The 57671-nt window shown below is 34.3% G+C and carries 57 protein-coding genes and 1 pseudogene (2 of these 58 running past the window's edge); 34 read left to right on the top strand and 24 right to left on the bottom strand.

Going from position 1 to position 57671, the window contains the following annotated elements; translation table 11 throughout:
• Together FGF67_RS06395 and FGF67_RS06390 are read left to right on the top strand one after the other, a co-directional pair.
• Window positions 1–298, top strand: partial view of a glycoside hydrolase family 2 TIM barrel-domain containing protein gene (locus FGF67_RS06395; RefSeq protein ID WP_139695892.1) — the 3' portion only. Its footprint begins 2213 nt before the window's first position; the window shows 298 of its 2511 coding nt (coding positions 2214–2511); its start codon lies off the left edge, out of view; the stop codon is at window positions 296–298.
• A 1-nt stretch (window position 299) separates the two neighbouring features.
• Window positions 300–1121 (top strand): alpha/beta hydrolase, encoded by an 822-nt coding sequence (locus tag FGF67_RS06390; protein ID WP_139695890.1) that lies wholly within the window; start codon window positions 300–302, stop codon window positions 1119–1121.
• Window positions 1122–1156: 35 nt separating this feature from the next.
• On the opposite strand, the gene FGF67_RS06385 is transcribed toward FGF67_RS06390, so the two are convergent.
• Window positions 1157–1489: a single-stranded DNA-binding protein gene (locus FGF67_RS06385; RefSeq protein WP_139695888.1), complete on the bottom strand. Its 333-nt coding sequence runs from the start codon at window positions 1487–1489 to the stop codon at window positions 1157–1159.
• 188 nt (window positions 1490–1677) lie between these two features.
• Here FGF67_RS06385 and FGF67_RS06380 point away from each other — a divergent pair, with 188 nt between their 5' ends.
• Genes FGF67_RS06380 through FGF67_RS06360 form a run of 5 tightly spaced genes read left to right on the top strand, consistent with a single transcriptional unit; the run spans window position 1678 to window position 4355 of the window.
• The gene (locus tag FGF67_RS06380; RefSeq protein WP_139695878.1) at window positions 1678–2202 is read left to right on the top strand and encodes a GNAT family N-acetyltransferase; all 525 of its coding nucleotides are present in this window, start codon (window positions 1678–1680) and stop codon (window positions 2200–2202) included.
• A gap of 10 nt (window positions 2203–2212) precedes the next feature.
• The gene (locus tag FGF67_RS06375; protein ID WP_139695877.1) at window positions 2213–2707 is read left to right on the top strand and encodes a MepB family protein; all 495 of its coding nucleotides are present in this window, start codon (window positions 2213–2215) and stop codon (window positions 2705–2707) included.
• A gap of 9 nt (window positions 2708–2716) precedes the next feature.
• Window positions 2717–3418: a DCL family protein gene (locus FGF67_RS06370; RefSeq protein WP_139695875.1), complete on the top strand. Its 702-nt coding sequence runs from the start codon at window positions 2717–2719 to the stop codon at window positions 3416–3418.
• A gap of 53 nt (window positions 3419–3471) precedes the next feature.
• The gene (locus FGF67_RS06365) at window positions 3472–4023 is read left to right on the top strand and encodes a GNAT family N-acetyltransferase (RefSeq protein WP_139695873.1); all 552 of its coding nucleotides are present in this window, start codon (window positions 3472–3474) and stop codon (window positions 4021–4023) included.
• Window positions 4005–4355, top strand: coding sequence for a hypothetical protein (locus tag FGF67_RS06360; RefSeq protein ID WP_139695870.1), 351 nt, complete (start codon window positions 4005–4007; stop codon window positions 4353–4355). The genes FGF67_RS06365 and FGF67_RS06360 overlap by 19 nt, the downstream gene beginning before the upstream one ends.
• A gap of 53 nt (window positions 4356–4408) precedes the next feature.
• Here FGF67_RS06360 and FGF67_RS06355 read toward each other — a convergent pair whose 3' ends face one another.
• The 3 genes from FGF67_RS06355 to FGF67_RS06345 all read right to left on the bottom strand — a co-directional run bounded on the left by FGF67_RS06355 (window position 4409) and on the right by FGF67_RS06345 (window position 6135).
• Window positions 4409–4861 carry a DUF2383 domain-containing protein gene (locus FGF67_RS06355; RefSeq protein ID WP_139695868.1) on the bottom strand — a complete coding sequence of 151 codons (453 nt, stop codon included), beginning with the start codon at window positions 4859–4861 and terminating at the stop codon, window positions 4409–4411.
• A gap of 186 nt (window positions 4862–5047) precedes the next feature.
• Window positions 5048–5488: a DUF2383 domain-containing protein gene (locus FGF67_RS06350; RefSeq protein WP_139695866.1), complete on the bottom strand. Its 441-nt coding sequence runs from the start codon at window positions 5486–5488 to the stop codon at window positions 5048–5050.
• Window positions 5489–5664: 176 nt separating this feature from the next.
• On the bottom strand, window positions 5665–6135 hold the full coding sequence (locus FGF67_RS06345; RefSeq protein ID WP_139695864.1) for a DUF2383 domain-containing protein: 471 nt from the start codon (window positions 6133–6135) through the stop codon (window positions 5665–5667).
• Between the two features lie 265 nt (window positions 6136–6400).
• On the opposite strand from FGF67_RS06345, the gene FGF67_RS06340 reads away from it, so the two are divergent.
• Both FGF67_RS06340 and FGF67_RS06335 read left to right on the top strand, forming a co-directional pair.
• Complete coding sequence (locus FGF67_RS06340; RefSeq protein WP_139695862.1) at window positions 6401–7060, top strand: tRNA1(Val) (adenine(37)-N6)-methyltransferase; 660 nt, start codon at window positions 6401–6403, stop codon at window positions 7058–7060.
• A gap of 110 nt (window positions 7061–7170) precedes the next feature.
• Window positions 7171–8349 (top strand): acyl-CoA dehydrogenase family protein, encoded by a 1179-nt coding sequence (locus FGF67_RS06335; RefSeq protein WP_139695860.1) that lies wholly within the window; start codon window positions 7171–7173, stop codon window positions 8347–8349.
• A gap of 23 nt (window positions 8350–8372) precedes the next feature.
• On the opposite strand, the gene FGF67_RS06330 is transcribed toward FGF67_RS06335, so the two are convergent.
• On the bottom strand, window positions 8373–9248 hold the full coding sequence (locus FGF67_RS06330; protein WP_139695858.1) for a hypothetical protein: 876 nt from the start codon (window positions 9246–9248) through the stop codon (window positions 8373–8375).
• A gap of 83 nt (window positions 9249–9331) precedes the next feature.
• On the opposite strand from FGF67_RS06330, the pseudogene FGF67_RS06325 reads away from it, so the two are divergent.
• From FGF67_RS06325 to FGF67_RS06290, 8 genes and pseudogenes are all read left to right on the top strand, one after another.
• Window positions 9332–9541, top strand: a pseudogene (locus tag FGF67_RS06325) (acyl-CoA dehydrogenase family protein); the annotation flags it as partial.
• A gap of 141 nt (window positions 9542–9682) precedes the next feature.
• Entirely contained in the window at window positions 9683–13141 is a 3459-nt protein-coding gene (locus FGF67_RS06320) for a hypothetical protein (RefSeq protein WP_139695856.1), read from the top strand.
• A gap of 145 nt (window positions 13142–13286) precedes the next feature.
• On the top strand, window positions 13287–13859 hold the full coding sequence (locus tag FGF67_RS06315) for a Crp/Fnr family transcriptional regulator (RefSeq protein ID WP_139695854.1): 573 nt from the start codon (window positions 13287–13289) through the stop codon (window positions 13857–13859).
• Between the two features lie 91 nt (window positions 13860–13950).
• The gene (locus FGF67_RS06310) at window positions 13951–14439 is read left to right on the top strand and encodes a GlcG/HbpS family heme-binding protein (RefSeq protein WP_139695852.1); all 489 of its coding nucleotides are present in this window, start codon (window positions 13951–13953) and stop codon (window positions 14437–14439) included.
• 28 nt (window positions 14440–14467) lie between these two features.
• Entirely contained in the window at window positions 14468–15991 is a 1524-nt protein-coding gene (locus tag FGF67_RS06305; protein ID WP_139695850.1) for a Dabb family protein, read from the top strand.
• Between the two features lie 32 nt (window positions 15992–16023).
• The gene (locus FGF67_RS06300; RefSeq protein WP_139695848.1) at window positions 16024–16740 is read left to right on the top strand and encodes a 3-ketoacyl-ACP reductase; all 717 of its coding nucleotides are present in this window, start codon (window positions 16024–16026) and stop codon (window positions 16738–16740) included.
• 70 nt (window positions 16741–16810) lie between these two features.
• Window positions 16811–17710: a metallophosphoesterase family protein gene (locus FGF67_RS06295; RefSeq protein ID WP_139695845.1), complete on the top strand. Its 900-nt coding sequence runs from the start codon at window positions 16811–16813 to the stop codon at window positions 17708–17710.
• A gap of 6 nt (window positions 17711–17716) precedes the next feature.
• Complete coding sequence (locus tag FGF67_RS06290) at window positions 17717–18511, top strand: DUF1853 family protein (RefSeq protein ID WP_139695843.1); 795 nt, start codon at window positions 17717–17719, stop codon at window positions 18509–18511.
• Between the two features lie 17 nt (window positions 18512–18528).
• On the opposite strand, the gene dgt is transcribed toward FGF67_RS06290, so the two are convergent.
• Entirely contained in the window at window positions 18529–19869 is a 1341-nt protein-coding gene (gene dgt / locus FGF67_RS06285) for a dGTP triphosphohydrolase (protein WP_139695841.1), read from the bottom strand.
• Between the two features lie 244 nt (window positions 19870–20113).
• On the opposite strand from dgt, the gene FGF67_RS06280 reads away from it, so the two are divergent.
• From FGF67_RS06280 to FGF67_RS06270, 3 genes are all read left to right on the top strand, one after another.
• The gene (locus FGF67_RS06280; RefSeq protein WP_139695839.1) at window positions 20114–20494 is read left to right on the top strand and encodes a carboxypeptidase-like regulatory domain-containing protein; all 381 of its coding nucleotides are present in this window, start codon (window positions 20114–20116) and stop codon (window positions 20492–20494) included.
• A gap of 257 nt (window positions 20495–20751) precedes the next feature.
• A complete protein-coding gene (locus tag FGF67_RS06275; RefSeq protein WP_139695837.1) occupies window positions 20752–23508 on the top strand; it encodes a TonB-dependent receptor in 2757 nt (918 codons plus the stop codon).
• 181 nt (window positions 23509–23689) lie between these two features.
• On the top strand, window positions 23690–24883 hold the full coding sequence (locus tag FGF67_RS06270) for a hypothetical protein (RefSeq protein WP_139695836.1): 1194 nt from the start codon (window positions 23690–23692) through the stop codon (window positions 24881–24883).
• Between the two features lie 85 nt (window positions 24884–24968).
• Here the strand turns inward: FGF67_RS06270 and FGF67_RS06265 are convergent, their stop codons facing one another.
• Entirely contained in the window at window positions 24969–25286 is a 318-nt protein-coding gene (locus FGF67_RS06265; RefSeq protein WP_139695834.1) for a toxin-antitoxin system YwqK family antitoxin, read from the bottom strand.
• 383 nt (window positions 25287–25669) lie between these two features.
• Here FGF67_RS06265 and FGF67_RS06260 point away from each other — a divergent pair, with 383 nt between their 5' ends.
• On the top strand, window positions 25670–26866 hold the full coding sequence (locus tag FGF67_RS06260) for a porin (RefSeq protein WP_139695832.1): 1197 nt from the start codon (window positions 25670–25672) through the stop codon (window positions 26864–26866).
• A 71-nt stretch (window positions 26867–26937) separates the two neighbouring features.
• On the top strand, window positions 26938–29274 hold the full coding sequence (locus FGF67_RS06255; RefSeq protein ID WP_139695830.1) for an inorganic phosphate transporter: 2337 nt from the start codon (window positions 26938–26940) through the stop codon (window positions 29272–29274).
• 60 nt (window positions 29275–29334) lie between these two features.
• Here FGF67_RS06255 and FGF67_RS06250 read toward each other — a convergent pair whose 3' ends face one another.
• Both FGF67_RS06250 and FGF67_RS06245 read right to left on the bottom strand, forming a co-directional pair.
• Window positions 29335–31101 carry a Na/Pi cotransporter family protein gene (locus FGF67_RS06250; RefSeq protein ID WP_139695827.1) on the bottom strand — a complete coding sequence of 589 codons (1767 nt, stop codon included), beginning with the start codon at window positions 31099–31101 and terminating at the stop codon, window positions 29335–29337.
• Between the two features lie 14 nt (window positions 31102–31115).
• Window positions 31116–31640, bottom strand: a complete 525-nt coding sequence (locus FGF67_RS06245; protein ID WP_139695825.1) for an RDD family protein — start codon at window positions 31638–31640, stop codon at window positions 31116–31118.
• Between the two features lie 327 nt (window positions 31641–31967).
• Between FGF67_RS06245 and ppnP the strand changes: the two genes are divergently transcribed.
• Together ppnP and FGF67_RS06235 are read left to right on the top strand one after the other, a co-directional pair.
• Complete coding sequence (gene ppnP, locus FGF67_RS06240; protein ID WP_139695823.1) at window positions 31968–32249, top strand: pyrimidine/purine nucleoside phosphorylase; 282 nt, start codon at window positions 31968–31970, stop codon at window positions 32247–32249.
• A gap of 80 nt (window positions 32250–32329) precedes the next feature.
• On the top strand, window positions 32330–33160 hold the full coding sequence (locus FGF67_RS06235; protein ID WP_139695821.1) for an OmpA/MotB family protein: 831 nt from the start codon (window positions 32330–32332) through the stop codon (window positions 33158–33160).
• Window positions 33161–33243: 83 nt separating this feature from the next.
• Here FGF67_RS06235 and FGF67_RS06230 read toward each other — a convergent pair whose 3' ends face one another.
• The 3 genes from FGF67_RS06230 to FGF67_RS06220 form a co-directional block, all read right to left on the bottom strand.
• Complete coding sequence (locus tag FGF67_RS06230) at window positions 33244–35037, bottom strand: ribonucleoside-diphosphate reductase subunit alpha (protein WP_139695819.1); 1794 nt, start codon at window positions 35035–35037, stop codon at window positions 33244–33246.
• 3 nt (window positions 35038–35040) lie between these two features.
• On the bottom strand, window positions 35041–36315 hold the full coding sequence (locus FGF67_RS06225; RefSeq protein WP_139695817.1) for a ribonucleotide-diphosphate reductase subunit beta: 1275 nt from the start codon (window positions 36313–36315) through the stop codon (window positions 35041–35043).
• Window positions 36316–36733: 418 nt separating this feature from the next.
• On the bottom strand, window positions 36734–37297 hold the full coding sequence (locus FGF67_RS06220; RefSeq protein WP_139695815.1) for a DUF3109 family protein: 564 nt from the start codon (window positions 37295–37297) through the stop codon (window positions 36734–36736).
• Between the two features lie 111 nt (window positions 37298–37408).
• Here FGF67_RS06220 and FGF67_RS06215 point away from each other — a divergent pair, with 111 nt between their 5' ends.
• From FGF67_RS06215 to FGF67_RS06205, 3 genes are read left to right on the top strand one after another with little or no spacing between them, the layout of a single operon-like run.
• A complete protein-coding gene (locus tag FGF67_RS06215; protein ID WP_139695813.1) occupies window positions 37409–37996 on the top strand; it encodes a MarC family protein in 588 nt (195 codons plus the stop codon).
• Between the two features lie 22 nt (window positions 37997–38018).
• Window positions 38019–38231, top strand: coding sequence for a hypothetical protein (locus FGF67_RS06210; RefSeq protein ID WP_139695811.1), 213 nt, complete (start codon window positions 38019–38021; stop codon window positions 38229–38231).
• A complete protein-coding gene (locus FGF67_RS06205) occupies window positions 38224–38832 on the top strand; it encodes an NAD(P)/FAD-dependent oxidoreductase (protein WP_139695809.1) in 609 nt (202 codons plus the stop codon). Before FGF67_RS06210 ends, FGF67_RS06205 begins: the two co-directional genes overlap by 8 nt.
• Window position 38833: 1 nt before the next feature.
• Here FGF67_RS06205 and FGF67_RS06200 read toward each other — a convergent pair whose 3' ends face one another.
• From FGF67_RS06200 to FGF67_RS06185, 4 genes are all read right to left on the bottom strand, one after another.
• Window positions 38834–40423 carry a S41 family peptidase gene (locus FGF67_RS06200; RefSeq protein WP_139695807.1) on the bottom strand — a complete coding sequence of 530 codons (1590 nt, stop codon included), beginning with the start codon at window positions 40421–40423 and terminating at the stop codon, window positions 38834–38836.
• Complete coding sequence (locus tag FGF67_RS06195; RefSeq protein ID WP_139695805.1) at window positions 40423–40854, bottom strand: deoxycytidylate deaminase; 432 nt, start codon at window positions 40852–40854, stop codon at window positions 40423–40425. The genes FGF67_RS06200 and FGF67_RS06195 overlap by 1 nt, the downstream gene beginning before the upstream one ends.
• A gap of 310 nt (window positions 40855–41164) precedes the next feature.
• On the bottom strand, window positions 41165–41752 hold the full coding sequence (locus FGF67_RS06190; protein WP_139695803.1) for a HupE/UreJ family protein: 588 nt from the start codon (window positions 41750–41752) through the stop codon (window positions 41165–41167).
• A 35-nt stretch (window positions 41753–41787) separates the two neighbouring features.
• The gene (locus FGF67_RS06185) at window positions 41788–42738 is read right to left on the bottom strand and encodes an NAD-dependent epimerase/dehydratase family protein (RefSeq protein WP_139695800.1); all 951 of its coding nucleotides are present in this window, start codon (window positions 42736–42738) and stop codon (window positions 41788–41790) included.
• Window positions 42739–42898: 160 nt separating this feature from the next.
• Here FGF67_RS06185 and FGF67_RS06180 point away from each other — a divergent pair, with 160 nt between their 5' ends.
• Both FGF67_RS06180 and FGF67_RS06175 read left to right on the top strand, forming a co-directional pair.
• Window positions 42899–43420 (top strand): hypothetical protein, encoded by a 522-nt coding sequence (locus tag FGF67_RS06180; RefSeq protein WP_139695798.1) that lies wholly within the window; start codon window positions 42899–42901, stop codon window positions 43418–43420.
• A 202-nt stretch (window positions 43421–43622) separates the two neighbouring features.
• Entirely contained in the window at window positions 43623–45716 is a 2094-nt protein-coding gene (locus tag FGF67_RS06175; RefSeq protein ID WP_139695796.1) for a M13 family metallopeptidase, read from the top strand.
• 91 nt (window positions 45717–45807) lie between these two features.
• Here the strand turns inward: FGF67_RS06175 and FGF67_RS06170 are convergent, their stop codons facing one another.
• The gene (locus FGF67_RS06170; RefSeq protein ID WP_139695794.1) at window positions 45808–46515 is read right to left on the bottom strand and encodes a hypothetical protein; all 708 of its coding nucleotides are present in this window, start codon (window positions 46513–46515) and stop codon (window positions 45808–45810) included.
• A gap of 262 nt (window positions 46516–46777) precedes the next feature.
• Here FGF67_RS06170 and FGF67_RS06165 point away from each other — a divergent pair, with 262 nt between their 5' ends.
• Window positions 46778–47245, top strand: a complete 468-nt coding sequence (locus FGF67_RS06165; protein ID WP_139695792.1) for a CBS domain-containing protein — start codon at window positions 46778–46780, stop codon at window positions 47243–47245.
• A gap of 31 nt (window positions 47246–47276) precedes the next feature.
• Here FGF67_RS06165 and rimM read toward each other — a convergent pair whose 3' ends face one another.
• The 3 genes from rimM to FGF67_RS06150 all read right to left on the bottom strand — a co-directional run bounded on the left by rimM (window position 47277) and on the right by FGF67_RS06150 (window position 49517).
• Complete coding sequence (rimM, locus tag FGF67_RS06160) at window positions 47277–47801, bottom strand: ribosome maturation factor RimM (RefSeq protein WP_139695790.1); 525 nt, start codon at window positions 47799–47801, stop codon at window positions 47277–47279.
• A gap of 64 nt (window positions 47802–47865) precedes the next feature.
• On the bottom strand, window positions 47866–48357 hold the full coding sequence (locus FGF67_RS06155) for a 30S ribosomal protein S16 (RefSeq protein ID WP_139695787.1): 492 nt from the start codon (window positions 48355–48357) through the stop codon (window positions 47866–47868).
• A 95-nt stretch (window positions 48358–48452) separates the two neighbouring features.
• Window positions 48453–49517: a lactonase family protein gene (locus FGF67_RS06150; protein WP_139695785.1), complete on the bottom strand. Its 1065-nt coding sequence runs from the start codon at window positions 49515–49517 to the stop codon at window positions 48453–48455.
• Window positions 49518–49721: 204 nt separating this feature from the next.
• On the opposite strand from FGF67_RS06150, the gene FGF67_RS06145 reads away from it, so the two are divergent.
• On the top strand, window positions 49722–50171 hold the full coding sequence (locus tag FGF67_RS06145; protein ID WP_139695783.1) for a ferritin-like domain-containing protein: 450 nt from the start codon (window positions 49722–49724) through the stop codon (window positions 50169–50171).
• 162 nt (window positions 50172–50333) lie between these two features.
• A complete protein-coding gene (gene dnaE / locus FGF67_RS06140) occupies window positions 50334–54719 on the top strand; it encodes a DNA polymerase III subunit alpha (RefSeq protein ID WP_139695781.1) in 4386 nt (1461 codons plus the stop codon).
• Here the strand turns inward: dnaE and FGF67_RS06135 are convergent.
• From FGF67_RS06135 to FGF67_RS06120, 4 genes are all read right to left on the bottom strand, one after another.
• Window positions 54716–55315, bottom strand: a complete 600-nt coding sequence (locus FGF67_RS06135) for a MarR family winged helix-turn-helix transcriptional regulator (RefSeq protein ID WP_139695779.1) — start codon at window positions 55313–55315, stop codon at window positions 54716–54718. The two genes, dnaE and FGF67_RS06135, sit on opposite strands and share 4 nt — an antisense overlap.
• Before the next feature lie 65 nt (window positions 55316–55380).
• A complete protein-coding gene (locus tag FGF67_RS06130; RefSeq protein WP_139695777.1) occupies window positions 55381–55614 on the bottom strand; it encodes a thioredoxin domain-containing protein in 234 nt (77 codons plus the stop codon).
• 91 nt (window positions 55615–55705) lie between these two features.
• Window positions 55706–56032: an ArsR/SmtB family transcription factor gene (locus FGF67_RS06125; protein ID WP_139695775.1), complete on the bottom strand. Its 327-nt coding sequence runs from the start codon at window positions 56030–56032 to the stop codon at window positions 55706–55708.
• Entirely contained in the window at window positions 56022–56453 is a 432-nt protein-coding gene (locus FGF67_RS06120) for an SRPBCC family protein (RefSeq protein WP_139695773.1), read from the bottom strand. Before FGF67_RS06120 ends, FGF67_RS06125 begins: the two co-directional genes overlap by 11 nt.
• 384 nt (window positions 56454–56837) lie before the next feature.
• Here FGF67_RS06120 and trxA point away from each other — a divergent pair, with 384 nt between their 5' ends.
• Window positions 56838–57155, top strand: coding sequence for a thioredoxin (gene trxA / locus FGF67_RS06115; protein ID WP_139695772.1), 318 nt, complete (start codon window positions 56838–56840; stop codon window positions 57153–57155).
• An 87-nt stretch (window positions 57156–57242) separates the two neighbouring features.
• Window positions 57243–57671: the 5' portion of a ClpP family protease gene (locus FGF67_RS06110; protein ID WP_139695769.1), read on the top strand. It continues 111 nt past the right edge of the window; the window shows 429 of its 540 coding nt (coding positions 1–429); the start codon lies at window positions 57243–57245; its stop codon lies off the right edge, out of view.

Below are 57671 nucleotides of genomic sequence, written 5' to 3'. Positions count from 1 at the left end.
AATTGATATAATAAATAAAGGAGAAGTAGGCGTTTATGTGGTTTCAGTATTAGATAAAGATGGAAATTTATGTGTTAACTACAACAGAAACATGCAGATGGAAGTTAATGGTGCAGCAGAATTTTTGGCTTCTGGTAATGGAGATCCAACCAATGTACAAAACCTGTCTAAACCAAAACGGAAGCTATTCAACGGTCAGGCAGTTATTTATGTAAAAGGCACTAAAGCTGGTCAGGTAACTGTGCGTGTAACTTCAGAAGATTTTAAAGGAGAGAACCGTCAATTAATAGTTAATTAAAATGGCATCAAAATTTAGAACTACTGAACTATCAAATCCGGAATTTGAATCGGATAATTTACGTTTCATTACGGTAAAAACGCCAAATCTTAAAGGGCGAGGTGATATTTGTTTGTATGTTCCAAGTGTTAATATTTCTGAGGATATACCATTAGTCATTTTGCTTCATGGTGTTTATGGAAGTGCCTGGATATGGAGTCAAAAAGCTGGAGTTCATAGAACTGCCGAGAAATTAATTCTGGAAGAGAGCATTTCTCCCATGTTAATTGCGATGCCTTCAGACGGATTGTTAGGTGATGGTACAGCCTATTTGCCTCATCATAGTTTAAATTTTGAAAAATGGATTGTTGAAGATGTCATTGCTGCGGTTCAGGAAAATATACCAGAGATGACCCAAAAATCTAGTGTCTATATTGCTGGCTTATCTATGGGTGGTTATGGGGCGTTACGGTTAGGTGCTAAATACCCGAGTATATTTAGCGGTATATCGGGGCACAGTTCAATTACTGCATTGGCTCAAATGAGGTTGTTTGTAGAAGAACCGTTAGAAAGTTTTGAACAGGATAACGAAGATGATGTATCCGTGTTGTCAACCATTATAAAAAACAGAGATACTTTGCCACCTTTGCGTTTTGATTGTGGTGTTGGTGATGAGCTGATTGATTATAATAGAACGCTACATCAAAGATTAAAGCAGGCGCATATTAAGCATGATTATCAAGAGTTTTCAGGAAAACATGAGTGGGTGTATTGGGAACACCATGTTAAAGATTCTTTGAAATTTTTCAGTGTAATAGAGCAAAAAAAAGAGATTTCTAGTTAAAGAAATCTCTTTTTAGGTTACGGACAAAAAAAGGTTTATTTGCTGAGCATTAATAGCTCATTGCATACAATTTCAGTGATATAACGTTTGTTGCCATCTTTATCGTCATAACTTCTTGATGTGAGTTTGCCTTCAATAGCAACCTCCTTACCTTTGCTTACATATTTTTCAATAATTTGAGCCGTTTTGCCCCAGGCAATCACATTATGCCATTGGGTATCTGTAATGCGCTCACCATGATTATTGGTATAGCTTTCGTTGGTTGCAATATTAAATTTTGCAAGGGTTTTTCCTGATTCAAGATTGATGATTTCGGGATCATTTCCAAGGTTACCAATCAATTGTACTTTGTTTCTTAGTGTACTCATTTTTATAAATTTAATAGTTAAACAATTGATACTATCGAGTTCTTATGTTTCGACAAGGCAAAGATCATCAAGGTTTCAAGAGTTATTCGGGTGTTACTTGTTTAAATTCGTTTGTAAGTGTTTGTAGTCGTTTGTAAACGAATAATATTTTGTATATTAGGCATTATATACAGAAGGCGACAAGAAAAATGCGAATACGACAAGAAACTAAATACGACTATAAAGAAGTCTTTAATGTAATTGAATATGCATTTAAACATGTAGAATTTACAGACCATACAGAACAATTTCTAGTTGAAAGGTTAAGAAAGTCTGACGCTTTTATACCTAAACTATCAATTGTTGCCGAAATTTACGGAAAAATAGTTGGACATATTCTATTGACAAAGCTGAAAATCAGGAATAAAACGAATGATTTTGATTCTTTGGCTTTAGCACCTGTTTCTGTCTTACCTGAATTTCAAGGAAAGGGAATTGGTGGAAAATTGATACTAGAATCCCATAAAAGAGCGAAAGAATTAGGTCATGCGTCAATCGTTCTGATTGGACACGAAAATTATTATCCAAAATTCGGTTATGAACAAGCAGATAAATACGGCATTGAATTACCGTTTCAAGTTCCTAAAGAGAATTGTATGGTAATTGAACTGATTGAAAATGGATTGAAAGGGGTTAATGGCATGGTTGAATATCCAAAAGAATTTTACGAATAAAATAGAGCTAATGGATAAAAATCTTAGTAAAATAAAAACAGAAATTTATGACACATGCTGTCTTGACATTTCGAGTTTTCAAACTGAAGTGGAAAGCAAAGCATATAGTGCCTGTCGTTTTCAACTCAATGGTTTAAATATTTTGAGTAGAAATGCCAAAATAACACCAAAAAAAGCTGGACAATTTGTTACGTTTTGGAAACGAATAGGAAATGGATCAATTGAACCATTTAATGAGAATGACCGAATTGATTTTTGTACGGTAAATGTGCAGACTGAAAATAAGTTTGGACAATTTGTCTTCCCTAAATCTGTACTGATTAAAAAAGGAATTTTGTCAACCAAAAAGAAAGAAGGTAAAAGAGCTTTTAGAGTATATCCAAATTGGGATATTGTAAATAGTAAACAAGCTAAACGGACTCAAAAATGGCAACTTAAATATTTTTATGAAATAAACGGTGCCACCAACTTACAACATGTGATTGAATTGTATAATGAAAAATAAAGCTTGCTAATGAAAACTCCAATAAAAATAGGGGAAAGCAAATTTCCATCGAAAAAAGCAGCTCTTGAATTTTATAAAGAAATTTTAAATTCTTACGAGATTGGCGAAACTTTAAATACGTCAGATTTTGATAATCTTTTCTGTCTTCTTAAAATTCATTCAAGAAAGAAAGAAAAAATTGGTTGCGGAATTGACCATTTTTGTATTGGACTGGCAAAATTTAATACTAAAAGTTTTGAGCTAGTTAGAACGGATGAAACTTCCGAATTTATATCGTATACAAAACGCATAAATAAACCGAAAAATAAATTTGCAAACTTTAGGGCTGCCTGCCGACAAGCAATTCAAGCCGATTTAATAAACGTGAAGCAAAATTATTTTAGAGACCATTACAAAAATGGAAAAGTAAAATGCCAAGAAACAGGAAAGTTTTTAACCTATGAAGAGCTAAGTGTTGACCACAGACAACCAAATACTTTTTCTGTTATCGTTGACCGATTTATTGAAATTAAGAAACTTGACCTTGAAAAAATTGAATATTTGCAAATAAATGGAGGGCCGAACGAGTTGGTAAAACAAAAGCTAAAAACTGAATTTAGAAATTATCATAAAGAAAAAGCGATTTTACGAATAGTAAAAAGAGAGTTAAATTTAAGTAAAGCACATCAAGCACGGATTGAGAAAACAAAAATGGATTTGACAATTGAATAAAAATATTGCATAACAACTTAAATCTTGTATTCCAAGATAATATTTAAACCCCTATGAAATTTCACATAGAAACAGAGCGATTAGTTTTAAGAGAAATAAGGGAAACCGATTTAGAAGATATGTTTGAACTGGATACCGATCCTGAAGTACAGCGATATTTGGGAAATAAGCCGATAAAGGAGAAAGATGAAGCTTTAAAGCGTATACAAGCTGTTATCAAGCAATATGAAGAACTCGGTATTGGCAGATGGGCCGCGATTGAAAAGGCAACAGGGCATTTTATAGGTTGGTCTGGATTAAAATTGAATACCGAAATCACCATGAACGGATTTTCTAATTTTTACGATATTGGTTATCGCTTAAAGAAGCGCTTTTGGGGAAAAGGTTATGCTACAGAATCGGCCAAGGCTGCAATACAATATGCGTTTAAAGACATGAATCTTGAACAGCTCTATGGAATTACGGAAAAAGGAAATCAAGCATCTCATAGGGTTTTGCTGAAAATTGGATTAAACTATGTGGAAGACTTTTATTTTGAGAATGAAGGTTTAAATTTAAGATGGTATCATATTAAAAATAAGGGATTATGGACAAACAATGCTTAGAGTGTGGCAATAAAATAGTAGGTAGAATAGATAAAAAATTTTGTGATGATGCCTGCAGAAATGCCTATAACAACAGAGTAAATAAGGACAGCAAAAACTTAATACGCAACACCAATAACAGACTGCGTAAAAATTACAGAATTTTAGAATCTCTTAATGTTGAAAGAAAGACGAAAACATCAAGAGCAAAATTAATAGAAGCAGGTTTTGATTTTAACTACTTTACTAGCATTTATACAACTAAGGCTGGTGCTACTTATTATTTTGTCTATGACCAAGGGTATTTGCCTCTTGAAAATGACTATTATATTTTAGTAAAACGCGAAAACTAGTCAGCTAGTTGTTTAATTACTCTTCAAAATACATATAAGCAATACCCTGCATATTAGCTTACCAATTCATGTTCTATGCGTTTTATCGAGTTATGCGCAGACTCAATAGCATCGCGTTGTTTTAAAAGTTTTTTACAAACGGAGAGCGGTAATCCAGGTTCACTAATAGCCAAATTATATTTGTTTACGCTCCATTGCATCACGTAAAACATTTCACTTAATAGTTCGTCAATTTGATTGTTAGACAGTAAAAATTTAAACTTTCTCCATATAGGCCTGAAACCAGCATATTCTGAATGTGGCATTTGCGGCTCAATACCTAGTTTCAACATTTCTACCCTTAATCCTTGGGCATATTCTTGTCTTTCGATGGCTCTTTCTTTAAATAATATTTCTAATTCAGCACCGTTAACATGATAACTAGCATTGGTATATAACTTTTCAACCTGATAATTCAACGCCAGTAAATCTTTCAAAACAAATAAAACCTTTTCTTTGTTTCTCATATCACAAATTTTATCGACCACAATTTACTTAATACTTACATGCTATTAACAACCTCGATAAACAAGTTAAATTATATTTATTAACAAATTTTAATTGTTTTTTTGTTTTTTTAACAATGCCGTCATAAAAAAACGGCTAAAGCATGAAAACTTAGCCGTTAAATATATACTCAATATAAATTACATTTATGAAATAAATTCGGCTTGTCTTTTCATGTTACCCATTTCATTTTGAATCACATCTACTTGCTTTAATAATAGTTTGCAAGTAGAAAGAGGCATATTAATTTCACTCAGTGCCTCATTATATTTTTTAACACATATAGCTTTTAAATTAAAAATTTCATCTAATAAACCGTCATCTTTGCTATAGATTAATAGGGTTTTAAATTTCATCCAAAACTCAGAAGAGGATTTTTCAAGCGCAACAGGGGCACCTCCAATTTTTATAATTTCAAGCTTTAAGGCTGCTACAAATTGTCTTCTTTTATAAGCGCGCCTTTTTAAAAATGCTTTTTGCTCTGCAACGACGAGCTCATGAGCTACTTCTAAATAAATCTTTTCTATAGTATTATTCATGACCATAAGGTCATTTAATTTTTTCAACATTCTCTCTGCGTGCTTCATAATCACAAAACTTAAATAAAAAGTAAACGCACAAAATTACAGATGAATTAGCTGATTATTAGATTTTTAACAGAGTTTAATACGCTTTTTATAAATTTTGTCAGTTTTTTAACAATAAACTCTTAAATTTTTAACAATTAAGAGTCTATTTATCTAGAAGTAGAGAACATGACCCACTAATTAGCAGGGCGCAAAACGGTGTCAAATAAAACGCCTTTTAATTTAATGGCTCTTAAACTTCCTGCTAAAATGTTTTTTTGATTGGTAAGTAATTGAACAAGTTCTTCAGAGAAACGATGCTGTTTTAATACCTCAGTATATTTATCAATACTCCACGTTTTAATTCTGATTAATTGTTCCACCAAATCGTTATAATCATTGTTTAACCTATTGTTTTTAAAGTTAAGGGACAATATATTAGAATCATTTTTTGTAATACTAGGGTATTTGGGGTGACCACCCAATTGTATTATTTCAGCACCAATGAACCTACAAAACTCATTGCGTTCAAAGGCCATGGCTCGAAAAAAGTGCTTCAAGTCTTCATGCTCAACCTCATTTAATGCATCTAAATATAGTTTTTCGGCATAGTGATTAATAGATAAGAGCTCATTTAATGGTGTTGTGTTTAGTTTAGCTTTTTTCATGGCTTAAAGTTTTAAGTATGAAACAAGAATCATATAAGAAGTTAATCTTGCAAAATTCAACTCTTAAGATACAAAATAAACAGCAAAAACCCTAACCAAGTTCAAACAAAAATCAAATATAAACTACTATCTTTATCATAAAGATGTAATTTTTTAGTGGTTTATCTCAACCAAAATATTTAGTAAGTTTACATCCTAAAATTTACAAATACACTTGAGCCCTTTCGTCTTCAAACAGTTTGAAATACACCAAGATCAATGTGCCATGAAAATAGGGACAGATAGTGTTATTCTTGGTGCATGGACACAATTAAAACAACAACCCTTTTCAATATTAGATATTGGTGCAGGAACAGGAGTCTTGTCACTGATGCTTGCTCAAAGGAGTCATTCTGAACTAATTGACGCGATTGAAATAGATGATAAAGCTTATGAGCAATGTGTAGATAATTTTGAATCATCGCCTTGGGGAGATCGGTTATTTTGTTATCACGCCTCGCTTGATGAATTTACGGAAGAAATTGAAGATACATATGATCTTATTATTTGCAATCCGCCTTTTTATGCTGAGCACTATAAAACTAATGATTTGCAACGGGATTTGGCACGATTTCAAGATGCTTTACCTTTTGATACGTTACTTTTTAGTGTATCAAAACTTTTACAAGAAAACGGGCTGTTTTCGGTAGTTATCCCATTTCATGAAGAAGCTAATTTTATTGGGCTGGCTCAAGATTATCAACTCTATCCCAACCGAATACTTCAGGTTAAAGGGAATCCAAATTCTGAAATTAAGCGCTCGTGTATTGAATTTTCATTTCAAAATAAAAACGTTGAAATAGATGTGTTGGTTATTGAAACTGAAAGACATAAATACACGCCTAAGTATATAGATCTTACAAAAGATTTTTATTTAAAAATGTAATTGAACTCGCTAATAATAATGTAAATTTGAGAAGCAGAAAGGTTTTATTGTTATAATTTTAATAGTTTTTCTGTTTTTTATTATTAAACATTAGTTAAAGTGATTTTGATATGCGACCCGATTTATTTGAATCTCCAGATTATTATAACCTAGACGAACTCCTTACTGAAGAACATAAATTAGTAAGAACTGCGGCTCGTGAATGGGTAAAGCGTGAGGTGTCTCCAATAATTGAAGACTACGCCCAAAAAGCAACGTTTCCAAAACAATTATTAATGGGGCTGGCTAATATAGGCGCATTTGGCCCATATATTCCTGAAGAATATGGTGGGGCTGGTCTTGATCAAATTTCATACGGTTTAATCATGCAGGAAATAGAACGCGGTGACTCAGGAATAAGAAGTACGGCTTCTGTACAATCCTCATTGGTGATGTATCCCATATGGAAATATGGTACAGAAGCGCAATGCAAAAAATACTTGCCCAAATTGGCCTCAGGAGAATGGATAGGCTGCTTTGGTTTAACTGAACCCGATTATGGCAGCAATCCTGCCGGAATGATGACGCATTTTGAAGATAAAGGTGACCATTATTTGCTCAATGGTGCTAAAATGTGGATAAGTAATGCGCCTTTTGCCAATATTGCTGTGGTTTGGGCTAAAAATGAAGAAGGTCGTATTCATGGGCTCATTGTTGAACGTGGTATGACTGGTTTTTCAACCCCTGAAACCCATAATAAATGGTCGTTAAGAGCTTCAGCTACTGGAGAGCTTATTTTTGATAATGTAAAAATCCCTAAGGAAAATCTACTGCCTAAAAAATCTGGACTTGGTGCCCCTTTGGGGTGTCTTGACTCAGCACGATATGGCATTGCTTGGGGCGCTATAGGTGCGGCTATGGATTGCTATGACACCGCCTTGCGCTACAGTAAGGAACGTGAACAATTTGGGAAACCTATTGGGCAGTTTCAACTTCAGCAAAAAAAGTTAGCAGAAATGATTACCGAAATTACAAAAGCTCAACTGCTAACCTGGCGATTAGGCGTGTTGAGGAATGAAGGAAAAGCCACGTCTGCGCAAATCTCAATGGCAAAACGAAATAATGTAGACATGGCCATAACTATTGCGCGCGAAGCCCGACAAGTATTAGGCGGTATGGGTATTACCGGAGAATACAGCATCATGCGCCATATGATGAATTTAGAAAGTGTGATTACCTATGAAGGCACACATGACATCCACTTATTAATCACAGGATTAGATGTTACGGGTTTAAATGCGTTTAAGTAGTAACATTCGGTTGCTATAAGTGACTATTTGTAATCCAGAAGTAATGTTGGCTTATTAAAAAAGTTTTCGTATTTAATACCTATAGGATAGTTGTCCTCGTTATAAGTGTATGTATAATAGTAATCGCTACTAGAATTGGAGGTAAAATATTTTACCACATTATTTTTACTGAAAAAAGGAAGATGGTATTCTCGTGGTTCCCAGTAGTTATCATGAAAGGCCAAAGACTCCACTACATTAAGGGTTAATCCATTAGGTAAGTCGGTGTCCAGAGATAAATAGGGATTTTCAGCATTATCAAATTCATAATTATATTCAACAATATTTGCGTGTTCCGATGATTGCACTATAATTTTATAGGCATTACCCGCTTCATTATAAAAGTACTGCTTCCCTTTGTAGAATGCGTTGGAACTACTCTTTTTAAACAGAACCTCTTTAATTCTGTTTTTGGAATCTAAATTAGCAATGATACTTGCCTCCTGTTCATTATTTACCCTTATTAAAATCTGACTCCCTTGATATGAGAAATACTGGTTAGATATATCATACGTATAACTCGCTGATCTATTGATTGTTTTAAGGTTCCCGTTAGTGTAATAAGTATAATCCTTTACAAAACTCGGATCTGTGCTAGAAGAATGCATATATGAAACCTTAAGCAACTGTCCTGTATCATTACGCGTATAAAACGTATTGTAATCCACAAAATCAGATCCAACATATTCTTTCTTAAGAACTAATCTGCCTTTTTCATAGAACAGACTATCAATATTGGTTTCATCATCAAATGATATAGAATTAAGTAGTTTCTGTGGGGGTTCGGGAATAACTATTCCATCATCAGAGTTGTTATCACATGACATAAATAGAATCAATAATAAAAACAGTCTTTTCATTTAATTTATCAATTTGAAAATTTAAACAAAAGTAGCGGAATTTTATTACAAATATATAAGTGACAGCGCATAATTTCTAAAGCCTCTCTATGGCGAAGCGCAACAATGTAGACAAGGCCATAACTGTTGCGCGCGAAGTCCGACAAGTATTAGGCAGTATGGGTATTACAGGAGAATACAGTATCATGCGCCATATGATGAATTTTGAAAACGTGATTACCTATGAAGGCACACATGACATTCATTTGTTAATCACAGGATTAGATGTTACAGGTTTAAATGTTTCTAAATAAACTATCACTTCTTTTTTTACGCAAACGTTTTCTTTAAAAAATATTGGTAAGACTGACTTTTGACAGGTTTTTTACTTTTTCTGGTTGGTAAATTTGTAGAGTAATTCTAATTACAGAGTTTCTGTAAGTAATTTTTATATCATGGAAGAATCAAGAAAAGACATTATTCAGTTCGTCAATTTGCAACTTGCTGCTTTAGGACAGCCAACTTTTAAAGATAAAGCCAGTAGTGACCAAAAATTTTGTGATCCTGAATTTGAAAAATCCACAAGAGCTTTAATTATGAGTCTTAGAGAAAAATCTAGACTCTTGTCAGAACACCAAGCTCCTGCAGATTTAAGGATTCAAAATTTTATTGATGACTACCTAAAAGACGTTTCTGTTGATAAATCATATAAATTACCAAATAACACGTTAATCTTATCGAAAAAAGGACAAGCTAGAGAAATTAGCTTACCGCCAGATGGAAATTCGTTTAAAAGTGATTTAGTAACATCTAGCCGTTTAAAACAAGGAATTTTAAACAATCCCTTACATGACAAGAGAACAACAAAAGGCACATTTCATATTGTAGAAGGTCCTTTGCCTGTTCCTCTAGACAAAAAAGAAGTACCAAGAGTGGTGCTTGCACACTTTTTGAATGCAGCTTTTAATCCTTCTGATGAGATGAATACCTTACCATTCACTTCAAGTCAAGAAGACAAAGCAAAAACTATGGTCTCTATGTTATTACGACCTGTGGTTTGTCCAGAAGTAAAAGGTGTTGTTTCAGAAAAATCATTAGAGGTTCGTTTTTTTGCTCCGGGCAACTTAGTGAGTAATCTTGATTTTGTGGAGAATATTTTTGGTAACGCTGGTGATCCTAATTTAGCTCATAATGATGCAGCTCTAGACCCAGAACACTGGACTGGCCATACAGGTTGTATTATTTTAGCACCACAACTTTTAAAACTAAAAAAGAAAGATGTTGGTCTGCCACATTTTGATGTTGCTACAGAACGCCAAAGAAAAGATGGTATGTGCTGGCAGGATGAAAATGAGTACTACAATGATGGTTCTGCGTTCAAACTAACCTGTAGAGATGAACGTGGTGTTGTTGTTACGCTCATTGCTGACAACTACTATGGCTATTCTAAAAAAGAGATAAAGACCCAGATTAGCTACTCTGCAAACCTTTATGGTTTATTAGAAGAAGAACATGCTGGAGGTGCCATAGCTTACGCAAGACGTATTATGGGTGACACGGTAAATGGTGCTGATTATTCTGAAGTTTATGGACTCAACCACTCCTTTGAAGATGTAAAAAGACTGTTAGCGGATCGCATTGAAATAAAACCTGAAAACTATGCGGTTGATAAAAAGTATACGAACATTGTTTATTTACCAGAATCAGCGTATTTTAATATTAACACTAACAATATTACCTGGGAATACAATGGTGAAACACAAGCGTTGACCTTATCGCCTTTTAAAACCTATGTACATCCTTCTGGTAATAAACTAAAGCTTGAAAAGCATAAGACCATCAATTTATGGCGTATTGTTGAAACTTTTCCAGAAGGGGTATTTTGCCACAAACCTTGTACCGTTTCTGGTGGTGGAAAATCAGAGATTTCAAAATCTATGCAAAACGCTATCACTTACAGTACATTTAATATTCATAATATAGAAGAAGACTTTAAAAAAGCGGATGAAATTATTGAATTTGATTATTCTACACGTTGGAGAGTAAAAGATCCTAACAGAAAAAAATCAAGATCGTTCCTAAGTGAAGATAGAACTTTAGGTTCTGTTGTAAAACTCTTAACACCTTCAGAAGAAAACTCTGATGAATTTAACGAATGGCTAGAGAATATTCCTGTCCATATCCGTTCATTAGTTTTGTTTGTAAAACGATTATTCAGACAAGCACATGGTGGAAACTTAAACTGGAAAGATATGATGTCTGTTGAAATTGTTAACGGAGTAAAAGGAACATCATTGATTTATAATAACAATCCTGTAGTTGGTAGTTATGTGCGTATTGGGTTTAATCAACAAGGCACTTGGATGCTAAACAAGTTGCGTTCAGACTTTGCTGCCAGTGAAAAAATTCAAACAGAAGATGATATTTCTGCCTCAATAACCTTACCAAGACAACAGTTAAAAGATTTAAACCCAGAGTATACAAACCCTAGCGTAAAAGTACTTACAAACTGTGAGGCACATTTGTTCCAAAGACCAGATGAAGCTATTGTAAGAGGCTATGATAAAGGTGCAGAATTAGATATAATTTCAAATGGAAGGTTCTTGACAAACTATGAGATGTTGACCAAACAAGATGCTATTGACATCTATGAAGACACGATTAATTTTGATAAATATACACAGCCTGTTAAGGACTTCATTCTAGATATCATCAATAATGAAAGTGATGACATTCAATTTGTGTTACCGTCACACCCAAGAATTATTGAAGATGGTTTGCCAACTAAAAATCCACGTTATTTAGAGCCAAATAGATTCTATGAAGAAACCGAAGCTTCTTATATTGCAGATATTGGTGTAAGGCTTCATAGAAAAATTGAACCAGAAAACCCAGTCGTTCATGTTGTAAATGCCGTTTTACCTGGCAGAAGAAACAACCCTGTTGATAAAGCAAATGGTATTAGACCTCTTGCCGTGTACAACCCTATTCACTACCAAGAAACCCCTGAATTGTTCATGGACTTTATTTGTAGTTTAACGGGAAAATCGCCTTCAACAACTGGTGCTGGTTCTGAAGGAGCTTTAACCAAAGCACCATTTAATATGCTAACACCAACAACAGACTTAAATAATGCACTGTTATCACATATCTTAACAGAATCTAACGGCTTTAGTACGGCTGCCGGTTATGTTGGTGCTGAAAACAAAATTGACCATGATGTGAGTTTATTAATTCCTGAAATCTGGGCAAGAATGACACCTGATGACAGAGATCCTAAAAACCTTATGAACAACGGATCTTTGGAAAAACTTGAAGATTTTGAATACGAAGGGCAAAAAGTATTGGCTAGTCGATTAGGATATAGAATTACCAGAATGTTTAACTTATTATGCTTAAACCGCATATTTGATGAACCTACAGCGGTATTTAGTGAGCGTATGCTCAAGCCAGAACTTCAAGGCATGGAAGACTATGTTGATGGTATTAACAATATTGTTGAAGCCCAAACTAAAGTAGCACGAAATTATTTCGAAGATGGAAGTGTTGAGGCTGCAATTCCTCCACTTCAAATCTTATTACACATTATGGCTTATGGGCATTTTGAGGGTAAAGATATTAGCGATCCTGAATTACGCCAGCAATTTACACGCGAAGCTGTATTGAATAGTGATTGGTATAAAGAGCGTTTAGCAATAAAACAGCAAAAAGACATTAAATTCCATGAATCTCAAATCGCATACCTTGAAGGTTTCATATCAAATTCTGTAAATAGCGAATTGGTTAAGGAAATGGATATTGAAAGTCGTCTGAATAGTGTAAAGGCTTCATATGAAAAAGTAAAATCTGACGCCTATCTAAGTGAATTGGTTGGAACCATTGGTGCTGACCCACTATTTAAAAAAGCGAGTTAAATTTGTGTTTAGCTATATAGTGTTTATAAAAGAAGCAGGGTTTTTAATCCTGCTTTTTTGTTGTTTTAAATTAAAGTTGTGTTGTAAAACAAGACGTGTCATGTTCAGAAAAATTAGTAATTTTCTGGAAAATTTTTACTCGTAAATGATTGATCAGCTTCTAAAAGACAATGTTCGTAGAAATATTCAGATTGATGCTAAAGACCTTGAGACGTTTTGTAAGCACTTTTCTTTGACCACTATTAAGAAGAAGGATTTTCTAATATCACAAGGTGAGATTTGCAAGTTTGAAGGATTTGTTCTAGAGGGTTGCTTTAGAGTATTTACAATAGATAAAAAAGGAAACGAAAACACCTTATACTTTGCAGCCAAAGACTGGTGGCTCATGGATATTGATAGCTTCATGAATCAAAATCCTTCCCAATTAAATATTCAAGCTTTAGAAGACAGTCAGGTACTTCTCATAGATAGGCAAGATAAACTATCATTATATGAGTCACTTCCTGTTATAGAAAAGTTATTTAGGGTGATGTCTCAAAAGGCTTTGGTAGCGTGGCAACGGCGCTTAATTCGTAATCATTGCTTAACCGCGAAAGAACGCTATCAGTATTTTATTAACACTTATCCTCATATTGCTTCAAAACTGACGGATAAACAAATTGCACGCTATTTGGGGGTAACCCATGAATTTTTAAGTAAATTTAAAAAGAGTACTTAAAAAAGACAGCTTATACACACTGTTGAACAAGTTCAACTATTTTATCAATTTCATTTGTAAACTTTGCACTGAAATTATAAATCAATTAATTATGAACGTACTAAAACAATTCAAAATGTTGGTGCTTATTGTGGCACTCATCGGTTTAACAAACGTAACCTATGGTCAAATAAGTAGTGATATTTCTCATGAAGAAGCTTTAAAAGTTCTTTTAGAAGCAAAGAAAATGGCCGAAACCGATAATGTTTTGGTTAATATTGCAGTAGTCGATGCTGGAGCGAATTTAAAAGCGTTTATTAGAATGGATGACTCCTACTTAGGTAGTATTGATGTTGCCATAAAAAAAGCAAAAACAGCACGGTATTTTAATATTGATACAGGAAAGCTAGGAGAATTAACCCAACCCGGGGGTATTATTTATAACATAGAGCATTCAAATGGTGGGTTAATGACCTTTCCGGGAGGGTTGCCTATCAAAAATAAAGAAGGTAAGGTTATTGGAGCTATAGGTGTTAGTGGCGGTACTATTGAACAAGATAGAGCAATTGCTACAGCTGGGGCACAAGTGATTTTAGATTAACAGACTACATTTAAGAAAGACATATATTATGAATAGCATTAAAAAAGCAATCTTATTGGCTGTAATAGTATTAACTCACTTGTGTTTTGGGCAAGATGCCGACAATTTGATGCTTTACAGAAAAGATTTTAAAAGTATTTCTGGTACCAATACCGTTTCCGTTACCAGTTATGAAAAAGGAGGCGTTCATTACGTTTATGCAGGTGGCATTGGCGACGTTGATGTTTACAGAATAGATAAGGAGGGTATACTTACCCCAATTAGCAAACACGAACTGTACAAGCAAAAAGGGCCGGCGCGAGGCATGGTAGCAGATAATATTAATGGTACCGATTTTCTTTTTGTAGCCAATAAATATGGTAATGTTATTGAAACATTCAAGATTTTAGATAACGGCTCCTTAGAGCGTGTAGCTTTGGTTGAAGATACTGATGAAACCCATCTTGCCGTTGCCATAACCTTACAGGTTATTCATATGAAATCTGATTCATACCTATTTGTAGGAGGTTTAGAGGATACGCCAGGACTAAGTTCATTTAAAATTGAAGATGATGGAAAATTAACCCATGTACAATCCATGAAGGATGACGACACCATATTTACCGATGGTATTATTGGGATGTACGTGCACAACATAAAAGGAAAAACGTATCTATATACTGGCGGATTTCAAGATAATGGTATAAGTAGTTTTAGAGTGTACAACAATGGCACCTTTAAAAATATTAACAATATTGGAGATAATACTACAAACAGGTATTTAACAGGTACGTATCCTGTTACTGGAGCCAAGCTTGGAGATAATTACTATGTGGTGGTTGGCCACAGACACCATAAGTATTATAAGCGTAATGGTTTTATAAAAAGACCAAATTTTGTTTATCATGGTGATGCCGTAACTGTATTTAAGGTCGATAACAAAGGAGCATTGGTGGAACATACTATTTTAAAGGATGACGAAACAACCAGGCTTCAGGGACAAACAAGAATTGAAATGGTTTCAAACAACGGTGAAGAAGCTGTTTTTGCGGTAGGAACTAGAGATGATGCAAGCATCCAACTTTGTAAACTTGATAAAGCCGGAAATCTTACACCTATTAACTACTTAGAAACAGGTTTTTCTATATACTATGGCTTAAAATCCCATAGCATCGGAGAAGACAATTTTTTAATTGCAGGGTCTTTTCGATCTGATTTAAGAAAAGTTGTAAGTTATAAAGTGTCCCCTAAAATTGATAGAACAGGTCAGGAACTAAAACATATTGTTCATCTTAAATATAAGGAAGATGCTCCGAAGGAAAAAGTAGAAGAAGCAGTGCAAGCCTTTGTTGATCTTAAGAATAAAATACCAGCAATAGCTAAATTTGAATGGGGAGTGAATGATAGTACTGAAGGTCATGATAAAGGATTAACACATTCTTTTGTGATTACTTTTAAAGATGAACATGCCAGAGAGCAATATTTGTTTCACGAAGCCCATATAGCCTTAATTAATAATTATGCGCCTTTTTTTGCTGATGCTGTTGTGATGGATTATTGGACCGAAAAATAATAAAGTGTCTATTCGTATTTAATATAAATTCAATGAACAATTTAAAAAATAAAAAAGCCATCATCACTGGGGGTGGTAAAGGCTTAGGAAAAGCTACAGCACTAGCTTTCGCTAAAGAAGGTGTTGATGTAGCCATCACAGGGCGACATGAAGCTGTTTTAAAAGAAACAGTTTCAGAGATAGAGGCTTTAGGGGTAAAGGCTATGTATTCGGTATTTGATGTTGGTCATTATGATCAGGTTAAATCTAGTATAGAGCATATCGTTGATACTTTAGGCGGTGTTGATATTTTGGTTAACAATGCTGGTATTGCGGGTATTGGCTCTTTTTTAGACATGTCGGTAAAAGATTGGAGTGCCATGATACAAACCAATCTTATGGGGATGTATTATGTAACTAAAGAGGTCCTTCCTTATCTTGTCAGCCAGAACGAAGGTGATATTGTCAATATTTCCTCAACTGCCGGATTAAGTGGTAATCCTAATATTTCAGCCTATTGCGCATCAAAATTTGGTGTTATAGGTATGTCTGAATCCTTAATGAAGGAAGTTCGTAAAAATAATATTCGGGTGGTGACGCTAACTCCTAGTACTATTGAAACCGAAATGACTATTGACTTGGGGATGCTTGAAAAAGGTTCTGAAAATGTACTGCAACCAGAAGATTTTGCAGAATTAATTGTTTCAGGTTTAAAGTTGCCTAGACGGGCTATGTTGAAAAGTGCTGCGTTATGGACTACTAATCCTTAGTCGACATTGTTTAAAAATAATATAAAAAAAGCGTTTCTTGGTGAAACGCTTTTTTCTTTACATTTACTTTATGTTTTCATCAAAAAAACGATTAGATCGGGCTTATAAAAATGCTAAAGTTATTGAATTCAATGACGATAGTAAGTTCATTCTGTTTAGTGATTGTCATCGAGGTGATAACAGTTTTGCCGATGATTTTGCTAATAACAGGAATATATATTACCATGCCTTAAAATATTATTATACAGAGGGTTTTACGTATTGCGAATTAGGTGATGGTGATGAACTTTGGGAAAACCTATCCTTCAATTCTATTTTTAATGCGCACAAAAATGTGTATTTACTTATGAAGCTTTTTCACACTGCGGGTAGATTACACATGATTTGGGGTAATCATGATATGGTTTACAGAGATGCAAATTATGTTAAGGAACACTTGTCTACTTATTTTGAACCGAAAACAGGAGAAGACGTTTCGCTTTTTAAAAACATAACATATCACGAGGGGCTTGTTTTAAAACATAAAAAGACACAGCAGGAGGTGTTTTTAACGCATGGTCATCAAGCCGATTGGTGGAACTATACGTTTTGGAAATGGAGCCGATTTATGGTGAGAATTTTATGGAAACCTTTAAACCTTATGGGTGTTGCAGATCCTACCAGTCCTGCAAAAAACTACAAAGAACTTATAAAAGTTGAGCGTAGAACCAAAAAGTGGATTGCAGATCACAACAATTTGCTCACAATAGTAGGCCATACACATAGACCACGATTTCCGGAACCAGGAGATATTTCTTTTTTTAACGATGGAAGTTGTGTGCACCCTAGAAGTATTACAGGTATAGAAATAGAAAATAGTTCAATTTCCTTAATAAAATGGCAGATTTCTACCAAAGAAGATGGAACCCTTCAAATAGTAAGAACATTATTAGAGGGGCCACGAAAACTTGAAGATTATAAAACAGATTGACAGGTTATGATTCAAAGGCACTACAAAGGGTTTGTCAATACACCTGTTTTATGGCAAAAAAATACGGTTTTTGATTTAGCTCAGTTTGAAATTGAGACAACCATAAGTCAAATAAACATACATCTTGATAAAACCTTAAGGCTAGGGAAATATGTAGAGCGTTTGGTTTCTTTTCAACTACATCAAAACCCCAATATTACTATTGTAGCAGAAAATGTTCAAATTCAAAAGGGCAAAGAAACACTTGGTGAATTGGATTTTTTATTGGTCCAAAAAGAAACTCCTATGCATTTAGAAGTTATCTATAAGTTTTACGTCTATGACCCAACGGTAGGTGAAACAGAAATAGATCATTTTATTGGGCCGAACCGAAAAGATGCATTAAAAACAAAGTTGATAAAACTAAAAAAGAAACAGTTACCGCTTCTATATTCTGAAGCTTGTGCGCCCTATTTAGAAACTTTTAATCTAGATGTTAACCTTATGGAACAGCGGGTATACTTTAAAGCACAATTGTTTCTTCCTTTTTTTGGTCAACATATCCAGCTGCAATTGCTAAACAATAATTGTATTAAAGGATTTTATATTAATAGCAACCAGTTAAGACACCTTGAAGACGGCAAGTTCTATGTGCCTAAGAAAAAAGATTGGTTAACAGAGCCCTGTACCCAAGTAAATTGGCTTAGCTTTCAAAATTTTAAAACCTTAGCCCAAACATTTATTGCAGAGCAGTATGCAGCATTATTTTGGGTTAAGTTTAAAAATGGGGTGATTCAAAAGGCCTTTTTTGTTTGGTGGTAGTCAATTACTCCGGTAAGCTAGAAGTCAATACCCTTTATTTTTTTATAGTCTAAAATTGCTTTACTATCAGAGAGCAGAGACACGTAATAACAAACACTTGACAAACGCTTGTATAAACTGGGTTCTGTTACATGAATAGTGTCTGGCAATCCTTTCAAAATTAGGGAGTCATAATTTGAAGCGGTATTATTAAAACCGTTATTTATGGCTCTGGTATAGGTGGTTAAAAGGGTATTGATAACGCCATATCCTGCAATTTCTTTATCAATAACCTCTGTTGATTGATAAATGTTTTCCACACTAATTTTAATAATATCTTTTATTTGAGCCTCGTACTGACTTTTATCTAACAAAGCGCAATCAAACGTTCCGTTTAAAATAGCATCTTCGTGTTTCATAAATATGTCTACCGCTTCATTGATTAAGCTTCCAATAGCCAAAGCGCGTAAATAGCCTATCCGATCTTGTTTCGTAGACAACGCATAGTAATTTTCAGGTTTTATGGTATTTCTAATGATTTTTGATAAATATTCAAGAGCGTATTCTTCCTGAATCAAACCTAGATTAATACCATCTTCAAAATCAATGATGGTGTAGCAAATATCATCTGCAGCTTCTACCAAATAAGCCAAAGGATGTCTTGAAAAGCTCACACTTTCAGTACTTCGTTTTATTAATCCTAATTCAGAAGCAACCTCTAAAAAAATCTCCTTTTCAGACTGAAAAAAACCATACTTTTTATCAGCAATATGTGGTGATGGCTTTTTAGGTAAGGATTCTTTTGGATATTTCATAAAAGCGCCGAGTGTGGCGTAACTTAAACGTAATCCCCCTAGGCGCCCTTTCCTGTGTTCGGTTAAAATTTTAAACCCGTTGGCATTACCCTCAAAATCACATAAATCTTGATATTCTTTATCGGTTAATTGATCTTTAAATGCTTTGCCAGAACCGTTTATAAAAAACTCGCCAATAGCTTTTTCACCAGAGTGTCCAAATGGCGGGTTTCCAATGTCATGAGCTAATGCTGCGGCCGCAACAATAGCACCAAAATCATTGGCTTGATAACCGTGTACCTTTTGCAAATGCGGGTGCTTTTCTAAGAGCTTTTGGCCTACACGTCGGCCAAGGGAGCGTCCTACAACACTTACCTCCAAACTATGTGTTAAACGGGTATGAACAAAATCTGTTTCAGAGAGCGGGATGACCTGTGTTTTGTCTTGAAGACTTCTAAATTCTGAAGAAAAAATGATTCTGTCATAATCTACTTCAAAGCCCAGTCGGGTTTCATCTTGTTCTTTTCTTATACGTTTATTGGTGTCGCCAAAGCGCTTTAAGGATAGTAACTGTTCCCAATTCATTGTCGTCATTTAAGTGCAGGCAATATACTAAAGTATTTGAAAAAATTAGTGTAAAACACGCTTTTCAAAGGGTGTTTTAAATTTAAAATAGATTTCAAATATATCTTTTAAATGGCGTCTTTGGGATTTAAAAAGAGAATGCTGTTAACATTAAGATAACATTTTAATCATGGATGTTTAAACTTGTGGTAACACTTAAATTGTTTTGAGCTCGTTTCTTTGCATAAAAATTAGACTGTAACTAATGAAACAATATATATATTTAGTAGCCTTTTTTATTTCAGCCTTCGGTTTTGCACAAAATACGGGTACTATACAAGGTAACCTTCAAGATTTAGAGGCAAATAACGCGCCGCTTATATTTGGAAAAATTTCTATTAAAGAAACAGGTGCTGAAGTGCTTTCAGATGAAAACGGGCACTTTGCAATTAATGATATCAAAGCAGGAGAGTATACTTTGGTGTACAGTTTTGTAGGATACGAAACGAAAGAAACCAAAATTCAAGTTACTAACAACAAAAGCACTTATGTAACCTTACAACTTGCTGCAAGCACTATATCATTAGACGATTTAGTGTCAGCCTTAGCAAGTAATAATTCTAAAAGCAATACTGTAAATAACTAAATTCTAGTTGGTTTAGAATAAGAAATTAGAATAAAATTAGATAAAAGCAATTTCCAACTATACGGAAGTTGCTTTTTTATTATAAAGCATCTTGTTATTCTCAAATATATTGATGTTAACTTATTGTAATGAAATTTGACTTTTAAGAGAAAGTCTTAACGTTTAGCTAACACTTTTATTACCGTTCTTTAACCAAGAGGTAACGCTATGTTTACAAAACGGTAGTTCCTTTGCGCCAAGAAATCTAGACAAAAATTATGAGAAAAATAACGATATTGTTAATACTGTTTATCACAGGTTTCACCTATGCGCAAACAGGATCTGTAGTTGGTAAGCTTACAGATAAAGAGTATAACAACGAGCCACTAGCTTTTGCTAACGTACTTATAAAAGGTACGACCAAAGGAACCACTTCAGATTTTGATGGTCTTTACGCCTTTAATGATCTTCAAGTAGGTGATTATGTGTTGGTTTTTAGCTTTGTAGGGTATGAAACTCAAGAAATTCCTGTAACAATAACGGCTGGAAATGTTAGCGAATTGAATGTAACCATGAGTGCAAGTGCAGCTTCTCTTGATGAAGTTGTGATAACAACTACTACCAAACGCGAGAGTGAAACTGCTTTATTACTTGAACAGAAAAAGGCAGTTACTATCAAGCAAGCTATTGGTGCACAAGAATTGGAAAAGAAAGCCGTTTCTGATGCGGCCGATGCTACATTGAAAGTAACAGGTGTTAACAGAAAGGAAGGTTCAAGTAAAATTTATGTTAGAGGTTTAGGAGATAGATATAATAGTACTTCTTTAAATGGTTTGCCTCTTCCATCAAACGACCCTAGAAACAAAAACATTGATTTGTCTCTTTTTAGTTCAGGAATAATACAGAATGTTGGAATTTCAAAATCCTTCAATTCTAGTATTTCTTCAGATGTTGCTGGAGCTAACGTTGATATAGTGAGTAAAGAAATGTCGGGAAAATCATTCTTTAAAATAGGTGTCTCAACGGGTATGAATACGCAGACTACATTTAAAGATTTTAAAACTATAGATGGTTCAAACTGGTTCGGAACCGTAAAAAACACCCATCACCAAGTTAGAGATTTAACGGTTTATAGTTTTGATAATAGTTATTCGCCCAACAAAATAAAAGCGAATCCTAATTTCGGATTAAGCTTAAACTACGGAACCAAAATTAACATTTCTGATGAAAGCAATATCAGCATCTTTCTTGTTGGTTCAACCAGTAATGCATATAACTATCAGGAAGGTAGATCAGAAAATATAGTTGATGTAGGTAACGTAGGAACACAATTTGACACTCAAACGTATGACTATGGTGTAACCAACATGCTGATGGGAAGTTTAGCTTATAAAATTAATAACAACAACAAGATTAGCTATAACCATTTATTCATACACTCTAATAGTCAAACGATAGAAGATTTCATTGGAACTACACCTGATATTGGGCGTGATGAAGATGATAACCGTTTGGTAAATTTAATCCTTCAAACAGAAGTACAAAACAAACTTTTTGTTAATCAGTTGCTATCTGAACATAAAATAGGAGAATCTTTTGACATCAATGCTGGTGTTAGTTATAATGCTATTTATAATGATGAACCAGACAGAAGAAAAAATACGTTCATTATTGAAAATGACTTTAACAGAACCAGAATTTCACAAAACGCAGTAAGAGATAATAGTAGATTTTATGGTAATTTATTTGAAGAAGATATCGCTGGAAATTTGAATTTTATTAAATACATAGGTGAGAGTAGATTAGAAAATAAAGGGCAAGTAGCTTTTGGTTATAACGGAAGATACACAAAAAGAAAGTTTGATGGTATCTATTTTGATCACAACTTCACCAGTCCAAGAACTACATTTGTAGATGTAGATAATCTTGATGCAACTTTCAATCAAACAAACTTAAATGATGGTGTGTTTGGTGTAGAAACCTCAAGAGGAAGAAATAATGAGGACCCAGAAACTTATTTGCCTCAGCTTTATGATGCAGATAAAACGATTCATGCTGGATATGGAGATTTGGTTTACAGGTTTGGAGAAAAATTTACTGCAAATGTTGGTGTTAGAGCTGAAAACGTAAAAATGAACGTGTCATGGGATACAAACATAGACTTTCCAGGCTTTTCAAACAACAGTGAAATTGCTTTAAATAAACAATATATTTTACCTGCTTTAAATTTAAAATATCAGTTAAATGATAAGATTAATTTAAGAGCATCTGGTAGTGTAACATACACGTACCCACAGTTTAAAGAAATAGCTCCTTTTACCTATGAAGGTATCAACTATCAAGAATCTGGTAATCCAGGTTTATTACCATCAGATAATTACAATGCTGAAATTAAGTTTGAATTATTTCCAAAGAAAACAGAATTAATTGCAGTTGGGTTGTTTGGTAAAATAATTGAAAATTCAATTAACCGTTTAGAAAGAAATTCGGCTGTTGAACGTGATTTTACTTTTGATAACTCTGGTGATGCTACCGTTTTTGGTGCTGAAATTGAAGCTAAAGTAGATATTTTAGATAATGAAATTGATGAAAATAAAGCTCAGATTTTAAGTGTTGGATCAAACGCCACTATCATGCACACAGATCTTAAGTTTAATACAAATAATACGCTGTTTAATTACACAGGGACAAATTCACAATTAGAAGGGGCATCACCTTTTACTATTAATGCCGATGTATCATACAAGTTTACTAACAATGATAAAGAAACTATTTCAACATTAGTTTTCAACTATCAAAGTGATAAAGTATTTAGTATTGGTACAAACTTTAAAGAAAATATTATAGAAAAAGCGGTACCAATAATAGACTTTGTGTTTAGCCATAAGTTCAATAAAAAAATTGGAGTTAAATTCAACGCTAAAAATTTACTGAATCCAAGTTTTGAACGCTATAGGGATATTCCTGAAAAACTGACTATGAACACTTATAAAAAAGGTGTTACCATTTCAGCAGGACTCTCTGTTAATTTATAAAACTTAGCCTTCCAATTTGGAAGGCTTTTTTTATATTAAATCATGGACTATAATCTATAAACATAGGCTTAACATTGGCCTGTATACTTAACATAATCCTAATATACCGATAAAACTCTAGTTAAAACTAATAACTTCTTTTGCATTGAAATAATAAATAAAACAAATTAGAATAATAAAAATGAAAAATTTAAAAACATTATTAATACTTGTATTAACGGCTTCAATTATTTCTTGTTCATCTGATGATGATAATAGAACTATTACCCCTCCAGGAGAAGGTGGAGAAATTATTGAGAATGAAATTAAAGGAGAAATATCTGCTGATAGCAAATTACTGTCTTCTATTGAGTATACCTTAACAGGATCATTAACAGTAAAATCAGGTGCTACTTTAACCATTGAGCCAGGAACTCTAATTAAAGCCAAAAGTGGTAGAACTGATGTTTTTTTAGCCGTAGAAAGAGGCGCTAAATTAATTGCAAAAGGAACGGCCTCTCAACCTATTAAATTTACTTCTGATGCAAGCTCTCCAAAAGCAGGAGATTGGGGTGGCTTAGTATTGGCTGGTAGAGCACCTTCAAACAAAGGTACCGATGTACAGTCAGAAGTTGCAGGATTACTATACGGTGGTACTGAGGCTGATGATAACTCTGGCGAGCTAAGCTATGTAATCGCTGAATATACGGGTGCGAAAATTAACGGTGAGCAAGAGTTTAATGGTATTTCTTTCTTTGGTGTTGGTAATAAAACTGTGGTAAATAACATTGTGGTAAATAATGGAAATGATGATGGTATTGAATTTTTTGGAGGCACGGTAAATGTAACTAACGTGTATTGCTCAAATATTGCAGATGATATGTTTGATTGGACTGGTGGTTATACAGGAACAATAACAAACGCTTTTGGTGTTCGTAATGATGGTTTTGATGCTGCAACTGATGACCCAAGAGGAATTGAAGGGGATAGCAACAGTTCAGACGCTACGGCTACTCCAATTTCTACGCCAACGTTAAAAAATGTAACCATTCTTAACTTAAATCCAGATGTACAGCTTAAAGCAGGAGCAGAAATAAGAAGAGGTACAGTAGCTACTATTAACAATATCTTATTTGCAGCTTATGGAACTGCGTCATTTGGAAATAGAATTGACACAAAAGATGATAAAGGAGACGGAGAGTTAACTATTACAAATGCTTATGCTCAAGGAACAGTTGGTGATGATAAAATTGGTGGAACACTTACAGGAGTTGTTTCTGAAATCACTGATGGTATCACAGTTCCTGCTAATAATACAGTGCAAACAAAGGCAGGTGTAGGTGCTGATTTATCAGCTTTTGCTTGGGCAAATCCAAGTTTTGTTGTAACAAAATAAGAGATAACATAGCTTTTCAAACGCTATCAAATAAAAAAGCATCCTAAATTTAGGATGCTTTTTTATTTAAATAAACACGATCGCTTTATAACGAAGCAACATTTTTACTATAATCTACTACTTTTTTTTCACCGTTTACCCAGTGTATCCATTTGCCGACTTTCTTCCCATTATCATAATTTGCAGAAACGATTTTTTTGCCTTCTGTGTCATAACTTAGCCACACACCATGTAATTTACCATCTGCTGTATAAGTTCCAGTTTGACTTACTACACCATTGTCATGATAATAAACTACCTCAATAAGATTGGTGTCTTTGTTATGCTTTAATACTCTTTTTTGTTGAGCAAAAGAAACCACAGTTATTAATAAGGCAAAAAGAAATGAAATTGATTTCTTCATAATTATGGGGATTTTAATATTATAAAGTAAAGATATAAATTTGTTAACTTTCAAACAACAATTACATAACATTAATTTAACATTGAAATTATTAAATATTGTCTTTCATCATTTTGCAATATTATTAAATACGAGATAACCTTAATAATTAGTTAATATTAAGGTTACATTAACATCAATTTAAACAGTGATATTTGCTCTTGTCTTAAGACAATAATTAGTATTTCATATAATCTATTAGTTTTTGTCGACTACATTATCATGATTTCTAATGAGACTGCCTGTGGCCGAGGCAGTCTTTTTTATATCCCTTATTTAACATTAAGGAAACATTAAGTTAACATTATTGTTGGTTCTTTGCAGCGACAAAAACTGATACATTAATGAAAACAAAATCTACCCTATTTGGGGTGATTCTGCTTACTTGCGCAACTGTATTTGCACAGGAGGTAAAAACTGCCGAATTTGGCAAAGGACTTTTTAATATTATTGGTAAAGACAGTACCTTTACCATGAATTTTGCCTTTAGGTTTCAATTACTCGGCGTTTCCACGTGGCAAGAAAATGGGCCTAATGATTTAAATTTCTTAGTGCGCCGTTCAAGATTGAAACTTAAAGGTTTTATCTATTCTCCAAAATTACGTTATAAATTTGAGGCAGGCTTATCAAACAGAGATATGTCTGGAGGATCTTCGGAGTTTACCTCAGGATCTCCAAGGTTTATTATGGATGCTCGTGTGGAATGGAATTTTTTCCAAAACTTTGAATTATGGGTGGGGCAAGGCAAACTTCCTGGAAATAGAGAACGTGTTATTTCTTCAGGAAATCTACAGTTAGTAGACCGATCTATTTTAAACAGACGCTTCAATATAGACCGTGATATTGGTTTCCAACTGCGACATCATATTAATCTCACAGATAAATTCATTTTAAGAGAAATATTTTCTCTGTCACAAGGTGAAGGTCGTAATGTAACGAGTGGAAACCTTGGTGGTCACCAATATGTGGGCAGACTAGAGCTCCTTCCTTTTGGGAATTTTCAAAGCAAAGGTGATTACAAAGGTTCCGATTTAAAAAGGGAACAAACACCTAAACTTTCGGTAGCAGCCAGTTATGAATATCATAACAACGCAGTAAAAACTAGAAGTAATCAAGGAAGTTACATGCGTATAGATGGTGATACTGGTTTTTATGAAACCAATATTAACACTGTTTTTATTGATGGTATGTTTAAGTACAAGGGGTATTCTTTGATGTTTGAATACGCTGACAGAATTGCCGATGACCCCATTGCTAAGAACTCTGATGGTACAGAAACAGGTCAGATTGTGCAAATTGGTCAGGGTCTTAACATACAATCTGGATATTTGTTTCCATCAAATTGGGAAGTTACAGGTAGGTACTCAAATATTAAAATGGATGAGATAACAAAAGTGAATTCAAGCGCTATGTATACACTTGGGTTTTCTAAGTTTTTGGTGGGGCATAAGCTAAAAGTGCAAAGTGATATTAGCTATACAGATATTCAAGGTAAAGCCAATGAATTTATGGCGCGTTTACAAATGGATATACACTTTTAAAATATAACAATTACATAACACATTACTCAATAATACTCATGATATTTGCAAACTTAATTCAACAAAATCCTATGGATAACATTTATTTGTACATGATTATAGCCTTAGCCATTTTAGCGATTGCTGATTTGGTGGTTGGGGTTAGTAATGATGCAGTAAACTTTTTGAATTCGGCCATTGGGTCTAAAGCTATTTCTTTTAAAACCATCATGATTGTTGCCAGTTTAGGGGTAGCAGTTGGCGCCGTTTTTTCAAGCGGTATGATGGAAGTTGCCAGAAAAGGTATTTTTAATCCAGGAGAATTTATGTTTGATGAAATCATGATCATTTTTATGGCGGTCATGATAACCGATATTCTTCTGCTCGATTTTTTCAATTCGGTGGGTATGCCAACCTCAACAACGGTTTCTATTGTATTTGAATTATTGGGAGCTGCGGTAGCCATAGCCTTAATAAAAATTGGTCATGATGGTGGAAATTTTAGTGATGTTATTAACTACATAAATACCTCAAAAGCCTCTCAAATTATTTTTGGTATTTTACTCTCGGTAGTGGTTGCCTTTTCCATTGGGGCTATTGTACAATGGGTTTGTAGATTGCTATTATCATACAATTTTGAAAAGAAAGCCACTTGGGTAGGTGCTTTGTTTGGTGGTTTTGCCTTAACTGCAATCACCTATTTTATTTTTATGAAAGGCTTAAAAGGAACATCTTATGCAAGCCAGTCTTTTGATATTCTTGGCGGCGGTACCATGAAAGATTTTTTAGAACAGCAAGTACTCTCCATTGTTGTGGTATCTTCTGTATTTTGGTCTTTGCTTTCGTATGTGTTTATTTCCTTTGCTAAAACAAATATTTACAAGTTAATCATTGTGGTTGGCACATTTGCTTTAGCGCTTGCATTTGCTGGTAATGATTTGGTAAACTTTATTGGTGTTCCTGTAGCGGCTTATAATGCGTTTCAAGAATGGACTGCCTCAGGGTTGGCGGCTGGTGAATTTTCTATGGAAGTTTTAGCCAAAAAAGTTCCAACAAATAACTGGCTATTATTTATAGCAGGTATGGTAATGGTGCTTACTTTATGGTTCTCTACTAAGGCCAAAAATGTGGTTAAAACGTCATTAGATTTATCTAGCCAAGGAGAAACTAAAGAGCGTTTTCAACCTAACTTTTTATCTCGTGGTTTTGTAAGATCTGCCATGCTAATGTCTCAAATGACGGCATATATGCTACCGGAATCTTGGCAGCAAAAAATTGACAAGCAATTTGAAGTTCCTACTTTGGCTATTGCTAAAAACAAAAAAGTAGACTTACCCGCTTTTGACTTGGTTAGGGCGGCAGTTAACCTTATGGTTGCAGCTGTGTTAATCTCAATTGCAACGTCGTATAAACTACCTCTATCTACTACTTATGTAACGTTTATGGTAGCTATGGGGTCATCATTAGCAGACCGCGCATGGGGAGCAGAAAGTGCGGTGTACCGTGTGGCTGGTGTAATTAATGTAATTGGCGGATGGTTTTTTACAGCCATTAGCGCCTTTACAGCAGCTGCTTTAGTGGCTTATCTATTAAACTTGAACGTTAATGTAATGTTCCCTATTTTACTACTGACAGCCTTTTCACTCTTGATTAGGAGTTCTATGGTGCATAGCAAAAAGTCAAAAGAAATTAAGGCAGAAGATAGTTTAATAAAAGCTGAGAGTAGTTCTGTTCAAGGCGTTATTCATGAAAGTGCTGGTAATATAGCCAATGTTGTAAAACGTGGAAATAAGATTTATACAAACTCCATTAACGGACTTGCTAAACAAGATTTAGCCTTGTTAAAAAAGAATAACAAGCAAATACTTAAGCTATCTCAAGAGGTGGAAGGCTTACGTGATAATATTTTCTATTTTATTAAAAATTTAGACGACTCTAGTGTTGGAGCAAGTAATTTTTATATAAATATTTTAGGATACTTACAAGATATGACACAATCTTTGGAGTACATTTCAAAGGTAAGTCATAAGCATGTTCATAACAATCATAAAAAATTAAAATTCAACCAAATAAAAGAGTTGAAAGAAGTTGATGATGCTCTTGAAAAATTATTCAATGACACCAAAGAGGCCTATGAAGCACATTCCTTTGATGTGATTGGTGATATTTTAAATGAAAAAGATGAGTTGTTCAACATGTTAACAGAAAAGATTCAAAAACAAGTAGAGCGTACAAGAACAGAAGAATCTAGCCCGAAGAACACCACACTTTATTTTGGTCTATTGCTAGAAACTAAAGATTTACTGGTGGCTACAATGAATCTGTTAGAAGAGTATCATGATGCTCATGATGGTTCGGTAAAACCTGCCACGCTTGATGTAGTTGATGCCATTACTGTTGTTGAAGGAAAAGATAAAAAAGAAAGTTAAGTTTAAATAAAACTACTGAACAAAAAGTCATTATTTTTATTAGAAATAATGGCTTTTGTTTTAATGCCCATTTTCATCAAGTAGAGAGTCGATTTTACCATAAAGTAATTCGGCTACATCAATGAGTTTTTTAATGATAGCATTTACATTTGTGTAATCATTAAATAAAGACGAAGCTTCTTCGGCGGAAATTAAATTTTTCCTAATGAGTTTGTCAATAGACTTGTTGCTTGATCTTATTTTGTGTTTTGCTTCTTTTTTGAGGTCTTTTAATTTTAAGGTGTATTTTGTTTCATCGCTTTCTGTTCTTGACAAATAGATAATGCGCAGCACGTTGATGATTTTTTTTCGATAGCCATCATATTCTTTTTGCAAATGCTCATTATCAGTTCCCATGGCGAAAGAAATGTTTTTATTTAATTCTCTGCTGTCTTTTATAATTTCAACCATTTTTCTATTGGCTATTTTAATATTTGTAATGGCCTTAATTTGGTTGGTGTTTAATTTCAATTTACTTTGGGCTATAGAGGCATATTTAATAATCTCACTATAGATTATTTTAACTTTTGAGTAGTATAAATCGTTAATATCTATCTTAAAATCTATATCAGATTTATCTATTATTGAATTTAATTTTTCAAAAGATTTCACATCGATTCTGTGAATGTTTAAAGCGTGCGATACAATTTCAAATATGCTATTTTCAAAAAGAAACGTTGATTCTTTAAGCAATGCTGATATTACGGTGCTAGGAAATTTCAATACCGCAGAATTAAGATATTTGGGCTCGTTGACATCCTTAGATGTTCCTTTATCTTTTATAAACCGCATTAATAATGCTTCTAATTGCTTTATAAAAGGAATCATCAAAACAACACCTAATACGTTAAAAATAGTGTGAAATATGGCAAGTTTTAAGGTGTAGTTTGTAGCCGATATATGGGTAAAATCGGCAATGTTATTAACTAAACGAGCCAAGGGAAAAATTAATAGTATGGCAACAATACCCGTAATACTATTAAAAATAAAGTGAGCAGCTGCTAATCGTTTTCCCGCAATATTAGCTCCTAAAGCTCCCAAAACAGCGGTAACAGTAGTGCCTATATTGGCGCCTATAGCCAACGCCAGTGCATTCTCATATTCAATTTGACCAGCAGACAAAGCGGTTAATATCAAGGCTAATGTGGCACTGCTCGACTGTAATATAGTCGTAATTAAAACGCCTAAACCTGTATATACAATCACGCCTAAAAACCCAGAAATAGCATATTCAGATAAATCAATATGGGTTTTAAACACCTCAAAACCTTCTTTCATATAATGAATGCCTAGAAAGAAAAAACCTAAACCAGCAAGTACATGTCCAACACCTTTTAAGGTGATATTTTTTTGAAATGTGAATACCACACCAAATACCAACATAGGCATGGCTAATGCCGAAATTTGAATTTTAATACCAAAACCTGCTACTAACCAGGCCGTTGCTGTGGTGCCTATGTTAGCGCCAAAAATGAGTCCTAACCCGCCTGCCAGAGATATTAAACCAGCACTAATAAATGAAATAGTTATAACAGAAACTAAAGAACTTGATTGAATAAGGGCGGTGACTATAGCTCCCGCAGAAATGCTTTTGTAAAGTTTGTCTGTGGCTTTTTTTAATATAAGTTGTAGAGGTCCTTTTGTAAAAACCCTAAAGCCTTCTTCAAGCATCACCATACCAAAAAGTAAAATGGCAATACCTGCTGAAATGGTTCTAAAATTAGGATTCAGGTATAAAATAATGCCTAATACAACCAGACCCACAAAAAAAATTGATTTCTTTAGCATGTATCAGGAAAAAATCATAAAACATCCATGTCTTTACCAATATCATCTAAGGCTGAAAGCGCGTCCTGCTTTGCATGAAACCGCTCAATATCTACCACAAATGTTTTAGAAAGGGTGTCATGCCAACCACGACCTCCTGCCCCCAAAAAAGAAAGCGCTTCAAAAGGAATAATTCTTGAAAAACTTCTTTTTAAAAAGTCTATGGGTTCTGGATTGGACCCATCCAACATAACCACTTTTGTTTTTGTAATATACTTTCCAATCGTCCTGCCTTTCAACAACCATTCACTAAAAAAGTATAGTAAAGCGAGCATGCTTCCTGTAACTAATCTGTCTAAAAACGGATTTACATGTTCTAAGCCATCAACAAAATTTTCAAATCCAGTAACATCATCAACAAACGTATAAACGAGGACAGAAATTAATATGATGACACCATAGAACAACCCAATAAAAAGAAGTAGGTCAATAATATAATTGGTAAAACGACTTCCTTTACTGGCATATAAATCTGGCGTTACAGAAAATTGAGCATCCATATGCTATATATTTGATTAGTATCCCTAAAATAATGTGAGTTCGACATAATATTTTTTGCTACATTTCTGATTTTAACAATTTAAATGGTAAATCGATTAGAATCGAGACCTAATGAAAAGCATAAATTTAAGGCTACTCGAGTCTACTCGAAGTGACATCATCCATATTTAATGGTAATGAAGCCATAAATAATGGATTCTTATATCGAATTCACATTAAATATATAACTTTCTTATTCATGTAAGTGTTTTTGATGACTGTTTTTATAGGTGAATACAGAATGTTTTTTTATTAAGATGACTAAATTTGCCAAAAAACTTAACTTTATGATATCTACAAACGAATATTTTGGTGGGCAAGTAAAATCTTTAGGATACACCACAACTGAAGGAAAATCTACTATTGGTGTTATGGAAGCAGGTTCTTATGAATTTGGTACCACAACGCATGAAACCATGACCGTTATTGAAGGCGAAATGTTGGTACAACTACCTGAAAGTACAGATTGGGAAACGTACCAATCTGGTGAGTCCTATAAAATTGATGCGAATAAAAGTTTTAAGGTTAAAGTGACAAAACAGGTTTCTTATCTGTGTCAGTATAAATAAGCCTTCAGCTAAAAAAAATACAATTTCATAATCTGAATGTGGGTTATTTACGTAAATGAAGTAAACCTAAAATTATTATTATGAAAAAAATTTCAATTTTACTCCTTACCGTGCTTACACTTTCGTGCGTTTCAAAAAAGAAGTATGTAGCGCTTCAACAAGAAAATGGCGAAATAAGAAGTGAGTTGCAAAAAACCAGAGTTGAAAAAGAAGATTTAGAAGCAAAATTTGCACAAATTCAAGAACGAGTTGATCGTTACAACACAAAAATTGCTTCATTAAAAGAGGAAAACGATGCTAAATTAGATGTTGTTGAGAATGTTGCTGTAATATCTGAAGATACTAAGGCTAAAATGCGTGAAACTTTGAAGCATGTTGATGCTGAGAAATTAGCTCAGGCAAAAACATTAAAAGATTCTATGAATTTAGCGGTTGCTTATAACCTTGAAAAAGTTATTGATAAAAGCAACTTAAATGAAGATGAAGACTTTGCTGTAAATATTGATGGTACCGTTGTTATGATTTCTATTGCAGATAACATGTTGTTTAATACAGGAAGTTATAGATTAAGTTCAAAAGCTGATCCTATTTTACAAAAATTAGCTGATGTTATCAATTCTGAAGCTAGTTTAGATGTTATGATTGAAGGACATACAGATTCAAGAACTATAAATACGGTAAACATTGCTGATAATTGGGATTTAAGTGTTTTAAGAGCAACATCAGTAGTTAGAAAGCTTCAAAACAAATACAATGTAGCACCTGAAAAATTAATTGCCGCTGGTCGTAGTAGTTACCAACCAGTTGCTGAAAATGATTCAGATGAAAATAGAGCAAAAAATAGAAGAACAAGAATTATTATTCTTCCAAACTTAGATAAGTTTTTTGCTTTAATGGCTGATGAAAGCTAGGAGTTAAACGAAAGGAATATAATAAAAAAGCATCTCAAATTTTTGAGATGCTTTTTTTGATTAACAACTTTTTGTTGTAGCAATTATCCTTCGCAACTAGCGCACTCTTTCTTTTGTTTAAATTTTTGAGCGGCATTCATACTGTGTTGATAATAGAGAGATTTTAAGCCAAGTTTCCAAGCGGTAACATAAATTTTATTAATGTCTTTTACAGGCATATCTGGGTGCACAATAATATTTACAGACTGGCCTTGATCAATATGATTTTGTCTGTTTGCCGCATGATATATAATAGTCAATTGGTCAATTTCAGAATAGGTTTTAAATACATCGCGTTCATGCTCTGTTAAAAACTCTAAATGTTGTACCGATCCATCATGATCACGAATACTACGCCATACCTCTGGAGTATTCATGCCTTTTTCTTCCAACAAGTTTTGTAAGTACGGATTCTTAATAGTGGTTTTTATTTTGGCAATATCTTTTACGTAGATATTAGACCAAATAGGCTCAATACCTTGCGATACCTGTCCTAAAATAAAGGCTGAAGATGTTGTAGGTGCAATAGCATTTAACGTGGCATTTCGTCTGCCATAGCCTTTTAAAACTTCTGGTTCTCCATATAGTTTTGCTAATTCTTCAGAAGCTTTATAGGATTTCTCCTGAATAAGCTTAAATATTTCACTGTTTAAGTTATATGCCTCTTGACTATCAAATCCTAACATTTTAGATTGCAGTAAAGAATGCCAGCCTAAGGCACCTAAACCAAGTGCTCTATTTGATTTAGCAAAATTATAAGCCCGCTCCATAAACATGAAGGTTTGCCTGTCATCTAAATCTTCAGAATCTCTATATTCTTCCAGCTTTTCAACAAACTCAGTGATTACAGCATCTAAGAAATACACCATAGTTTCAACGGCATCGGTATCTTTCCATTTATCATAATGCAATAAATTCACTGAAGATAACACACATACAAAAGACCATTTGTCATTAGAAGGTAACATGATTTCCGTACATAAATTACTGGCAACAATTTGATGTTTGTTGTCTTTATAGACATCGGCCGCTTGATTGTTGGCGTGATCTTTAAAGAAAATATATGGATACCCTATTTCACCTCTTCGTTGAATGACTTTTGCCCAAATAGAACGTTTATCAACATCACCTTCAATCATCTCTTCCATCCATTTGTCAGTAACAGTCACACCGTGAGTTAACTCCTGAATGGCATTTCCTTCGGTCCCAATTTCTAAAAACTCATGAATATCTGGGTGCTCCACTGGTAAATATGGAGAAAAACGACCGCGTCTTACAGACCCTTGGCTTACAACATCAACCATTTTTTCGAAAAGTTGCATGATATGTACCGCTCCAGATGAGGATCCGTTGTTTTTTACAGGCGCTCCTCTATGCCTTAAGTTACCAAAATAGCCAGAAGTACCACCACCTAACTTAGACATCATGCCAACTTCTGATTGCGTATAGAGAATGTTACCCATATCATCAGCAATGTTAGACCCAAAACAACTTATTGGCAATCCTCTTTTCTTTCCAAAATTAGACCAAACGGGTGAGGCTAAAGAGAAAAAACCCTCAGACATATACTTGTAAAACTTGTTTGCATAACCGTCAATTTTCAAAATCTGTTCTGCACGTTCAGCAATTTCACGAATGCGCTCTTCAGGGGTTGTATTGTCTGTTAAATAGCCTGATTGTAAAAATTTGCGACTATTTTCAGTTAGCCATTCAAATTTTAATTCAGCTACTTGTTTTTGATGAGCACTCTTAATTTGCTCTTTTCTTGCTTTAAGAAGTTGTTCTTTGCTAGACTGTTGTTCTGTTTGTGTTTCTGGTTGGTGTGTGTTAATTTTCATGTTTTAAAAAAGGTCGTCACTGGTTATACTTTTGGTTCTTTTGCTATAATTAATGGATCGTTTCACAAAGAAATCGCCATGCTTGGTGCCTATTATTTCATCATCAAACCACTCAGTTTGAGCTAATAATTCATCGTTTACTTCAAATACTTTATCAATACCTATGCTTTCTAATGAATTATTAAATCGGTTTTTAATAAACTCATTAACCACTTCTTTTGGTAAGAAATCCAATTCGCCATCCTCAAAAATCCAATCTACAATATCGCTTTCTGCTTTATATGCCGCTTTGCATATGGTTTGAATTTTATCATTATAGTCAGATCCGAACCAATCTGGATTTTCTTTTTTAATGATTTTTATAACATCAATACCAAAATCACCGTGAATTTGTTCTTCTTTTGATGTAGCTTCAACCACATTTGAAATACCTTTTAGCATGTTTTTATGCTTGTTAAAGGCCATGATGATTAAGAACTGTGAAAACAAAGACACATGCTCAATAAAAAGTGAGAACAGTAAAATAGACTCGGCATACTCTTGAATATTTTCACTTTTTGAGTTTTTAAGCGCTGTTTCTAAATAGTGAACACGTCGCATAATAACGGGCTTCTTTTTAAGGGCTTTAAACTCTGCATTAAGGCCTAAAATTTCAAGTAAATGCGAGTATGCATCATGGTGGCGTACTTCACTTTCTGCAAAGGTGGCGCCTACAGACCCTATTTCTGGTTTTGGCATTTTTTGATAAATGTCTCCCCAAAATGTTTTTACAGCAACTTCAATTTGCGAAATAGCTAACATGGTATTTTTAATAGCAGATTTTTCTGTTGTTGTAAGCTCTGCCTTAAAATCTTGAATGTCACTAGTAAAATTAAACTCAGTATGAATCCAGTAGGAATGTCTGATGGCATTTACATACTCATATAAATCTGGGTATTCATAAGGTTTTAAATTAATACGCTTTTCAAATATGTTTGTTTTACGTTTTCTGGCCTGTTCATCTCTATACAAAATATAGGCCTTAGCTGCATCATGAAAAGCACTGTCCATTAATTTGTCTTCAACAATGTCTTGTACCTGTTCTACAGTAGGTATGTATCTTGAATCAACAGCCTTTCTAGCTAAAAGCGCTTCAAATACGCGATCAGAAATAGTTTCCGCATCTGCTCTCGAACCATGGTTTACTGAACTCATCGCTTTTTCTATGGCGTTGGTAATTTTTTCAAGTAAAAACGGCGTAGTCTCGTAGTCTCGTTTTATAATATGTGATATTCCCATAAAACTGGTATTAGTTATAATTATTTTGCATTAGGCACAGGTTGGTTGTTAAAAACACATCAAATTAGGTGATACGCTTTAAAATAATTTTGTTTTAAAGTCACTTTAAATGGATGACATTAATAAACATGTATTAAACTAAAATGGTATTTTTAATCAGATTTGGGTTTAACAAATATTGCAAAATGATTGATACAATTTTCAAGGGAGGATAAAACGTTTTCAACAAGTTTTTAACAAATAATAAAAACACTAAAGATCGAGAAGTTTACACAAAAAAACTATTAATATTCTGGTTTTAAGTGTATTAAGTTTTTGTGAAATAAAAAAAGTTTACAAAAAAGATAACTCTTTAAAAAACAAAAACCCTTTTAAAATAAGGGTTTTTCAATGTTATTAATAGGTTAATTTAATGTTGTTAAAAAGTTTTGGCAACCTTTTCTAGCTCCGCATACCAATCTTCGCCAAATTTTCTTATTAAGGCTTCTTTAACAAATTTATAAACAGGAATTTGTAATTCTTTTCCAAGGGTACAAGCGTCATCACAAATTTGCCATTTATGATAATTAACAGCCGAAAATTCACTGTAATCTTGAACACGAACAGGGTATAAATGACAGGATACAGGTTTTTTCCAGTCTACTTCACCTTGATTATAAGCTTCTTCTATCGCGCAAAGCGCTGTTTGCTTTTCATCAAATATAACGTAAGCACAATCGGCACCATGAATTAAAGGAGTTTCTAATTCACCTTCTTCTGTCTTGATATACGCACCTTGCTCTTCAATAGCTTCAATACCCTCTTTTCTTAAAAAAGGTTTTACTTTAGGATAGATAGTTTCTAAAATTTCAGCTTCGGCTTCGTCTAAGGGAGCACCTGCATCACCATCAATACAACATGCCCCTTTACAGGTGCTTAAATTGCATAAAAAATCCTTCTCAATTATATCTTCAGATATGATGGTTTTACCTAACTGAAACATAAGTATACATATTAAAAACAGGCCACAAAAATAGACAAACTTTATCATTAAAATTTAAGATAATTCAAGAATAATGGTATACTTTTGCCGAAAATTTAAAAATCAATACTTATGTCGTTTAATTTTAAAGAAATATTCACTGCATTTATGGTGTTGTTTGCTGTTATTGATATTGTTGGAAACATTCCAATAGTGATTGATTTACGAAAAAAAGCAGGTCATATACAAAGTGAAAAAGCAGCTGTGATAGCAGGAGTTATTCTTGTCGTTTTTCTGTTTTTAGGAAAAAGTATTTTAAACCTTATTGGTATAGATGTTAATTCCTTTGCAGTTGCTGGTGCATTTATTTTGTTTTTTATAGCACTTGAAATGATTTTAGGTATTACCCTATACAAGCAAGAAGATCATGATGCCATGACCACAGCAGTGTTTCCTTTGGCTTTTCCGTTAATTGCTGGACCTGGAAGTTTAACCACATTGCTGTCACTTAGGGCAGAATTTAGTACCGAGAACATTGTGGTAGCTGTAATTATGAACGTTGTTATTATTTATATGGTTCTGAAAACGTCAGCACGAATTGAACGACTTATTGGGCAAAATGGCATCAACATTATTAGAAAAGTATTTGGAGTGGTATTACTAGCTATTGCTGTAAAACTCTTTGCACACAATATAAAAGCTTTATTTGATATTGCTTAAATTTGCATCAAACAGGTTTTTTATGAAATATTTTATCTTTTTTATCATTATTGCGGCCGCAAGTTTGGGAGTTTATAACGCTACAAAAATTAGTATGACAGCACCTTTTGAAGGCGAAAGTATGATTGGTATGATTACATTATTAGCATCCCTTTGTGCCATCGTATTAATGGTTATTCTTCTTGTTTCAAAACGCATAGAGAAAAAAGTAAAAGATCACCGTAACAATGTATGATGCTTTAATTATTGGTGGCGGAGCTGCTGGTATGTCTTGCGCTTTGGTGCTAGGTTCTGCCAAGAATAAACCGTTTGCTAAAAACAAGCATGTTGGTATTATCATTCATCAAAAAGCATCACATTTGCAGACCGCTCTTTTTAATAATGTTTTGGGGCTACCTCCAAACACTACAGGCGCTTCTGTTCTTGAGCGTGGCAAACAACAACTTTCTGAGTTATATCCCCATGTTACTCAAATTGAATATGAAAAGGTGTTAGAAATTTCACGACAAAAAGAACGTTTTTTAATAAAAACAAATAAGAATGCTTATACCACAAAACTTGTGGTAGTTGCGGTAGGTTACACCAGTTTAATGCGTATTAAAGGTTTAGAACAATACGTTGAACCACACCCAAGAGCTGCTATTGAAAAAGATCGTATCTGGTTAAAAAACAATGATCATCTTATAGAAGAGAATCTTTATGTTGCGGGTACATTAGCAGGATGGCGCAGTCAATTTTCAATCGCTTCGGGAAGTGGCGCCCATGTAGCTACAGATATTTTAACGCTTTGGAATAGTGGTAGGCATACAAAGGTACATGATAAAATTGAAAACTAATTTATTCGCCTTGACTTAACTTAATCACCTCATCAATCATGATGTCTCTTTGATTAAATACTTCGTAAAACGCACCACCACCAAATAACTGATCGGCAAGCGTTGCCTTGATGTATTGTTTAACCTCATCATGATAAGCTACAAAAGTCACTTTTGAATCTGATCGTATGTTTAGGTAATCTTGAAAAGCATAAACCAAATCATCACCAACCTTAAACTTATTTATAAACTCAGCTTTTGAAAAGGCATCATAAGCATGTCTATCGTTTTCCAGTGTTTCAAATACAAAGTTTCCAAAAAAACCTCTACGTTGTAAAAAGGCTAATGTTTCATTCTCCATGCTATTATCAATAGGGACAAAAACATCAGGTATAATACCGCCGCCGCCATAAACTACTTTGCCGCCAGGTGTGGTAAACTTTAATGAATCGTCTACTTTAATTTTTTCAGGATCTAAAAGCTCGCCACTGTTCAATCTGTCAAAATACTCATCGTAATAATCCTTATGGCCTTTGCTATATGGTTTTTGAATAGAGCGCCCCGTAGGGGTGTAGTATCTGGAAACAGTTAAGCGAACAGCGCTACCATCTCCCAAGTCCATTTCACGCTGTACCAATCCTTTGCCATAAGATCGCCTACCAACTATGGTGCCCTTGTCATTATCTTGTAAAGCCCCTGCTACAATTTCACTGGCCGAAGCCGAATTTTCATCAATAAGCACATATACCTTGCCGTCTTCAAAATCACCTTTGCTGGTGGCGTAACTTTCATCAATATCACCACGCTTATTCTTTGTAAACAAAATAAGTTTATCATTTTCAAGAAATTCATCTACCATTTGCTCGGCAATGCCTAAAAACCCACCTGGATTTCCACGCAAATCTAAGGCTATTTCAGTGGCACCTAAGTCTTCTAATTGACTTAAAGCCTTTTTAAACTCTTTGTAGGTAGATTCGGCAAATCGATTAACTTTAATATAGCCTAATTTGTCTGTAATCATATAGGCGGCATCAACACTTTTTAGTGGGATTTTGCCACGTTTTACTGTGAATTTTAATAGTTTGGGTACTCCTTTTCTGTAAACTGTGAGTTTAACTTTTGAATTAATAGGGCCTTTCAGTTTTTTTACCAAATCATTATCATCAATCTTGTCGCCATAAAGTGTATCGCCATCTGCTAAAAGGATTCTATCTCCTCCTTTTATACCGGCTTTGTCACTTGGTCCGTTTTCAATGGCTCTTATCACCGCAATGGAATCTTTATAAGTATAAAAACTAACCCCAATTCCAACAAAGTCGCCTTTCATTTCTTCAGCAACGCGCGACATGTCTTCTTTAGGAATGTAAACCGAATGAGGATCTAGATTTTCTAAAATACCATTTACCGTAACATCAACAATACTATCGGTATTAATGTCATCTACATAATCATATTCAATATAATCAATAAGTCTGTTTAGCTTGTCTTTTTTACTATTGGTTGAAAATAATCTGTCTGGCGCATCTGTAAAACTTAATTTACCACCAATAAAAATACCTGCGGCTATAGCCACTCCTAATACTAAAGGCAAATATTTTTTTTGATATGACATTACGCTTTTAAATCTTCAATTTGTTCAAGTACAATTCCTGCTTTTTCTAAAAACTTCAGACCCGAATCGTCTTTATAAGCCTCGTGATAAACCACTTTTACTATACCTGCTTGATGCACTAATTTACTACATTCTTTACAGGGCGACATCGTGATATATAAGGTAGCTCCCTTGCAAGATTGAGTCGATGAGGCTACTTTTAAAATGGCATTGGCTTCTGCGTGCAACACATACCATTTAGTGTAACCTGCTTCATCTTCACAAAAATTTTCAAACCCCGACGGTGTTCCATTGTAACCGTCTGAAATAATCATTCTATCTTTTACAATAATGGCGCCTACTTGTCTGCGATTGCAATAAGATAGTTTTCCCCATTCTTTAGCTATTCTCAAATAAGCTTTATCGTACTTTAGCTGTTTATGTTTAGGCATTCCTTTTTTTTAATTATGGCGTTACCCTCATAATTAGTTGCAAAATATATTGAAAGTTTACAACCATTCGGGTCAGGCTTTCCGCTACAATCTTTGGCGAAAAAGCAAAAGGATTTTCACTTCAATCCTTAACGCGAAATAATATAACGAATATACTCTGTTCGTATTTTAATTACAATGCCAGACAGGAAAGTTTTTAGGAAAGTTTAACTAATTTTTGAATTAAACCGTTTAAGTATGTTAAAAAAGTATTTTAATTTTACTGCTTAACAATTTCGCTACTACTACATTTTAATGTGAATAGCGTGTTCTAAATAAAATCACTGTTTAAAATCATAGGAATTACCAAGCCAACAACAATGGCTGAGATTACCATAATCCAGTCCCGTTTTGAAAATCTGAATATAGTTTGCACCATATAACCTAAAAACAATACAATAAACACAATGATGATTTGAGCAATCTCAATACCTAAAGCAAATTCTAGTAACAGCATGAGCTTGCTATCCTGTTCTCCTAGTAAAATTTGAAATTCACGCGCAAAGCCTAAACCGTGAATCAATCCAAAAAATAACGTAGATAAAAATAGAACACCAACTTTCTCTTTTTGTGCACCTTTGCCTGCGGTAAACACATTAAAAAGAGCTACAACCAATATCGTTATTGGAATTAAAAATTCTACTAACGAAGCATTTACGCTTACTATACCGTAAGTTGATAGTACCAATGACAGGGTATGCCCTAAAGTAAACATAGAAACTAGTAAAAGTACACGTTTCCAATCTTTAAACACATAGGGTATGGTTAATACTATGAGAAATAAAACATGATCGTAGGCATTAATATCAAGAACATGATTGATGCCATACTCTACATTAAACCAAAAATTTTCAAGCATAATAATTAAGATTTAGGGAGCGCCAAAGATACAAATTATTTATACTTCTTGTTTAGCTGGAATAGCATCTCCTCTGTGACTTCATCTAATGAAAATCTGTGTTTCCAATTCCAATCTTGTCTGGCGTATGAATCATTGATACTTTTAGGCCAGCTATTAGCAATGGCTTGTCTGTAATCAGGAGCATAGGTCATTTTAAACTCTGGCATATGCTTCTGTATAGACGCTTCAATATCACTTGGAGTGAAGCTTATGGCCGCTAAATTATATGACGATCGTATTTTAATGGCTTTGCTGTCGGCTTTCATAATATTCACCGTAGCGTTGATGGCATCATCCATAAACATCATAGGTAATTTAGTATCCTGTTTTAAAAAACATTCATACGACTTATGTTTTATAGCTTCATGATAAACTTCTACGGCATAATCTGTTGTGCCTCCACCAGGTAAGGTCTTCCAGCTAATAATACCCGGATATCTAATACTTCGTACATCAACACCATATTTATTGTGATAGTATTCACACCAACGTTCACCAACCTGTTTTGTAATGCCATAAACGGTTGATGGTTCCATAATAGTATACTGCGGCGTATAATCAGTAGGTGTTGTAGTGCCAAACGCGGCAATGCTTGAGGGCCAAAACACCTTGTGTATAAAGTTAGATTTGGCTAAATTTAATACATTAAACAGAGATATCATGTTTAAATCCCAAGCTTCCATTGGGAATTTTTCGCCCGTAGCACTCAGCATAGCAGCCATAAGATATACAGTGTTTATGTTAAACTTTTCAATACATGTTTTTACACTTGTATAGTCTTTAGCGTCAACAATCTCAAAAATACCAGAATTAACCACATCTAAATTGCTGTAACTAATGTCGCTCGCAACAACGTTATCGGCTCCGTAGAGATCGCGCAGTTTAAATGTGAGTTCAGAACCAATTTGTCCACATGCCCCAATGATTAGTATTTTAGGATCCATATACTACCGTATTAATATAGAATTTTCAAAAATAATAAGTTTAAAATGATAATAATGTATTTTTTTCTTAGAAAATTTATAATTTGATGATATTGAATTATGATTGAAAAAACAATGATTACTCTATATTTGCAGTACATTATTTAAAGTCAACATGGTCATGCGTATAACAGGTATAACTTTCTTTTGTTTATTTGTTTTGGTTTTTAGCTGTAAGCAAAATCAAGATGAAAATGTAACAAACCCAACTAAAACAGAAAAGGTTGCATTAATTTCAGAAAAAGAAGTTGCTGCTTTAAAGTATACCGATTACGAATTAGATGATAAAACACGACAAGTTGTAAGAGACTGGACACCTTTTGTTCAGCTTCAAAATGATGTTGTAAATAAGGTGAAGGTTGCCGATTTAAGTTTTTTCAATGATAATAATAAGGCGATTGTTCTGCTCATAAAAGACTTAAAAAAAGATATTCCCGAGGCTGCTAAATCTCCCTCTATTGATGCCAGAATTTTGGTGGTTGAAACTAAAATTTATGAGCTAGAAAGTATTTCAAACTTATCAACTACAACAAAAGATGAATTGCTTGTAGCGATTAAAGATTTCCTTGTTTCGTTTTCAAATTTAAAACTTCAATTAAATAAAAAAATAGAGTTCGATACGCGTACCATTGAAAAACCTTAGTGGTCTTACGTTCATTTGAAGTGATTTTTTATTTCCTAGTTATAAAATTTTGCTAAATTTTTGTTAACAAGAAACAAATATTAATCTTATCACAGATTAATATTAGTAATTTGTAATCTGATTATAATAAATCATAAAAAACTAAAACACATCATTTTGCCGTCAACAAAGCAATTTGATAATTAACTTAATGATTCAGTAAATGAAAAACTACGTAAAACTACTTGCTTTTTTAGGTGTTCTGGCTATGGTTAGTCTGCAATCTTGTAAGAAAGACACCGAAAAAGAAATCGCAAAAACAGAGGTTGTGCCAGGGATCAATCTAGATTTTATGGATAGCACGACAACTCCTAACAATGATTTTTTTCGATATACTAATGGGAAATGGCTAGACCAGACAGATATTCCCGATGATAGAACGAGCTGGGGTTCTTTTCATGAGTTACTAAAGAAAACAGATGATGATGTGTTAGCCATATTAAGTGCTGCCATGAGTGAAGATAAAGATATGATGTCTATTAATATCAGGCCTGGGTCAGATCAAGAGAAAGCCGTAAAGCTTTTCAAAACCATAATGGACACCACGAGTAGAAACGAATTGGGGGTTAAACCATTGAAGCCTTATTTAAGTAAAATTGAGTCGATATCTAATATCAACGATCTTCAAAATTATTTAATTGAAATGGAACCGCTAGGTGGGGGTGGTTTTTTTAGTTTTTACGTATACGCCCATACTAAAAACAGTAATATTAATGCGGGTTACCTTGCTCCTGACGGATTAGGTCTTCCCGATAGAGATTACTATGTAAAAGAAGATGAAGACTCTAAGGAAAAAAGAAAAAAGTATGTAGCACATATAACCAGAATGTTACAGTTTTTAGGGTATACTGAAGCTGAATCTTCTGAGCAGGCTACTGATATATTGGCTTTTGAAACAAGTTTGGCTGAACCTAGAATGGACAAAGTAGACAGACGTGATGCTAGAAAAAGATACAATCCAAGATCTATTGATGAACTTCAAAATATGGTGCCTGCTATCCAATGGAATGCGTATTTTGAAGGTATTGGTGTAAAACAAATGGATACCGTTATTGTAAATGAGGTGAACTATATGAAGGCGCTTCAAACGGTATTGTCTCAAAATAATGTAGAGACATGGAAGTCGTATTTACGTTGGAATGCCTTTAACTCTGCCGCTTCTTTACTTAGTACAGAAATAGCAACGGCCAACTGGGAGTTTTATAGTAGAACGCTACGAGGCGCAAAAAAACAAAGACCACTTGATGAAAGAGCGCTTCAAACAGTAAATGGTACTATTGGTGAAGCTTTGGGTAAACTTTATGTTGATAAAAAGTTTCCGCCAGAAGCTAAAGAGAAGGCTGAAAAAATGATTCAAAATGTCATTAAGGCTTATGAACTAAGAATTAAGAATTTAACCTGGATGACCGAAGCAACAAAACAAAAGGCTATAGAAAAGCTTTTAGCGCTAAAAGTAAAAATTGCTTATCCAGATAAGTGGAGAGATTACTCAGAATTAAATGTAGCTGGTGTTGATGAAGGAGGTTCTTACTTGCAAAACATGCTCAATGCTAGTCGGTGGAATCACCAGCAAAACCTCAAAGATCTTGGTAACCCTGTTGATAAAAGCCGATGGAGTATGTCGCCTCAAATGGTTAATGCCTATTTTAGTCCTGCGTTCAATGAAATTGTTTTCCCTGCTGCCATTTTACAACCTCCATTTTATAATTATCAGGCAGATGACGCGGTTAACTATGGTGGCATTGGAGCGGTAATTGGACATGAGATTTCACATTGTTTTGACGATTCTGGTTCTCGATATGATAAGAATGGTAACTTGAATAATTGGTGGACCGATGAAGATTTAAAACAGTTTGAAGCCTTAGGAAAAGATTTGGCAGACCAGTACAGTAAAATTGAAGTATTGCCAGAAACCTTCATAAATGGTCCTTTTACCTTAGGAGAAAATATTGGTGATTTAGGAGGTGTAACTGCAGCTTATGAAGCTTTACAACTTAGTTTTAAAGACAATGGACGTCCTGAAAATATTGATGGATTCACACCAGAACAACGGTTTTTCTTGTCGTGGTGTACTATTTGGAGAACAAAATCACGTGATAATGCTTTAAAAACCCAGATAAAAACAGATCCGCATTCACCAGGTATGGTAAGAGCGGTGCAACCGCTTTTAAATATTGATGCTTTTTATAATGCATTTAATATTAAGGAAGGTGACAATATGTATTTAAACCCTGAAGAGCGCGTTAAGATTTGGTAAATTAAACATCTAAGGGTTTATAAAATAAAAAGGCACATTCATAATTTTATAAATGTGCCTTTTTTATGTTAAGTGTTTCTTATTGTTTTGGCTACTCGGTTTGTGTTTGAGATTGCATCACTTGTTTTTGTCTTAATAATTCATTTTTTGTTAATTGAAGCATATTGAAATTAGGTGCTATTTTAAAGGCTGCATCAAGTTCATCAACTGCCAAATCAATGTTTGCTTTTTTGTCTTTATTATATATAGACAAGGCATTTAAATACATGAATCCTGCTTTAAGCGGTACTTCATAAGGGGTTTGTCTTTCATAATAAGCACGTTTCATATCATCTTTGGCATTGGCTAAACCAAAAGCTATATGCTTATCGGCTTCATCAAATTTTTGAAGTTGCATGGCAATTTCGGCTAATTCATAAGCAATCATAGGGTCAGATTCCCGTTTAAATAACTCTGTAAAATGTGAATAGGCCATTTTAGGCTGACCAACAGCTTTCAAAGAAATAGCTTTTACTTCTACAGCTATATCTGAGTCTTCGGGGTTAGTGACAATACCTATTGTGTTTAACGCCTGAACATATTTGCCTTCACTCATATAGATATAAGCTAGAGTGTCTTGTCTTGCTACCGATGGCTGTAAAACATTTAAATGTGTCATAGCATTGATAATGCCTTGTACATCCCCTTGGGTTTTCATTTGTTTATAATACGCATCAAAATGCGAAATTAATTCTGAGTTAGTTTGTGCATTCAACATAAAACTACTTGTCAATAAAACCAATCCAACTAATTTTTTCATCTTTTTTAATTTACTTTATTTAGAACGCTAAATCTATAAAAATTTAACAGTTAATTTCTTAAAACTACGCTAATTATTTTTGTTTGTTTACAAAATGACTGGCAGTCTTAATTATTTTATTTGTTTGAAATATAAGGTGTTAAGTGAATTTGTTTTCAAAAAATAAGTCATAAAAAATTCTAAAGAGATGCTATAACACTAAAAAAGAGCTAGGAAAATTAGAAAAAAACAGCTATATTTCAGTTTACTAAATTTACTAGTTATGGGGATAAAGAGTTTTCAAGGCGCAAGAAGGCAGCAGGCATCAAATACAGAATCACAATCATTAACCGTTAGTGATTATATGACAACGAGCTTAATTACATTTAAGCCCGATCAGCCTATAGAAATTGTAATGCAAGCTTTAATAAAACACAGAATTTCTGGTGGGCCAGTGGTAAATGATAAAAATGAATTGGTAGGTATTATTTCCGAGGGTGATTGTATTAAACAAATTAGTGAGAGCCGCTATTACAATATGCCTATGCAAGATCAAACTATAGAAAAGCACATGGTGTCAAATGTTGAAACCATTGATGGAAATATGAATATTTTTGATGCTGCTAAGAAGTTTTTAGAATCTAAACGCAGACGTTTTCCAATTGTAGAGAACGGTAAATTGGTTGGGCAAATTAGTCAGAAAGACATCTTAAAAGCGGCCATGACCATAAAAGGTCAAACTTGGAAATAAAATAATCGTTTTAAGAAGCACAAAGGTCTCTTTATAAATATAAATTTATGAGACCTTCAGGTGTGTCTACCAAAATAAGGTGGTTGATTCTGTCTACCTTTAAGATAAATTCATCGTTCATAGGGATTAAAATTTCAATACCATCTCTATCTACTTCGAATAAAGCTTGGGCGGTTGAATCGTTAACAGATTTAATGATTCCTACGTCTCCAAAGTTTTTGTCAACGATTTTGAAACCAATAATTTCATGAAAATAGAACTGATTACCTTCTAGCTTTGGAAGCAGGTCTAAAGGCAGGTAGAGCTCACATTTCATAATAGCATCTGCGTCAGCTTCAGAATCTACATCCTCAAATTTTATACGAAGTAATTCAGATTTGTGTAATTGAGCGTGTTCAACAAAAAATGGCACTAAATTATTTCGAAGCTCCAAAAAAATAGCATCTAAATGCTCATAAAGCTCAGGCTGATCGGTATCAAGTTTTACCAATACTTCGCCTTTAAAGCTGTATTTTTTCACAATTTTTCCTAGGTAAAAACAGTCGTCCTTTTTCATGGTATAAAAATAAAAAACTCCGATAGTATGCTATCGGAGTTTAAAAGTATAAAAAATAATTTTTTTATTCTTCTTCGTTTGTTGCTTCAGCTGTTTCTTCTTCTACTACAGGAGCAGCGGCAGCAATTCTTGCTTCGTTTACAGCTTTCTCAGCCGCCAATGCTTCAGCTTTCGCTTTTGCTTGAGCTTCTGATAAACCTTCTGCTTTCGCTTCAACCTTTGCATTTTTTTCTTCCAACCAAGCATTGAATTTTTCTTCAGCTTGCTCTTCAGTTAAAGCTCCTTTTTTAACGCCACCAACAAGGTGATTTTTCAATAAGGCTCCTTTGTAAGATAAAAGGTTTTTAGCAGTGTCTGTTGGTTGAGCTCCATTTTGTAACCATTGCACAGCCCCATCAATATTCAATTCAACGGTTGCAGGGTTAGTGTTTGGGTTGTAAATACCTAATTTTTCTAAGAATTTACCATCTCTTTTTGCTCTTGAGTCAGCTGCTACGATCCAGTAAAAAGGTTTCCCTTTTTTACCATGTCTTTGTAATCTAATTTTTACAGGCATAATAATTAATTATTTGAGGTTCTCGACCTCGGTTATTAATGAGGGCGCAAAGATACTATATTTTTTTAATTATCAAGCTTTTATTGATGGTGAATTTAAAATAATAGGCAAACAGGTGTAGGTACTTTAACATCATGTAAAAAAGTAAGTTGCCCGCTGTTTTTGTCAATGGAATACACAGCAATATTTTCACTTAACTTATTAGCGACTAAAAGGAAGTTTCCTGTAGGGTCTAGGGTGAAATTTCTAGGCCAGTCACCATGAACTGAAATACTTTGAATCTTGTCTATTTCCCCCGTTTTTGTGTCTCTTTTAAACACAGCTATGGTGTTTTCGCCACGGTTTGAACCATATAAAAAGCGTTCGTCATGTGATAAGTGAATGTCGGCACATTTGTTTTTACCTTTAAAATCAGGGTCAAGGGTACTATCATAATCAATCATTTTAAATCCGTTCCCTATTTTTTTTATGGAAGTAATAGAGCCGCCATACTCATTTATAATATAAATAAATTGACCGTCTTTTGTTATTTCAAAATGACGTGGGCCAGGATTTCCTGTGGTTTCAATAAGACTATCTGATTTAAGCTGATACTTTGTGTCTTTTAACTGGTATTGATACAGGGCATTTCTTCCTAAATCGGCAACATAGATATCGTTCTTAAAAAATTTTGCCGAATGAGCATGAGCCTTTTCTGTTTCAGTATTATGATTGAATACTTGCGAGGCTTCACTAAGAGCACCGTTGGTATTTATGGGTAAGAATGATACCGTACCGCCACCATAGTTTGATACAACTGCTAAATTTCCCTCTTGGTTGATAGAAATATGGCAAGGCCCTTTTCCTTCACTATTTTCCGTGTTTATATGTTGTAAATATCCGTCGGGTTTCATTTTAAACGCCATAACCGCACTGGTTTGTCCTTCACCCACAGCATATAAATAATTTTTTTTAGGGGAAAATGCCAGAAAAGAGGGGTTTTCTGCTTTAACGGCCAATTGTAAATCATGAAGTACTCCTGTTTTTGTGTTAAACGTCATTTTATAGATGCCTTCGCTGTTTCCTGAGGTATAAGTGCCAATATAAAGGGGAATATCTTGAGAGTTACTCGTCAAGAAAACGAATGATAAGATAAAAGAATGTACTAATTTGGTCGTCATTTTATTTTGAATTGAAAATCCAATTTATGATAAATTAACTTAAATCTCGATAAGAGGTGTTAATTTTTCAAAATTAAATTTTAAACTAAGTTAAATGGTTTGATGTAAGTAAATTATGAATTTATCTTAGCTAAACAGATCTGTTATAGATGTGAAACAATACGCATCTCTAAAAGAATTTATTGGAATTAAAATGTAATTATTATGAAAGCTACAGAAAGAATTTCAAACAAATTGAATGAATTGTTAGTTAAGAATTATGATGCCGAAAAGGGGTATTTGAATGCCGCTGAATCGGTTGAAAGTCCTGATTTAAAACTATTTTTTAAAAGACGGGCTTTTGAACGAAGTGAATTTGCTAATGAGTTAAGAAAAGAGATTTTGAGGTATGATGAGCATCCTAAAGATTCAGGTAGTTTTAAAGGAGTAGTATACAGAAATTGGGTAAGCTTAAAAAACCTGTTTACATCAAACAATGAGGAGGCGATTTTAGAAGAGGTAATTAAAGGCGAGGAAAGAAACTTAGAGGAATATCTCGAGGTTTTAGAGGATAGAGTATTGCCTTCAAGTATTGTAACGTTATTGCTGAATCAAAAAAATGCTATCCAAAATGCTATTGATGCTTCAAAGAAAAAAGAGATTTTAGTAACCTAAGGGTTGAGCGGAGTTTAGCAATGTGAGAAGAGCTATCTATATAGGTAGCTCTTCTTTTTGTTTAAAACTCTTTATAACTTCACTTTAAAAAAGTGTAAATTCTACCTATTTTTATAGACTTATTATTTTGTTAATAGCAGAAACAAAACCTGGATAAAATTTATGTACTTAATCTTCGATACAGAAACTACTGGCTTACCAAAACGTTGGGATGCTCCAATTACAGATGTTGATAATTGGCCAAGATGTATTCAAATAGCTTGGCAGCTGCATGATGCCATGGGAAACTGTATTGATAGTCAAGATTATTTGGTGCGCCCAGACGGATTTAATATCCCTTATGATGCAGAAAAAATCCACGGAATTTCTACTGATTTAGCCCAAGAAGAAGGCGTGCCATTGTCAGAGGTTTTAGAAAAATTTAATGCCGTACTAGGCAAATCAAAATTTGTTGTTGGGCAAAATGTGCAGTTTGATCTGAATATCATGGGGGCAGAGTTTGTACGTGAACAGGTAGATAACAATTTGCAAGAACTTCCAGTTTTAGATACCTGTACAGAGCATACGGCCGAATTGTGTCAAATTCCTGGTGGGCGTTACGGAAAATTTAAATTACCTACTTTAACAGAACTGCACGAGTTTTTGTTTAATGAGCCCTTTGCTGAAGCACATAATGCCACTGCCGATGTTGAAGCCACAACACGCTGTTTCCTAGAATTGGTGCGTTTAGAAGAATACACAAAAGAGCAGCTTGATGTTCAGCCCGATTATTTTGAGAAATTCAAGGAAGCCAATCCAGAGCCTATACAGCTTATAGGTTTAAAGCATATCAACCTCAAAAAAGCGAGTGCCAAGTTAAGAGAACGCCTAAAAAAAGCTGAGTCTAGTATCTCATCAGAGGCTATAAAACAGAATATTTCAGATTTAGCCGATGTTGATTTTGTGCATCTTCACAACCATTCACAATTTTCGGTGTTACAATCTACTATGGGGGTTGCAGATATTGTTTCGGCTGCCGCTCAATATAATATGCCAGCAGTAGCTCTTACAGATCATGCTAATATGATGGGGGCATTTCACTTTATCAATGCTGTAAATAGACACAATAGTGGTGTTAAGACCAAGATTGCAGAGGCAGAAGCCTCTGGAGAAGCGGTTGAAGCTAAGGAAATAAAACCGATTGTGGGTTGTGAATTTTTTGTGTGTAGTGATCATTTAGACAAGTCAAGAAAAGATAATGGTTACCAAATAGTACTGATTGCAAAGAATAAAAACGGCTATCATAATTTAGCAAAGTTATCATCGCATGCCTTTGTTGATGGGTTTTATTATGTACCTAGAATTGATAAAAAACTTATTCAGCAATATAAAGAAGATCTAATAGTTTTAACAGGGAACTTGTATGGGGAAGTGCCAAGTAAAGTGCTTAATGTTGGTGAGAACCAAGCTGAAGAAGCGCTTATTTGGTGGAAAAATGAATTTGGAGATGATTTATACGTAGAAGTGATGCGTCACAATCAGGAGGATGAAAATCGGGTTAATCCTACTTTGATAAAATTAGCTAAAAAACATGATTTAAAAATAGTTGCATCCAATAACACCTACTATCAAAAACAAGAAGATGCTAATGCGCATGATATTTTATTATGTGTAAGAGATGGAGAAAAGCAAGCCACACCAATAGGTCGCGGCCGTGGCTATCGTTATGGTTTACCAAATCAGGAGTACTATTTTAAGTCTTCTGAGGCCATGAAAGAATTGTTTAAGGATATTCCTGAAGCAATATTGAATATTCAAGGCTTAGTTGATAAAATAGAAGCTTTTCAGCTGGCACGAGATGTGCTTTTACCTGCCTTTGATATTCCTGAGGAGTTTAAACATGAGGAAGATTTAGTTGATGGTGGTAAACGTGGTGAAAATGCCTTTTTGAGACACCTAACTTACGAAGGCGCGAAAAAACGTTATGGCGAACCACTTGGTGAAGAAGTGATTGAGCGCCTTGATTTTGAACTTAACGTTATCGAGAAAACAGGCTATCCAGGCTATTTCTTGATTGTTGAAGACTTTATTCGTGAAGCACGAAATATGGATGTGTCGGTTGGTCCTGGGCGTGGTTCTGCTGCTGGTTCCGTGGTGGCTTATTGCCTATGGATTACCAACATAGATCCTATGAAGTACGATTTGCTTTTTGAGCGTTTCTTAAATCCAGATCGTGTGAGTATGCCCGACATTGATATCGATTTTGATGACGAAGGCCGAAGTCGAGTTATGGATTACGTTATTGAAAAGTATGGTGCCAATCAGGTAGCGCAAATTATTACTTACGGAACCATGGCCGCGAAGTCCTCCATTCGTGATACCGCTCGTGTGCTTGATTTGCCATTGTTTGATGCGGATAGAATTGCCAAGCTTATCCCTAATATGTCTAAATTAAATAAGATTTTTGGTTTAGATGAGAAAGCTTTAGCTTCTAAATTTAGGTCTGAAGAATTAGAAAAAGTTAATGAGCTTTTAAATATTGCAGATGGTTCAGATTTACAAGCCGAAACTTTAAATCTGGCAAGAACCCTAGAAGGCTCCGTTAGAAATACTGGTATTCATGCTTGTGGGGTAATCATCACTCCAGATGATATTACCAAGTTTGTACCAGTGTCTGTGGCCAAAGACTCCGATTTGTACGTAACGCAGTTTGACAACTCTGTTGTAGAATCGGCGGGTCTGTTAAAAATGGATTTTTTAGGGTTAAAAACCTTAACTCTTATAAAAGATACGGTTAAAATTGTAAAGGCTAAACATGGGATTCAGCTTGATCCGGAAAATTTTCCTTTAGATGATGAGGAAACTTATGCTTTATTCCAAAGGGGAGAAACCGTAGGGGTGTTTCAATACGAATCTCCTGGGATGCAAAAACATCTTAGAGATTTAAAGCCTACTGTTTTTGAAGATTTAATTGCCATGAATGCCTTGTATCGTCCTGGCCCTATGGAGTATATTCCAAGTTTCGTACGCAGAAAACATGGTGATGAAGAGATAGAGTACGATTTGCCTGCCATGGAAGAATACCTTAAAGAAACGTACGGTATTACGGTTTACCAAGAGCAGGTGATGTTGCTGTCTCAAAAACTTGCCGATTTTACCAAAGGTGAAGCTGATGTACTGCGTAAGGCCATGGGTAAAAAACAGATTGCAGTGCTGGATAAAATGAAGCCAAAATTCATTGAACAGGCAAGTGCTAATGGTCATGACGCTAAAATTTTAGAGAAAGTTTGGAAAGACTGGGAGGCCTTTGCGAGCTATGCGTTTAATAAGTCGCACTCTACCTGTTACGCTTGGATTGCCTATCAAACAGCTTATTTAAAAGCGCATTATCCTGCCGAGTATATGGCTGCGGTGCTTTCCAATAACATGAATGACATAAAACAGGTTACGTTCTTTATGGAAGAGTGTAAACGTATGAAGTTAGATGTATTAGGCCCAGATGTTAACGAAAGTTACTATAAATTTTCAGTAAATAAAGATGGCGCGGTTCGTTTTGGTATGGGGGCTATTAAAGGGGTTGGTCATGGTGCGGTAAAAACTATTGTAGAACATAGAAAAGAGGATGGGCCGTATAGATCTATTTTTGATTTAGCCAAACGCATTGATTTGCGCGCAGCTAATAAAAAGGCTTTTGAAAATTTGGCTTTAGCTGGAGGCTTTGATGGATTGGGTAGTACACACCGAGCGCAATATTTTCATGATGATGGCAGTGGAATTACTTTTTTAGAAAAAGCCATAAAATACGCTCAGAAATACAAAGAAAATGAGAATTCAGCTCAGGTGAGTTTGTTTGGAGAAGCCAGTGATGTTCAAATTCCAGAACCTGAAGTGCCACCTTGTGAAGAATGGGGCACCATGGAAAAACTGAGTAAAGAACGTGAGGTGGTTGGGGTTTATATTTCTGGTCATCCGTTAGATGATTTTAAAACCGAAATGAATACCTTTTGCAATGCCGTGGTGGGTATGTTTAATAATCTTGAGCCTTATGTAAATAGAGAGTTGGTTTTTGGTGGCGTGGTTACCGATGTACAACACCGTGTAAGCAAACAAGGTAAAGGTTGGGCTCTTTTTACTATTGAAGATTATAATGATAGTTATGAATTCAGAATTTTTGGCGAGGAGTATCTAAAATACAGGCACTTCTTGTTGCAGAATAATTTTGTGTTTGTAAAGACCTTTGTAAGAGAAGGGTGGACGAATAAGGACACTGGGAAAAAGAGTGACCCTAGGTTGCAGTTTAACAGTTTTCAGTTACTGCATGATGTGATGGAACAATATGCCAAGAAACTGTCTATTCAGCTGGATATAAATGATTTGAATGAGCAAAAAATTACAGACTTAAAAGAGTTAATTCATATGCATCCAGGAAATCAAGCGCTTAATTTTGTGGTTTATGACGCCAAAGAAAAAATGAAGCTTAATATGCCAAGTAGAAGGCAAAAGGTAAAAGTTTGTCAGGAGTTACTTGATGAACTGCAATCTCAGGATGTTAAATTTAAGTTGAATTAGTCCGTTAATTCAAATTCAGGACAATCAATGCGAATTTCAACAGTTTGTAGCTGTTTTTCTAATAAATTGCAGTAGTGTTGGTCTTTATTTTTTTGATAATATCTGCACCTATAACAAGTACGCTGTACGGTAAGTATCCCTAGTTTGTTAAGTTTGAAAATGAGTTCGCTTAGTATTTTAAATGTTTGTTCTAAGCTATAAGCATCACTGTTTGATAATTGTTTCTTTAAGGGTTCAGCATAGTGTTCTGTTTCCTTTACAATAGCGTGTCCTGTATGAGATAATTGTATGCTATAACTTCTACTATCAGTGGTTGAGTGCGCTTTGTTAATGAGTTCTTTTTTAATCAAAACACGAACCGCATCACTAATGGTTGGTTTAGTTAAGTTAAATTCTTTAGCTAAGTGACTAACATTGCAAAAATTTAATGTATGGTGTTTTATAAAAATCAGAATTTGAATTTGAATAGGACTCAAGCCTAGTGTTTTAGCTTTTTCCCATAGTAGCACTTTAAAAGCTTCAGATATGCGCTCTAAACCGGCAACAATTTTACTTGAAATGTCCTCTTCTTGGGTGTATGGATTAAATATACTCATAAAAAAACCTGTCGAATTTCTTTTCGACAGGCTAAGTTAGTAATCCTAACTAATAAAAGCAAAAATTAAGCTTTTACATCTTCCATAGAAGCCCCAAAGTTGATATGCAAAACATTGCCGGTTGGGGTGACTAGAGCTGGTACAGATTTTACGCCTGCGTTTTCGGCTTCAGGAATTCTAGAAGCATCTTCACCAAAGTGAACGATTTCAACATTATCTTTTCCTATAAGTTTAATGATGTCATGCTCTGCACTAATGCATACTGGACACCCTGCGTGATAAAAAACGGATTTACTCATAATGATTAGTTTTAAAATTTATACACTATAAAAGTAATAAGGAATCCTAACTAAAACAAATAGTCTGTGTCTTTTTTGTTGTTTTCAAATGTTACGTGTTTTTTTCGTCTAAATAGAGGCTTAAATTATTTAATTTGTCAGTCCAGAATTGTTCATAGAATTTCAACCAGCTAGTGATTTCTTTCAATGCTTTTGGGTTGGCATTGCAATAGCGTTCACGACCTTGTGATTCAATATACACTAATCCAGCCTGTTCTAACGTTTTAATATGCTTTGTAATCCCTTGTCTTGTTATGTCAAATTGATTTGAAATTTGCGTGATAGACAAAGCAGAAGTGGCAATAACCAAGGCATGAAAAATATCACGCCTTGTTGGGTCTGCAATAGCTTTAAATAGTTTAGTGATTTTATCCTGCATTCACTTCTTCTTTTAAGTAGTTAGACAATTGAGAAAGACAATTTTCCCAGCCTCCATTAAAGCTTTCAAACATAGCAATAGCTGTTTCGCCTGCATAATTTCTAATTCCCGAATGTTCTAAGTTTAGCTTTGTGCCGTTTGGGGTTTCTTCCAATAACCAAGATACAGTCGTTTCTGTTTTTGTATCTGCAACAATCCAGGTATAAACCAAACGATAGGGGTTTGCGTACTTAATTTCACCATGTATTACAGTGCACCCTTTGTCATTGGGTTCAGCAGTAAACGTATATTTGTAGCCTTTTTCTGGTTTAAAATCTGCTTTTATAAACCATGTAGATAGTGCTTCGCCCTGTGAAATGGCCTGCCATACTTGATTAATATCATGCTTAAACAGGACTTCTTTTTTAATAACATCTTTCATTGTAATTCGTTTTTTGATTAATACGCAACTTTACGGTTGCTAAATTAATGTAAAATTTTCTATTAAGCAACTAAAAGGTTGCTTAATTTGTTTCACTTATAAAATTGTTATCTTTGCGCAAAGGATAGTAACGGTTTTTATTGCACAAAAAAGGGAGTTTAATAAGCAGTATGCTTTTTGTGAAACTGACTTGATTTTATACGAATAAACTTCTTGCTAGCAAAAAAGATAGCGCTGATAGCCTGGTTTATGCACCCTTACACAAAATACATAGTTCCTGTTAATTTAACTATAAGTAAAACAAATTGACAGATTGTAAGCTTAAGTGTTTTTTTTGACTAATTTTGTGTTATAAAAATAGAAACAGATTAAAATATAAATATTATGGCATTAGAAATTACAGATGCAACGTTTGAAGAAACGGTATTAAAAAGTGATAAGCCAGTTTTGGTGGATTTTTGGGCAGCATGGTGTGGACCTTGTAGAATGGTTGGACCAATCATTGAGCAAATTAGTGAGGAATATGATGGTAAAGCAGTAGTTGGAAAGGTTGATGTTGATGCTAACCAAGAGTTTGCTGCAAAGTATGGTGTACGTAATATACCAACAGTTTTGGTTTTTCAAAATGGAGAGGTAGTTGGCAGACAAGTTGGGGTTGCACCAAAGAATGCTTATACAGATGCCATTGATGGTCTTTTGTAAAAGATAATATAACGAAAAAGAAAAAGTAAAAGGTTTGTCATTATGGCAAACCTTTTTTTATTTTAGACACATTCAAAATATAAAACAATGAGCAAATTAAAGATACAAGATGCTATTGATGAAAAATTAATAGCACAGCGTAAAGTGTTTCTATGGGGGCAGGTAGATGACAAATCGGCCAAGCACGTTATAGATAGGTTGTTATACCTTGATGCTTTAGAGACGCAAGATATTCATTTATATATTAATAGTCCTGGTGGTTATGTAACTTCAGGGTTTGCTATATATGATACCATAAAGGCTTTAAATAGTGATGTGTCAACCATATGTACGGGGCTTGCTGCGTCAATGGGGTCTATATTACTTTCGGTAGGTACAAAAGGTAAACGTTTTATTCAGCCACATGCGCGGGTTATGATTCACCAGCCTAGCGGTGGCGCCAGAGGGCAAGCCAGTGATATTGAAATTACTGCTCAAGAAATTTTAAAAACTAAAGAATTAAGTGCGAAAATTTTG

Source organism: Allotamlana fucoidanivorans, from assembly GCF_006265225.1.
GTDB lineage: Bacteria > Bacteroidota > Bacteroidia > Flavobacteriales > Flavobacteriaceae > Allotamlana > Allotamlana fucoidanivorans.
This window is presented reverse-complemented; position numbering and strand designations above follow the sequence as displayed.

Excerpts from the sequence above, each read along its gene's own strand:
- FGF67_RS06390 (WP_139695890.1), top strand. The coding sequence starts at position 300 with ATGGCATCAAAATTTAGAACTACTGAACTATCAAATCCGGAATTTGAA.
- FGF67_RS06385 (WP_139695888.1), bottom strand. The coding sequence starts at position 1,489 with ATGAGTACACTAAGAAACAAAGTACAATTGATTGGTAACCTTGGAAAT.
- FGF67_RS06380 (WP_139695878.1), top strand. The coding sequence starts at position 1,678 with ATGCGAATACGACAAGAAACTAAATACGACTATAAAGAAGTCTTTAAT.
- FGF67_RS06375 (WP_139695877.1), top strand. The coding sequence starts at position 2,213 with ATGGATAAAAATCTTAGTAAAATAAAAACAGAAATTTATGACACATGC.
- FGF67_RS06370 (WP_139695875.1), top strand. The coding sequence starts at position 2,717 with ATGAAAACTCCAATAAAAATAGGGGAAAGCAAATTTCCATCGAAAAAA.
- FGF67_RS06365 (WP_139695873.1), top strand. The coding sequence starts at position 3,472 with ATGAAATTTCACATAGAAACAGAGCGATTAGTTTTAAGAGAAATAAGG.
- FGF67_RS06360 (WP_139695870.1), top strand. The coding sequence starts at position 4,005 with ATGGACAAACAATGCTTAGAGTGTGGCAATAAAATAGTAGGTAGAATA.
- FGF67_RS06355 (WP_139695868.1), bottom strand. The coding sequence starts at position 4,861 with ATGAGAAACAAAGAAAAGGTTTTATTTGTTTTGAAAGATTTACTGGCG.
- FGF67_RS06350 (WP_139695866.1), bottom strand. The coding sequence starts at position 5,488 with ATGAAGCACGCAGAGAGAATGTTGAAAAAATTAAATGACCTTATGGTC.
- FGF67_RS06345 (WP_139695864.1), bottom strand. The coding sequence starts at position 6,135 with ATGAAAAAAGCTAAACTAAACACAACACCATTAAATGAGCTCTTATCT.
- FGF67_RS06340 (WP_139695862.1), top strand. The coding sequence starts at position 6,401 with ATGAAAATAGGGACAGATAGTGTTATTCTTGGTGCATGGACACAATTA.
- FGF67_RS06335 (WP_139695860.1), top strand. The coding sequence starts at position 7,171 with ATGCGACCCGATTTATTTGAATCTCCAGATTATTATAACCTAGACGAA.
- FGF67_RS06330 (WP_139695858.1), bottom strand. The coding sequence starts at position 9,248 with ATGAAAAGACTGTTTTTATTATTGATTCTATTTATGTCATGTGATAAC.
- FGF67_RS06320 (WP_139695856.1), top strand. The coding sequence starts at position 9,683 with ATGGAAGAATCAAGAAAAGACATTATTCAGTTCGTCAATTTGCAACTT.
- FGF67_RS06315 (WP_139695854.1), top strand. The coding sequence starts at position 13,287 with ATGATTGATCAGCTTCTAAAAGACAATGTTCGTAGAAATATTCAGATT.
- FGF67_RS06310 (WP_139695852.1), top strand. The coding sequence starts at position 13,951 with ATGAACGTACTAAAACAATTCAAAATGTTGGTGCTTATTGTGGCACTC.
- FGF67_RS06305 (WP_139695850.1), top strand. The coding sequence starts at position 14,468 with ATGAATAGCATTAAAAAAGCAATCTTATTGGCTGTAATAGTATTAACT.
- FGF67_RS06300 (WP_139695848.1), top strand. The coding sequence starts at position 16,024 with ATGAACAATTTAAAAAATAAAAAAGCCATCATCACTGGGGGTGGTAAA.
- FGF67_RS06295 (WP_139695845.1), top strand. The coding sequence starts at position 16,811 with ATGTTTTCATCAAAAAAACGATTAGATCGGGCTTATAAAAATGCTAAA.
- FGF67_RS06290 (WP_139695843.1), top strand. The coding sequence starts at position 17,717 with ATGATTCAAAGGCACTACAAAGGGTTTGTCAATACACCTGTTTTATGG.
- dgt (WP_139695841.1), bottom strand. The coding sequence starts at position 19,869 with ATGAATTGGGAACAGTTACTATCCTTAAAGCGCTTTGGCGACACCAAT.
- FGF67_RS06280 (WP_139695839.1), top strand. The coding sequence starts at position 20,114 with ATGAAACAATATATATATTTAGTAGCCTTTTTTATTTCAGCCTTCGGT.
- FGF67_RS06275 (WP_139695837.1), top strand. The coding sequence starts at position 20,752 with ATGAGAAAAATAACGATATTGTTAATACTGTTTATCACAGGTTTCACC.
- FGF67_RS06270 (WP_139695836.1), top strand. The coding sequence starts at position 23,690 with ATGAAAAATTTAAAAACATTATTAATACTTGTATTAACGGCTTCAATT.
- FGF67_RS06265 (WP_139695834.1), bottom strand. The coding sequence starts at position 25,286 with ATGAAGAAATCAATTTCATTTCTTTTTGCCTTATTAATAACTGTGGTT.
- FGF67_RS06260 (WP_139695832.1), top strand. The coding sequence starts at position 25,670 with ATGAAAACAAAATCTACCCTATTTGGGGTGATTCTGCTTACTTGCGCA.
- FGF67_RS06255 (WP_139695830.1), top strand. The coding sequence starts at position 26,938 with ATGGATAACATTTATTTGTACATGATTATAGCCTTAGCCATTTTAGCG.
- FGF67_RS06250 (WP_139695827.1), bottom strand. The coding sequence starts at position 31,101 with ATGCTAAAGAAATCAATTTTTTTTGTGGGTCTGGTTGTATTAGGCATT.
- FGF67_RS06245 (WP_139695825.1), bottom strand. The coding sequence starts at position 31,640 with ATGGATGCTCAATTTTCTGTAACGCCAGATTTATATGCCAGTAAAGGA.
- ppnP (WP_139695823.1), top strand. The coding sequence starts at position 31,968 with ATGATATCTACAAACGAATATTTTGGTGGGCAAGTAAAATCTTTAGGA.
- FGF67_RS06235 (WP_139695821.1), top strand. The coding sequence starts at position 32,330 with ATGAAAAAAATTTCAATTTTACTCCTTACCGTGCTTACACTTTCGTGC.
- FGF67_RS06230 (WP_139695819.1), bottom strand. The coding sequence starts at position 35,037 with ATGAAAATTAACACACACCAACCAGAAACACAAACAGAACAACAGTCT.
- FGF67_RS06225 (WP_139695817.1), bottom strand. The coding sequence starts at position 36,315 with ATGGGAATATCACATATTATAAAACGAGACTACGAGACTACGCCGTTT.
- FGF67_RS06220 (WP_139695815.1), bottom strand. The coding sequence starts at position 37,297 with ATGTTTCAGTTAGGTAAAACCATCATATCTGAAGATATAATTGAGAAG.
- FGF67_RS06215 (WP_139695813.1), top strand. The coding sequence starts at position 37,409 with ATGTCGTTTAATTTTAAAGAAATATTCACTGCATTTATGGTGTTGTTT.
- FGF67_RS06210 (WP_139695811.1), top strand. The coding sequence starts at position 38,019 with ATGAAATATTTTATCTTTTTTATCATTATTGCGGCCGCAAGTTTGGGA.
- FGF67_RS06205 (WP_139695809.1), top strand. The coding sequence starts at position 38,224 with ATGTATGATGCTTTAATTATTGGTGGCGGAGCTGCTGGTATGTCTTGC.
- FGF67_RS06200 (WP_139695807.1), bottom strand. The coding sequence starts at position 40,423 with ATGTCATATCAAAAAAAATATTTGCCTTTAGTATTAGGAGTGGCTATA.
- FGF67_RS06195 (WP_139695805.1), bottom strand. The coding sequence starts at position 40,854 with ATGCCTAAACATAAACAGCTAAAGTACGATAAAGCTTATTTGAGAATA.
- FGF67_RS06190 (WP_139695803.1), bottom strand. The coding sequence starts at position 41,752 with ATGCTTGAAAATTTTTGGTTTAATGTAGAGTATGGCATCAATCATGTT.
- FGF67_RS06185 (WP_139695800.1), bottom strand. The coding sequence starts at position 42,738 with ATGGATCCTAAAATACTAATCATTGGGGCATGTGGACAAATTGGTTCT.
- FGF67_RS06180 (WP_139695798.1), top strand. The coding sequence starts at position 42,899 with ATGCGTATAACAGGTATAACTTTCTTTTGTTTATTTGTTTTGGTTTTT.
- FGF67_RS06175 (WP_139695796.1), top strand. The coding sequence starts at position 43,623 with ATGAAAAACTACGTAAAACTACTTGCTTTTTTAGGTGTTCTGGCTATG.
- FGF67_RS06170 (WP_139695794.1), bottom strand. The coding sequence starts at position 46,515 with ATGAAAAAATTAGTTGGATTGGTTTTATTGACAAGTAGTTTTATGTTG.
- FGF67_RS06165 (WP_139695792.1), top strand. The coding sequence starts at position 46,778 with ATGGGGATAAAGAGTTTTCAAGGCGCAAGAAGGCAGCAGGCATCAAAT.
- rimM (WP_139695790.1), bottom strand. The coding sequence starts at position 47,801 with ATGAAAAAGGACGACTGTTTTTACCTAGGAAAAATTGTGAAAAAATAC.
- FGF67_RS06155 (WP_139695787.1), bottom strand. The coding sequence starts at position 48,357 with ATGCCTGTAAAAATTAGATTACAAAGACATGGTAAAAAAGGGAAACCT.
- FGF67_RS06150 (WP_139695785.1), bottom strand. The coding sequence starts at position 49,517 with ATGACGACCAAATTAGTACATTCTTTTATCTTATCATTCGTTTTCTTG.
- FGF67_RS06145 (WP_139695783.1), top strand. The coding sequence starts at position 49,722 with ATGAAAGCTACAGAAAGAATTTCAAACAAATTGAATGAATTGTTAGTT.
- dnaE (WP_139695781.1), top strand. The coding sequence starts at position 50,334 with ATGTACTTAATCTTCGATACAGAAACTACTGGCTTACCAAAACGTTGG.
- FGF67_RS06135 (WP_139695779.1), bottom strand. The coding sequence starts at position 55,315 with ATGAGTATATTTAATCCATACACCCAAGAAGAGGACATTTCAAGTAAA.
- FGF67_RS06130 (WP_139695777.1), bottom strand. The coding sequence starts at position 55,614 with ATGAGTAAATCCGTTTTTTATCACGCAGGGTGTCCAGTATGCATTAGT.
- FGF67_RS06125 (WP_139695775.1), bottom strand. The coding sequence starts at position 56,032 with ATGCAGGATAAAATCACTAAACTATTTAAAGCTATTGCAGACCCAACA.
- FGF67_RS06120 (WP_139695773.1), bottom strand. The coding sequence starts at position 56,453 with ATGAAAGATGTTATTAAAAAAGAAGTCCTGTTTAAGCATGATATTAAT.
- trxA (WP_139695772.1), top strand. The coding sequence starts at position 56,838 with ATGGCATTAGAAATTACAGATGCAACGTTTGAAGAAACGGTATTAAAA.